The 48,424-nt window shown below is 36.9% G+C and carries 50 protein-coding genes, 1 pseudogene and 1 other annotated feature; of the genes and pseudogenes, 6 read left to right on the top strand and 45 right to left on the bottom strand.

The window, feature by feature from the left end:
• The 19 genes from DBX25_RS04695 to rpsU all read right to left on the bottom strand — a co-directional run.
• The coding region (locus DBX25_RS04695) for an IS1182 family transposase (protein ID WP_108669617.1) at positions 1 to 957 on the bottom strand (957 nt) is incomplete at its 3' end.
• A gap of 266 nt (positions 958 to 1,223) precedes the next feature.
• The gene (locus tag DBX25_RS04690; RefSeq protein ID WP_108669616.1) at positions 1,224 to 2,027 is read right to left on the bottom strand and encodes a pyruvate, water dikinase regulatory protein; all 804 of its coding nucleotides are present in this window, start codon (positions 2,025 to 2,027) and stop codon (positions 1,224 to 1,226) included.
• A gap of 21 nt (positions 2,028 to 2,048) precedes the next feature.
• The gene (gene ccpN, locus DBX25_RS04685) at positions 2,049 to 2,687 is read right to left on the bottom strand and encodes a transcriptional regulator CcpN (RefSeq protein ID WP_108669615.1); all 639 of its coding nucleotides are present in this window, start codon (positions 2,685 to 2,687) and stop codon (positions 2,049 to 2,051) included.
• A 343-nt stretch (positions 2,688 to 3,030) separates the two neighbouring features.
• Positions 3,031 to 5,103 (bottom strand): glycine--tRNA ligase subunit beta, encoded by a 2,073-nt coding sequence (gene glyS / locus DBX25_RS04680; RefSeq protein ID WP_108669614.1) that lies wholly within the window; start codon positions 5,101 to 5,103, stop codon positions 3,031 to 3,033.
• Entirely contained in the window at positions 5,096 to 5,986 is an 891-nt protein-coding gene (gene glyQ, locus DBX25_RS04675) for a glycine--tRNA ligase subunit alpha (RefSeq protein ID WP_108669613.1), read from the bottom strand. The genes glyS and glyQ overlap by 8 nt, the downstream gene beginning before the upstream one ends.
• A 196-nt stretch (positions 5,987 to 6,182) precedes the next feature.
• Positions 6,183 to 6,367: a binding site (T-box leader), on the bottom strand.
• Between the two features lie 64 nt (positions 6,368 to 6,431).
• Entirely contained in the window at positions 6,432 to 7,184 is a 753-nt protein-coding gene (gene recO, locus DBX25_RS04670) for a DNA repair protein RecO (protein ID WP_108669612.1), read from the bottom strand.
• A 35-nt stretch (positions 7,185 to 7,219) separates the two neighbouring features.
• Positions 7,220 to 7,363 (bottom strand): YqzL family protein, encoded by a 144-nt coding sequence (locus DBX25_RS04665; protein WP_108669611.1) that lies wholly within the window; start codon positions 7,361 to 7,363, stop codon positions 7,220 to 7,222.
• A gap of 155 nt (positions 7,364 to 7,518) precedes the next feature.
• Positions 7,519 to 8,427, bottom strand: a complete 909-nt coding sequence (era, locus tag DBX25_RS04660; RefSeq protein WP_108669610.1) for a GTPase Era — start codon at positions 8,425 to 8,427, stop codon at positions 7,519 to 7,521.
• Between the two features lie 200 nt (positions 8,428 to 8,627).
• Complete coding sequence (locus DBX25_RS04655; RefSeq protein ID WP_108669631.1) at positions 8,628 to 9,011, bottom strand: diacylglycerol kinase family protein; 384 nt, start codon at positions 9,009 to 9,011, stop codon at positions 8,628 to 8,630.
• Positions 8,995 to 9,465 carry an rRNA maturation RNase YbeY gene (gene ybeY / locus DBX25_RS04650; RefSeq protein ID WP_108669609.1) on the bottom strand — a complete coding sequence of 157 codons (471 nt, stop codon included), beginning with the start codon at positions 9,463 to 9,465 and terminating at the stop codon, positions 8,995 to 8,997. The genes DBX25_RS04655 and ybeY overlap by 17 nt, the downstream gene beginning before the upstream one ends.
• Positions 9,465 to 11,675 (bottom strand): HD family phosphohydrolase, encoded by a 2,211-nt coding sequence (locus DBX25_RS04645; protein WP_108669608.1) that lies wholly within the window; start codon positions 11,673 to 11,675, stop codon positions 9,465 to 9,467. The genes ybeY and DBX25_RS04645 overlap by 1 nt, the downstream gene beginning before the upstream one ends.
• Positions 11,676 to 11,873: 198 nt before the next feature.
• Positions 11,874 to 12,836, bottom strand: coding sequence for a PhoH family protein (locus DBX25_RS04640; RefSeq protein ID WP_108669607.1), 963 nt, complete (start codon positions 12,834 to 12,836; stop codon positions 11,874 to 11,876).
• A 3-nt stretch (positions 12,837 to 12,839) separates the two neighbouring features.
• Positions 12,840 to 14,027: a sporulation protein YqfD gene (gene yqfD, locus DBX25_RS04635; protein ID WP_108669606.1), complete on the bottom strand. Its 1,188-nt coding sequence runs from the start codon at positions 14,025 to 14,027 to the stop codon at positions 12,840 to 12,842.
• 14 nt (positions 14,028 to 14,041) lie between these two features.
• Positions 14,042 to 14,326: a sporulation protein YqfC gene (gene yqfC / locus DBX25_RS04630; protein WP_108669605.1), complete on the bottom strand. Its 285-nt coding sequence runs from the start codon at positions 14,324 to 14,326 to the stop codon at positions 14,042 to 14,044.
• Positions 14,327 to 14,406: 80 nt separating this feature from the next.
• Positions 14,407 to 14,868: a hypothetical protein gene (locus DBX25_RS04625; RefSeq protein WP_108669604.1), complete on the bottom strand. Its 462-nt coding sequence runs from the start codon at positions 14,866 to 14,868 to the stop codon at positions 14,407 to 14,409.
• 43 nt (positions 14,869 to 14,911) lie between these two features.
• Positions 14,912 to 15,904 (bottom strand): flotillin-like protein FloA, encoded by a 993-nt coding sequence (floA, locus tag DBX25_RS04620; RefSeq protein ID WP_108669603.1) that lies wholly within the window; start codon positions 15,902 to 15,904, stop codon positions 14,912 to 14,914.
• Positions 15,905 to 15,918: 14 nt separating this feature from the next.
• On the bottom strand, positions 15,919 to 17,232 hold the full coding sequence (locus DBX25_RS04615) for an NfeD family protein (RefSeq protein ID WP_420812912.1): 1,314 nt from the start codon (positions 17,230 to 17,232) through the stop codon (positions 15,919 to 15,921).
• Positions 17,233 to 17,381: 149 nt separating this feature from the next.
• Positions 17,382 to 17,828 carry a GatB/YqeY domain-containing protein gene (locus tag DBX25_RS04610; protein ID WP_108669601.1) on the bottom strand — a complete coding sequence of 149 codons (447 nt, stop codon included), beginning with the start codon at positions 17,826 to 17,828 and terminating at the stop codon, positions 17,382 to 17,384.
• A 14-nt stretch (positions 17,829 to 17,842) separates the two neighbouring features.
• Positions 17,843 to 18,016 (bottom strand): 30S ribosomal protein S21, encoded by a 174-nt coding sequence (gene rpsU / locus DBX25_RS04605; protein WP_009333009.1) that lies wholly within the window; start codon positions 18,014 to 18,016, stop codon positions 17,843 to 17,845.
• A 222-nt stretch (positions 18,017 to 18,238) separates the two neighbouring features.
• Between rpsU and DBX25_RS04600 the strand changes: the two genes are divergently transcribed.
• Positions 18,239 to 19,168, top strand: coding sequence for a Na/Pi symporter (locus DBX25_RS04600; protein ID WP_240620153.1), 930 nt, complete (start codon positions 18,239 to 18,241; stop codon positions 19,166 to 19,168).
• A gap of 295 nt (positions 19,169 to 19,463) precedes the next feature.
• On the opposite strand, the gene mtaB is transcribed toward DBX25_RS04600, so the two are convergent.
• The 12 genes from mtaB to gpr form a co-directional block, all read right to left on the bottom strand.
• The gene (gene mtaB, locus DBX25_RS04595; protein WP_108669599.1) at positions 19,464 to 20,807 is read right to left on the bottom strand and encodes a tRNA (N(6)-L-threonylcarbamoyladenosine(37)-C(2))-methylthiotransferase MtaB; all 1,344 of its coding nucleotides are present in this window, start codon (positions 20,805 to 20,807) and stop codon (positions 19,464 to 19,466) included.
• A gap of 5 nt (positions 20,808 to 20,812) precedes the next feature.
• Positions 20,813 to 21,565, bottom strand: a complete 753-nt coding sequence (locus DBX25_RS04590) for a 16S rRNA (uracil(1498)-N(3))-methyltransferase (protein WP_108669598.1) — start codon at positions 21,563 to 21,565, stop codon at positions 20,813 to 20,815.
• 116 nt (positions 21,566 to 21,681) lie between these two features.
• Entirely contained in the window at positions 21,682 to 22,623 is a 942-nt protein-coding gene (gene prmA / locus DBX25_RS04585) for a 50S ribosomal protein L11 methyltransferase (protein ID WP_108669597.1), read from the bottom strand.
• Positions 22,624 to 22,649: 26 nt separating this feature from the next.
• Complete coding sequence (gene dnaJ / locus DBX25_RS04580) at positions 22,650 to 23,771, bottom strand: molecular chaperone DnaJ (RefSeq protein WP_108669596.1); 1,122 nt, start codon at positions 23,769 to 23,771, stop codon at positions 22,650 to 22,652.
• A gap of 128 nt (positions 23,772 to 23,899) precedes the next feature.
• Entirely contained in the window at positions 23,900 to 25,732 is a 1,833-nt protein-coding gene (dnaK, locus tag DBX25_RS04575) for a molecular chaperone DnaK (protein ID WP_108669595.1), read from the bottom strand.
• 34 nt (positions 25,733 to 25,766) lie between these two features.
• A complete protein-coding gene (gene grpE / locus DBX25_RS04570) occupies positions 25,767 to 26,333 on the bottom strand; it encodes a nucleotide exchange factor GrpE (RefSeq protein ID WP_108669594.1) in 567 nt (188 codons plus the stop codon).
• Between the two features lie 139 nt (positions 26,334 to 26,472).
• On the bottom strand, positions 26,473 to 27,501 hold the full coding sequence (hrcA, locus tag DBX25_RS04565) for a heat-inducible transcriptional repressor HrcA (RefSeq protein ID WP_108669593.1): 1,029 nt from the start codon (positions 27,499 to 27,501) through the stop codon (positions 26,473 to 26,475).
• A 151-nt stretch (positions 27,502 to 27,652) separates the two neighbouring features.
• Positions 27,653 to 28,795: a radical SAM family heme chaperone HemW gene (gene hemW, locus DBX25_RS04560; protein ID WP_108669592.1), complete on the bottom strand. Its 1,143-nt coding sequence runs from the start codon at positions 28,793 to 28,795 to the stop codon at positions 27,653 to 27,655.
• Positions 28,796 to 28,993: 198 nt separating this feature from the next.
• Positions 28,994 to 30,829, bottom strand: a complete 1,836-nt coding sequence (lepA, locus tag DBX25_RS04555; RefSeq protein ID WP_108669591.1) for a translation elongation factor 4 — start codon at positions 30,827 to 30,829, stop codon at positions 28,994 to 28,996.
• Between the two features lie 203 nt (positions 30,830 to 31,032).
• The gene (locus tag DBX25_RS04550; RefSeq protein ID WP_108669590.1) at positions 31,033 to 31,362 is read right to left on the bottom strand and encodes a YqxA family protein; all 330 of its coding nucleotides are present in this window, start codon (positions 31,360 to 31,362) and stop codon (positions 31,033 to 31,035) included.
• A 23-nt stretch (positions 31,363 to 31,385) separates the two neighbouring features.
• Positions 31,386 to 32,591 (bottom strand): stage II sporulation protein P, encoded by a 1,206-nt coding sequence (gene spoIIP, locus DBX25_RS04545; RefSeq protein WP_108669589.1) that lies wholly within the window; start codon positions 32,589 to 32,591, stop codon positions 31,386 to 31,388.
• Between the two features lie 257 nt (positions 32,592 to 32,848).
• A complete protein-coding gene (gpr, locus tag DBX25_RS04540; protein WP_108669588.1) occupies positions 32,849 to 33,967 on the bottom strand; it encodes a GPR endopeptidase in 1,119 nt (372 codons plus the stop codon).
• 246 nt (positions 33,968 to 34,213) lie between these two features.
• Between gpr and rpsT the strand changes: the two genes are divergently transcribed.
• Complete coding sequence (rpsT, locus tag DBX25_RS04535) at positions 34,214 to 34,480, top strand: 30S ribosomal protein S20 (protein WP_108669587.1); 267 nt, start codon at positions 34,214 to 34,216, stop codon at positions 34,478 to 34,480.
• A 224-nt stretch (positions 34,481 to 34,704) separates the two neighbouring features.
• Here rpsT and holA read toward each other — a convergent pair whose 3' ends face one another.
• A complete protein-coding gene (gene holA, locus DBX25_RS04530; RefSeq protein WP_108669586.1) occupies positions 34,705 to 35,730 on the bottom strand; it encodes a DNA polymerase III subunit delta in 1,026 nt (341 codons plus the stop codon).
• 319 nt (positions 35,731 to 36,049) lie between these two features.
• Here holA and DBX25_RS04525 point away from each other — a divergent pair, with 319 nt between their 5' ends.
• Complete coding sequence (locus DBX25_RS04525; RefSeq protein ID WP_108669585.1) at positions 36,050 to 36,184, top strand: YqzM family protein; 135 nt, start codon at positions 36,050 to 36,052, stop codon at positions 36,182 to 36,184.
• Positions 36,185 to 36,293: 109 nt separating this feature from the next.
• Here DBX25_RS04525 and DBX25_RS04520 read toward each other — a convergent pair whose 3' ends face one another.
• The 3 genes from DBX25_RS04520 to DBX25_RS04510 all read right to left on the bottom strand — a co-directional run bounded on the left by DBX25_RS04520 (position 36,294) and on the right by DBX25_RS04510 (position 39,909).
• Positions 36,294 to 38,633, bottom strand: a complete 2,340-nt coding sequence (locus DBX25_RS04520; RefSeq protein ID WP_108669584.1) for a DNA internalization-related competence protein ComEC/Rec2 — start codon at positions 38,631 to 38,633, stop codon at positions 36,294 to 36,296.
• A 1-nt stretch (position 38,634) separates the two neighbouring features.
• Positions 38,635 to 39,192, bottom strand: a complete 558-nt coding sequence (locus DBX25_RS04515) for a ComE operon protein 2 (protein ID WP_108669583.1) — start codon at positions 39,190 to 39,192, stop codon at positions 38,635 to 38,637.
• Between the two features lie 81 nt (positions 39,193 to 39,273).
• A complete protein-coding gene (locus tag DBX25_RS04510; RefSeq protein ID WP_108669582.1) occupies positions 39,274 to 39,909 on the bottom strand; it encodes a helix-hairpin-helix domain-containing protein in 636 nt (211 codons plus the stop codon).
• Between the two features lie 88 nt (positions 39,910 to 39,997).
• Between DBX25_RS04510 and comER the strand changes: the two genes are divergently transcribed.
• A complete protein-coding gene (gene comER / locus DBX25_RS04505) occupies positions 39,998 to 40,825 on the top strand; it encodes a late competence protein ComER (RefSeq protein WP_108669581.1) in 828 nt (275 codons plus the stop codon).
• A 74-nt stretch (positions 40,826 to 40,899) separates the two neighbouring features.
• Here the strand turns inward: comER and DBX25_RS04500 are convergent, their stop codons facing one another.
• From DBX25_RS04500 to DBX25_RS04465, 8 genes are all read right to left on the bottom strand, one after another.
• Entirely contained in the window at positions 40,900 to 41,646 is a 747-nt protein-coding gene (locus tag DBX25_RS04500; RefSeq protein ID WP_108669580.1) for a class I SAM-dependent DNA methyltransferase, read from the bottom strand.
• Positions 41,643 to 41,999: a ribosome silencing factor gene (gene rsfS, locus DBX25_RS04495; protein WP_108669579.1), complete on the bottom strand. Its 357-nt coding sequence runs from the start codon at positions 41,997 to 41,999 to the stop codon at positions 41,643 to 41,645. Before rsfS ends, DBX25_RS04500 begins: the two co-directional genes overlap by 4 nt.
• Before the next feature lie 73 nt (positions 42,000 to 42,072).
• Complete coding sequence (gene yqeK / locus DBX25_RS04490; RefSeq protein ID WP_108669578.1) at positions 42,073 to 42,642, bottom strand: bis(5'-nucleosyl)-tetraphosphatase (symmetrical) YqeK; 570 nt, start codon at positions 42,640 to 42,642, stop codon at positions 42,073 to 42,075.
• Positions 42,632 to 43,204 (bottom strand): nicotinate-nucleotide adenylyltransferase, encoded by a 573-nt coding sequence (locus tag DBX25_RS04485; protein WP_240620149.1) that lies wholly within the window; start codon positions 43,202 to 43,204, stop codon positions 42,632 to 42,634. Before DBX25_RS04485 ends, yqeK begins: the two co-directional genes overlap by 11 nt.
• A 12-nt stretch (positions 43,205 to 43,216) precedes the next feature.
• The gene (gene yhbY / locus DBX25_RS04480; protein WP_108669576.1) at positions 43,217 to 43,507 is read right to left on the bottom strand and encodes a ribosome assembly RNA-binding protein YhbY; all 291 of its coding nucleotides are present in this window, start codon (positions 43,505 to 43,507) and stop codon (positions 43,217 to 43,219) included.
• Positions 43,501 to 44,346 carry a shikimate dehydrogenase gene (aroE, locus tag DBX25_RS04475; RefSeq protein ID WP_108669575.1) on the bottom strand — a complete coding sequence of 282 codons (846 nt, stop codon included), beginning with the start codon at positions 44,344 to 44,346 and terminating at the stop codon, positions 43,501 to 43,503. Before aroE ends, yhbY begins: the two co-directional genes overlap by 7 nt.
• 52 nt (positions 44,347 to 44,398) lie before the next feature.
• Entirely contained in the window at positions 44,399 to 45,523 is a 1,125-nt protein-coding gene (gene yqeH, locus DBX25_RS04470) for a ribosome biogenesis GTPase YqeH (protein ID WP_108669574.1), read from the bottom strand.
• Positions 45,505 to 46,026 (bottom strand): YqeG family HAD IIIA-type phosphatase, encoded by a 522-nt coding sequence (locus tag DBX25_RS04465; protein ID WP_108669573.1) that lies wholly within the window; start codon positions 46,024 to 46,026, stop codon positions 45,505 to 45,507. Before DBX25_RS04465 ends, yqeH begins: the two co-directional genes overlap by 19 nt.
• 445 nt (positions 46,027 to 46,471) lie before the next feature.
• Here DBX25_RS04465 and sda point away from each other — a divergent pair, with 445 nt between their 5' ends.
• Complete coding sequence (sda, locus tag DBX25_RS04460) at positions 46,472 to 46,612, top strand: sporulation histidine kinase inhibitor Sda (RefSeq protein WP_108669572.1); 141 nt, start codon at positions 46,472 to 46,474, stop codon at positions 46,610 to 46,612.
• 95 nt (positions 46,613 to 46,707) lie between these two features.
• Here the strand turns inward: sda and DBX25_RS04455 are convergent, their stop codons facing one another.
• Positions 46,708 to 47,490 (bottom strand): phosphatidylserine decarboxylase, encoded by a 783-nt coding sequence (locus DBX25_RS04455; protein ID WP_108669571.1) that lies wholly within the window; start codon positions 47,488 to 47,490, stop codon positions 46,708 to 46,710.
• 125 nt (positions 47,491 to 47,615) lie between these two features.
• Between DBX25_RS04455 and pssA the strand changes: the two genes are divergently transcribed.
• Complete coding sequence (gene pssA, locus DBX25_RS04450) at positions 47,616 to 48,155, top strand: CDP-diacylglycerol--serine O-phosphatidyltransferase (RefSeq protein WP_108669570.1); 540 nt, start codon at positions 47,616 to 47,618, stop codon at positions 48,153 to 48,155.
• A gap of 53 nt (positions 48,156 to 48,208) precedes the next feature.
• Here the strand turns inward: pssA and DBX25_RS21150 are convergent.
• Positions 48,209 to 48,424: pseudogene (locus DBX25_RS21150) on the bottom strand (M3 family oligoendopeptidase); the annotation flags it as partial.

Below are 48,424 nucleotides of genomic sequence, written 5' to 3'. Positions count from 1 at the left end.
ATAATACTCATCATACACATAATCATTCTTTCGGAAGAAACCATCTTTAGTTTTTGGACGAGTGTAAGGAAGGACAGGTAACATTTGATTTTCTAATAAAAAGTTCGCAATCGCTGGCGTTTTATAAGCTGCATCAGCAGCGACTGCAAGTGGCTTCTTTACTTCTTCTATTACCTTCTCTACTAGTGGTTGTAACAGATGACTATCGTGTACATTTCCCGGAGTTACTATCGTGCCTAATACAAATCCTTTTTCATCTGTGGTTGCATGGAACGAATACGCAAACTGTTTGGTTCGTTCATCTTTCACATAGTAGCCACTTTCAGGGTCTGTCGTACTTTCCTTAATTTCTTTCCATTCTTCTTTTTCCAATTTTTCAGGAGGAAATGGCTTTTTCCCGTGTTCTTCGCGATCTAAATTGAGTTCCAATTGAAGTTTCTCTTCATAGGCGCGAGTTTCCTTACGAACAACTTTCTTATCATACTTGCGTTTATTAGCACTGGCTTTTACATGTGTGGAATCTAAGAAGATATGGTCAGCAGACAACAATCCTTTATCCATAATCTCCTTCAAAATATAATAGAAGATATCCTCGAACACATCGGTATCGTGAAAACGACGCTCATAATTTTTACCGAAGGTAGAGAAGTGAGGGACTTCTGTGTAGAAACCAAATCCTAGAAACCATCGATAGGCCATGTTTGTTTCAATTTCTTTTATGGTTTGGTGCATAGAACGTATGCCAAATATGTATTGGATGAATACCATTTTAAACAAGACTACTGGATTAATACTTGGACGACCGAGCCCAGAATACAGGTTTTCAACCAATGGATAGATAAAGGTAAAATCAATCGCTGCCTCAATTTTTCGTACTAAATGGTCATTAGGCACAAGTTGATCAATCGCCAACATTTCTAATTGTTCTCGTTCATTTGATTGGGTTCTTGTCATCATTTTGTACGTCACCTCTTCTATTTTAACCGGTTACTAGTTGATTGGAGTGGAGGGCGACGACTCCTGCGGGAGTAGTGTGAAGCTTGAGACCCCGCAAGGAGCATTGCGACTGAGGAGGCTCAAGTCACACCCCGCGGAAAGCGTTCGCCCGGAACGGAAATCAACGGATTATCTAGTATATAAATTATTTTAATTGAAAAAAGACTGTAGACAAACTCTTAATTCTTAGAGTTTGTCTACAGTCTGAAGCACCTAAGTGCTTTTTTTTATTTTTTTTGTATAAGGTTTATGATCGTGTTAGCAGTTTCTTCGACTGCTTTGTTTGTCACATCGATTACTGGACATTTCAACCTTCCAATAATACCCTCAAAATAATTTAGTTCCTCTTTAATTCTTTCCATATTAGCATAAATTGCATGATCACCTAAACCTAGAGATTTTAGACGTTCTTTTCTAATATGATTCAGTTTCTCAGGCATGATTTTCAATCCGATGCATTTTTCAGGTGGAACTAGAAAAAGTTCTTCTGGCGGTTCAACTTCAGGTACAAGAGGAACATTCGCTACTTTGTACCTTTTATGAGCTAAATATTGGGACAATGGAGTCTTTGATGTACGTGAAACGCCTACAAGGACAATATCAGCCCTTAATATTCCACGTGGGTCACGACCATCATCGTACTTTACTGCGAACTCAATCGCTTCAACTCTCTTGAAATAATCATCATCCAATTTACGAACTAGGCCTGGCTCATGAACTGGTGTTAGGTTAAATCTTTGTTGAAGTGTATCCATAAGTGGACCAATAATATCAAATGCAAAGATATTCTCTTTGTCAGCTTGCATTTTCATATATTCTCTAATTACAGGCCTAACCAGCGTATACGCTATGAGTGCCTTATTTAGCTTTGCTAGTGAGATAACTTCGTCAACATTGGCTTCGTCTTCGACATAAGGAATTCTTCTAATGGAAAAATCAGAGCCAATGAATTGGCTAATAGCTGCTTTTGTGACAAGTTCGGCCGTTTCACCGACTGAATCGGAAACAACATAAATTATAGGTGAATCCATATGATATACTCCCCCAAATCTTTACAGATCCTCTGTAGCTAATGCAACAAAAGCTTTCGTAATATTTGTTTTAGTAATTCTGCCTGTAACTTCATAACCTTTTTCAACTTTTTTCACGACAGGCAATGCATCGATTTGCTTTTCAATCAACTTTTTTGCTACGTCGATCATCAAATCATCTTTTTCACACATGGCTATGTTTGGCATACGAGTCATTATTATATTGACTGGTATACTAGAAAGTTCTTGTTTACCAATACTAGCTCTTAATAAATCCTTTCTTGAAAGGACGCCTACAAGATAAGACTGTTGATCTACAACAAATAATGTTCCCACATCTTCTAAAAACATCATGCATATAGCATCATAGACTGAAATGCTATCATTGATTACAACTGGGATTGATTGATAATCCCTGACGTGAATATTTTTTAGGTTGTCTGTTAATAATTGAGTCCCAGATTTTCCAGAATAGAAATATCCCACTCTAGGTCTTGCATCTAAATAACCTGCCATTGTAAGAATTGCCAAATCAGGTCTCAGGGTAGCCCTTGTTAAATTTAATTGATCGGCGATCGCTTCACCTGTTATTGGACCTTGGTCTTTAACGATTTGTAGGATTAACTCCTGTCTCTTGTTCAGTTCGATAATATTCACCACCCAACTACACATTGCATAATTACGTCATACTATATATGAATATTATAACCTTTTTATGAGTTGCTGCAAATTTATCTTTTAATAAGCTACTCTGTTTAAAACCAATTTTGAGTTTCCCAAAATACTTCTCTTTTTTAACGGACCGAACCACTCACCTAATTCTCATGTCCCATCGCAATTTTCCAGGTGGATTCAATTTCTTGGAATGTTGCAGAATTTTCCGTCTCAACTACTGTATGGGTGGCAGAAATTAGCCTATGTATTTTACAAACTTAAGAGGTAAATATAAAGAGGTGAAAAGGTAGAGATATATTTCATCACTCCTTTTTCACCTCTTAATTACCTACGCTGTCAAAACCTTATTCATTGCTGCGAAACTAGAAATAGTTAAGCTCATTACATGCATAACGGATAGACGGTTATTACGTAGTTCCTCATTTTCTGCCATTACCATCGTATGCTCAAAGTAATTCTCAATAGGTTCCTTTAGAGTCAATAGAAGTTGGTATTTTACTTCTTCACTATCAGCAGAATAGTATTGATTTTTCACAACTTCGAAAGCTTGGTACAATCCCTTTTCATATTCATTTTCGAATAACTCAGGATTTACATCTGTAGGAACAGTTCTTTTCACTGCGATGTTCATTACCCTACTTAGAGCTTCCATGCATCCTTTAAATTCTGGGTCATTTTTTTTCTTTTCCAATACTTGTGCTCTTTCTACAAGAGTGTGAATTTGGCCTATTTCATTTTCTAGCACCGCATCAATCAAGTCATAACGAATGCCTTTTTCATTCAATAAGTGCTTAACCCTAGCTTTAAAGAATGTAACAAGATTTTCATAAACCTCTGTTAGGTCAGTCTTTAAGAGTCCACTTTCCTCAACCAAACCTAAGCTCAGCTTAAGCAGTTGCTCAATTGTAAGGGACCAACGTTTCTCTAAAAGAATTTGAACAATACCACTAGCTTGCCTACGCAATGCATAAGGATCTTGAGATCCAGTTGGGATAATGCCTATTGCAAAGCAAGAAACAATAGTGTCCATTTTCTCTGCAATACTTACAAGCGCACCAATAGTACTACTAGGGATAGCATCTTCAGCATGTCGTGGCATGTAATGTTCATTAATTGCAACAGCTACTGCCTCTTCTTCCCCTTTCATACGTGCATAACGTTCACCCATATATCCTTGTAATTCAGGGAATTCGTATACCATATTCGTCACTAAATCGAATTTACTAATTTGAGCTGTACGATCGGTTAATTTCAATTCAGCTTCAGAAATATTCTGAGCTCTACCTATTTGAGCAGAAAGAGTTCTTACACGTTCTACTTTTTGAGAAATCGTCCCAATCTCCTCATGGTAGACAATGGTTTCAAGTTTCTTTAAAGACGATTCGATACTTGTTTTTTGGTCTTCACGGTAGAAGAATGAAGCGTCTGCTAAACGAGCGCGTAGAACTTTTTCGTTTCCTTTAGCTACAATTTGTAATCCTTTATCATTTCCATTTCGTACTGTCACGAAATGCGGAAGGAGTTTCCCTTCTTTGTCTTTTACAGGGAAATAGCGTTGATGTTCCTTCATGGAAGTAATTAAGACACGATCGGGTAACTCTAGGAATTCCTCTTCGAAAGAACCAAATAGGGCCGTTGGATATTCTACTAAGTTATTTACCTCTTCCAACAAGTCTTCATCTACAGGAATTGTCCATCCGTTTTCTTTTTCCAAAGCTTGTAGTTGAGAAACTATCATGTTCTTTCTAATTTCCGCGTCAACGATTACAAATTGCTCTTCAAGTTGTTGTTCATAAGAAGTTGGAGCATCCACTACAATCGTATTACCAAGGAATCGATGACCATTTGTTACTTTCCCTGATTCCACTGTAGTAATGGACATTGGAATAATATCTTGACCAAATATAGCAACAATCCACTTGATTGGTCTTACATAGCGCATATCTTGATTTGCCCAACGCATGTTTTTCGGGAATGTCAATCCAGTAATAATTTCCTTCAATTCCGGAAGTAATTCAACCACTTGTTGACCTTTAGTAAATTTCATAACATGTGCATATTCAACACCGTTAATTTCTTTAAAGAAAATATCTTCGACTGATACTCCTTGCCCTCTTGTAAATCCGATAGCAGCTTTTGACCAGTTCCCCTCACTATCCAGGGCAATTTTTTTCGCTGGACCTTTTGCCTCTTCTGTAATATCTTCTTGAGTTTCTACGACATCTTTAATTAATAATGCCAATCGGCGAGGAGTAGAGTATTTCTTTACAGATTGAATTGAAATCTTTTTTTCTGTTAGCCAATTCTCCACCTTTGTGGCAAATTGATTAATTGAAGCTGTTACTACCTTTGCAGGCATTTCTTCCAAACCGATTTCAATCAACAAATCACGATTACTCATTAGTACCCTCTCCCTTCTTGTTTAAGATTGGGAAGCCAAGCTTCTCTCTCTCATCATAAAATGTCTTTGCAACTTTACGTGCAAGGTTACGACATCTTGCAATATAACCCGTTCTTTCTGTTACAGAAATGGCACCTTTTGCATCAAGTAAATTGAATGTATGGGAACACTTTAATACATAATCATAGGCTGGATGAACTAAACCCTCTTCCATTTGTCTATGTGCTTCTTTTTCATAGATAGAGAACAGTGAGAAAAGCATCTCCGTATCTGATGTTTCAAAGGTGTACTTTGAATGTTCATACTCTGGCTGACCAAAAATATCTCGAACTGTAAAACCGTTAGTCCATTCCAAATCGAATACATTTTCTTTATCTTGTATATAAGATGCAAGTCTCTCGATACCATAGGTGATCTCAACAGATACTGGTTTACACTCCAAGCCACCTACTTGTTGGAAATAGGTAAATTGAGTGATTTCCATTCCATCCAACCATACTTCCCAACCAAGTCCCGCGCATCCTAGAGATGGATTCTCCCAGTTATCTTCTACGAAACGGATATCATGCTCTAAAGGATTGATGCCAAGTGCTCGTAAGGAATCTAAATATATTTCCTGAATGTTATCAGGGGAAGGTTTCATAATCACTTGGAATTGATGGTGTTGATATAGACGATTTGGATTCTCTCCATATCGACCATCCGCCGGCCGTCTTGATGGCTCTACGTAAGCAACATTCCAAGGTTCTGGCCCAATGGCTCTAAGGAATGTATAAGGACTCATTGTCCCTGCACCTTTTTCAGTGTCATATGCTTGCATTAGGATACAACCATGTTCAGACCAATGCTTTTGCAATGTTAATATCATGTTTTGAATATTCATAAAGCACCTCCAAAATTTTATCGCGTAGGGGCGGAATTTTCACTATAAGAAAACTTGATAGGCAAGAACCATTTTGCACTTATACTTTAGTACTAAAATTAGTTAAAATTAGTCACTTCGCCAATTTACTTCTTAGCTACCACTTTATTTTTTCTTAAAGAATAAAACAAAAAACTCCCATCCCTATGCCTTAAAGCATAGGGACGAGAGTTTACCCGCGGTTCCACCCTATTTGCCGTCATTGGACGACCTCTTTTTGCCTAAATAATAGGCTTCATTTGCTCCGGAATGCCCTTCCCTGACGCTCTATACCCTGGCTTACACCATCCCAGGTTCGCTTTTATAGAAATGACAGGTACTCCTTTCCTTCGTCGCAACTATTTTAATAATATGCATTTTATACAACCACTTGATGATTGTCAACAGCGACCATAAATTTTAAAAATTAAAAAAACCCCTTTAGTTGGTCCATTTGTTTTAAAAATTTTTTAGACTTTAACTGAACACCAGCATATTCATCATAGTAAGTATCCAAAATCGTCCTGATTTGTGATTTCGTCTCATCTTTCAATGAGATATTCCCTAAACGATTCAAATCGAAATAATAAAACAAACGCAGTAATCTAACGACTTGTTGAGATATTTTTTTATGGTAAGGATCTTTTTCTAAACATCTATGGCAGAGAAAACCGCCTTCCTTGATGGAAAACGAAAATTCACCTTCTGTTGAACCACATGCGGCACAATAATCTAAAATCGGTTTTAATCCGAATAATGGCAGGAGTTTCATTTCAAAGATAAAAGCCAAAATCTCCGCGTCATATCCTTCGTCTATGTAATGCAGTGTTTGATACAATAATTCAAACAAAAATGGGTTAGGCTTTTTATCATCCGTTGCCTTATCTAATAGTTCAACTACAAATGAAGCATAGGCAGTTGCCACAATATCTTCTCGAATATGTCGGAACGAATCAATGGATTCACCCTGATTTAAGCTACCTAACCCTGTTGAGGACTGAAACAGAAAATATCCATAGTAAAATAATTGAGTGACAGAAGAGAGTCTGCTGCTTGGCTTATTTGCCCCTCTTGCCATCACTCCTACTTTCCCTAATTCTCTTGTATAGATGGTAATAATTTTATTATTTTCTCCATAGTCTGTCCGGCGAATGACGATGCCTTCACATTTTTGTAACAAGACAAGCCACCTTCCATGCAGCCTGATCATCTTAATTAGGAGATTGGAAAATCCACTTCTGCTAGCTCTTCTTGAATCAAATCGGGTCCGTCTTGTCTCTCCACTTGTAGCTCTTTAAACAGTAAATAGGTGTCAATGTTACCCGTCTGCGAAAAAACCTTCCAAGTAAAATCTAACATGTTAAGCCCACCTTTCGTGTAAAACTAGCATGTAAATCCCAAACCTTAAGATTATCTTGACCGATGTTATAGTTTTTCATGAGAAACAAATTTGGTAAAAAAGCCAAGTTTCAAGAATGGTACTTCCATGTACACACGAACTGCAATGAACAATATTAATATTCGTCTTCCCTAAAGCCATAATCTCTTAATTGGGACATTTTGTTGCGCCAATCCTTCTGAACCTTAACCCATAGTTCCAAATAAACCTTTGATCCTAATAATTGTTCAATGTCCTTCCGAGCACGCTGGCCAATTTCCTTGAGCATCTTCCCTTGCTTTCCAATGACTATTCCTTTTTGTGAATCACGTTCGATTACAATCGTAGCCATCACGTGAATTTTTTCATTTTCATCTTTTTTTATCGATTCTATGGCAACTGCAATCGAATGAGGAACTTCCTCTCTCGTTAGGTGAAGAGCCTTCTCACGTATTAACTCTGAAATAATGAATCGTTCTGGATGATCAGTCACTTGATCGGCCGGATAATATTGTGGACCTTCAGGTAACAAATCTTTAATTTGAGTCAACAGTGTCTCTACGTTATTGCCTTCTAGTGCTGATATTGGTACAACTGCTTGGAAGTCGAAATGCTCCTTATACTTTTCAATAAGCGGTAATAAAGCATCAGGATGAACTTGATCTATTTTATTAATAACTAAATAAACTGGTGTTTTGACTTCCTTTAATTTCTCAATAATGAATTCATCCCCACGTCCCCAACCTTCTTGTGCGTTTACCATGAAGAGGATTAAATCTACTCCTTTTAAGGTATTGGTTGCGACCTTCATCATGAATTCACCAAGCTTATGCTTCGGTTTGTGAATCCCTGGAGTGTCAATAAATATCATTTGAGCGTCATTTACGGTTAATACCCCTTGAACTTTATTCCTAGTCGTTTGTGGTTTATCACTCATTATAGCGATTTTTTGACCGATAACCCTATTTAGAAAAGTTGATTTCCCTACATTAGGGCGTCCAATGATTGATATGAATCCTGATTTATAGCCTTGTTTAGTTGTCATGTAATCCTCCGGTGATATTGGTCATGATATTATTTAAGTTCTTTGCATCATCTTTAATTTAAGTAGACCATAGAGGATGTAAACATATTTTACATTAATCCCCTTGTCTAATGTAGAATGTAGCAAAAGTGTAATCTTTTTGTCAGAATTTTCTAACATTAAAATTGAATGATCTATGGTGTTTTTAAAAATGGACTGTTTTATAAATATTGATAAATTTTAGGTAAGAAAATGATACAGCCTACAATGACCGAATAAAGCGCATAAATAAGCACGGCTCCTGCTGCCACATCTTTGGCTATTTTTGCTAGTGGATGTTTTTCTTCAGTTACTAAATCCACTGTATTTTCAATGGCCGTATTGACTAGTTCTAATGATAAAGTACCTCCGATTGCTGAAAAAATGAATAGCCACTCTATGTAAGATAAAGGAAGCATACAGCCTAATATTATTGTTACAGCAGCAACAAAAACATGTATTTGCATATTGCGCTCATTTTTAACTGTATGGAAAATGCCGTAAATGGCAAAGCCAAAACTACGAGAAAGTCTATATGGAACGTACTTTTTATCTTTGTAGTCCATAAGCATCCAAAATATCCTTTTGTTTTGAGAACATTTTTTTCTCATCAGCTTCTGTCATATGGTCATAGCCAAGTAAATGTAGGAAACCATGAAGTGCTAAAAATCCAAGTTCCCTTTCGAAAGAATGACCATAATCTTCTGCCTGTTCCTTTGTCCGATCAATAGAAATAATAATATCTCCCAAAACTCTAGGCAGCTCCATTCCAACTATCTGTATTTCATCTTCTCCCATTTCTTCCATAGCGAATGAAATAACATCAGTTGGAGTATCTTTACCACGATACTCTTTGTTAATTTCCCTAATTTGATTATTATCTACAAAAGTAATCGAAATTTCCGTATCAGGTTCAATATTTTCTTTCTCAGCAGCAAATTGTAAAACGCTACTCACTAAGTCAATATCTTTTTCTTGTACAAGATTCGTTTCATCTGTGAAATCTATATTTAATCTCATTATTTATCACCTTCCTTTGGATTGGTTTTATTGAATTCTGGATACTCGATACGTGAGTGAAAAATTCCATTCATCGTTTCGCACAATGATTTTTCGACAATATTCAATTCCTTCATCGTGATATCACATTCATCGAATTGCTCGTCCTTAAGGCGATCTTGAATAATACTTTTCACGAGCTTTTTAATGTTATCAGGAGTAGGCTGTTTTAATGAACGGACTGCCGCTTCTACACTATCTGCAATACCAATAATAGCTGTTTCTTTTGTCTGTGCCTTAGGACCAGGATAACGATATTCTAATTCACTAACATTTTCTCCATCATTAACAGCTTTATGATAAAAGAACTTCAATAAGGTCGTACCATGATGCTGTTCTGCGATATCAATTATTTCCTGCGGCATTTTATGCCGTCTTAACATCTTACCACCATCTATTGCATGTGCAACTATAATATCTTTGCTAGTTGCTGGCGCTAACCGATCATGTGGGTTTTCTATATTCATTTGGTTTTCAATAAAGAACTGAGGTCTTTTCGTTTTTCCGATATCATGATAATAACAGCCAACGCGTGCTAATAATCCATTCGCACCAATAGCCTCACAGGCTGCTTCTGCCAGATTTGCAACCATTACACTATGATGATAGGTACCAGGGGCTTCAGTGAGGATTTTTCTTAACAAAGGATGGTTTGGATTAGACAACTCAATCAATTTAATTGTTGAAATAATCCCAAAACCAGCTTCAAAAAATGGCAACAATCCTATTGTCAATACTGAAGAAACTAGACCCGAAACAAATGCAGCCAATGTATAAAATGCATATTCCATATTACTAAATTGAACATCTATTATAAACAAGATTGAAAAAATGATCATTAAATTAACTAAAGACAGAAGTACCCCCGCCTGTAAGATTTTCGAGCGGAAGTTTCGCGATGACAATAACAATATTCCAGCCAACCCACTTAATAAAACATAAATTCCTATCGTGTAATTCAACTGGCTTGTTGTGCCGACGTTAAAAATGAGTGTCGCATACAAACTCATCACTATCGTAAATGCTGTAGCAAAACGATCACTTAAAAGAATCTTTATCAGCATTGCACCCATAGCCGCAGGGAAAAAGTAGCCTGATTCAATTAAATCATTTTTAGTAAAAAGGCTAAGGGTTTTCATAATAATAATGGCTAACAAAAATACAAGACTAAAAATAAGAAGCTGAGTTGTTTTATTGTTATCTTCATTACCATCAATATAGTTTTGAAAGTAATAATACAGGGCTCCCATTAATAATAAAAGGAAAGAACCTAGGCCGATAAAAGGTAATATTGAATTTTTCTTATCTAACAATCCAGTTAATTCCAGTTGTCTATAAATTTCACGATCAACTAACTGCCCTTGTTCTACGATTACTTGTCCTTGCAAAATTTTTATCGGTTCAACACTTTCAATTGCTTTTTGTCTTGCTATTTCCGTTTTATCTCGGTCTAGGAAATAATTTTGCGTAACAGCGAATCTACCTAATTCTATAGATGCTCTTCGTAAATCGGCATTCAGACTTGTGTATTGCAATTGTTGTTCAACGTTCTTTTTAGCATTCTCTACTTGATCTGCTTGAACCTGTTTGCTCATAACCGTATTTACAGCTGTAAGTGTTATGTCTTGAGCTGTTTGTAATTCAGAAGGAGCAGCTTCAATCATTGACCGATAAACCCAATCAGGTAATGACTTATTAATGTCATCAGTCATTTTTTTCTTCACCGAATTCAACTGTTCATCAGCAGTAGGTATCTTAACATCAGGTAGCTTCGTAGTTTCTTCCGACGCCTGATCGTTTAATTGCTTAATTTTTTCCTGTTGCTCTAAAAGGCTTTCCTTTTCAGATTGAACCTCTTTCACTGCATCGAATATAGAGGTCAGTAAGTCTAAACGGTTTTGTGTAACTTCTCTTTTTAAAACATACTCATCTTCTACACTTTTTAAAATATTCTGTTTCTCCGATTCAGTTTTCTCAATATCTTCGATTGTTTTAGGAGCACGAATAGTTTGAGGAGATGCCTCGAGGAGACGAACATCCACTTTTTCCGGTTTCACATTAGAAAACATTAGAAAAAAAGAGATGAAGCCTAGCATTAAAAATAACAGCATTTGAAAAATCTTGTTTTGAAGTAGGTTTTTCGCTTTCTCAATTAATATCGATAAATCCATTTGGACCTCCCATACTTACAAACCATTGCTTTATTCTATAGGTAGTATGCTTTATGTATTATGTAAAATGATAACAGTTTTTAGGCCAAGTTTCATCCTTTTACAGAAAAGTCTCAAATTAAGCGGTCTTTACAATTTAAGAAACACAAAAAGCCGACTCAAATGATCGTCCTTCCACGACCTTTTGAGTCAGCCTCTTTAATTGTCTATTTTATCATATGCTTGAATGATGCGACCTACTAATGGATGTCTTACTACATCGCTGTGTTCCATATAAATAAAGCGAAGACCATCTACTTCTTTGAGGATTTCCTCGACTGCGACTAAACCAGATTTCACTCCTCGCGGGAGGTCAATTTGTGATTTATCACCTGTAATGACCATTTTCGAACCAAAACCAAGCCTTGTTAAAAACATTTTCATTTGTGCCTGTGTCGTATTTTGTGCCTCGTCCAATATGACAAATGCGTCATCCAATGTTCTCCCCCTCATATAGGCGAGTGGTGCAATTTCGATGATACCTCTTTCAAGTAATCTTGCCGTTTGGTCCAAACCTAAGATATCATGTAACGCATCATATAAAGGACGTAAATATGGATCAACTTTTTCTTTTAAATCACCTGGTAAAAAGCCTAGACTTTCTCCAGCCTCAACAGCCGGTCTTGTAAGAATGATTTTTTTGACTGAACCATTTTTCAATGCATTCACTGCCATGACAACAGCCAAATATGTTTTACCTGTACCCGCTGGGCCAATTCCAAATACTAAATCCTTTTTCTTAATGGCCTGGATATATTGCTTTTGTCCAAGAGTTTTAATGCGTATGCTTTTACCTTTCGCATTCTTGGCAATTTCTTCTTCATATATTTCATGAAAGTACTCTAACGTACCCTTTTTGGATAATTGAATCGCATATGTGACATCTCGGGAACTAATGGCAATTCCCTTTCTTATGACTTGTAGCAAAGCAGCAATAATATTGTATGCTTGCTCAGCTGAAGACAATTCCCCTCCAATAGAAATAGATTCTCCCCTTGTAATGATGGATACGTCCAATTCTTCTTCAAGGACCTTTAAATTTGAGTCTGAGATACCCAATAATGATAGTGCTTCATTTGGGGATTCAAGCTGTAAATTTAACATCTTCTGATCTTCTGTCATTACTCAGTCTCCTTGGATGATGGGTTGCCCAATCGCTATATTTTCGATTACCTGATAATGGATTAATAAATTTACTTTACCATTATCAATGCTTTCGTGCAAAATTTTTTCTCCAATGATTTTAGCATCTGATGGAATGACTTTTGCTAGATCTTGCTTTGCCATACGGATTCCTTGCTTAATCGCTTCATCCTTCTTATATTCCCTCCATACTTCCTCTTTATCTCGAATCACTTTCTTAGAATAGGAAATAGGAAGCTTCCATTTAAGAAATGAAAAGGGTTTGATCGTAACATCTGTTTCAAAATCTGGATAGTCTACTTTTTTAAAGCCCCATACTGGTAATTCAAATCCAAATATCGTAATGTAATGTTTCGTGTTTTCTTTTCCTGAAAAGACGGAGAATTTGCTTTTCAGCGGAACCTCAATACTTGTCTTATACCATGTTTCTCCCAAAACCTCACCTTTTGCCGGTACAATTTCAGGACTTTTCTCATTTCCGTATATACCAGAAACCAACAATTGCCCTTTTTGCACATAATCATTGATTGAAACGACAGCTTGACCCTTTTCCACAAATAATTTGCGAATAATTGCTTTTTTAGATGCTACCAGATGTTGCCTCGATATTTTCGCTTCTTCTTTCGGCTGTTTTTTCTCCACAACTTCGAAATGATAAGTTGTCCCTTTTAACTCCACACCAATCCAAGTAATAGCGCCAATACGGTCAGATAATTTCCTTTGAATCGTTTCAACATCATCTAGAAAAAATTGAATTTTCCCGATTTGGACTCCCATCTTGTCCAATTCTTGCTTAATTTGATATTCAGTTTCAGGTTTGGCTCCCTTGATTTCTATCCCCCAAACCATGTTAGACAATATAAATAGACTAATAAGGAATGCAAAAAAACCAAGGAGAAAACCGCTATTTTTAAAGAGCCTTTTTGTCAAAAAAGGCGCTCCCCTTCGTAGCTTAAATGTTACTTTACAATCGCTTTTTCTTACAATGGCTCGTAGTTTATGGATATGCTTAAGTGAAATGTAGAAAATGACCGTTTCCGTTCCCACCCTTTTCACATTCCAAATCGGTATGCTTTGTCTGACCATTTCATTGATAAACCGCTCTATCCCAATCCCTAGTGCTTTCACTTGTACATATCCTGAAAAAAAGTTTATCCAATGGTTCTTCATGGGCCCCTCCTGAACTACTCATTAATAAATAAAACTGTATCAATTTTCCCTTCCAATAAAATCTCTTCCGGAAGAATCGTCTTGATGACAAATCCATTTCCCTTCACTAGCAGTTGTCCTTGTTTTAACAGCAGTCGAATTTCCTTGTCCGAAAAAGCCAACAAACCCCTATGGTTTTCTATGTAAATATGAATCTGTCCAATCATCGTTATCCTTGGAAGGTCCATCATGACATCCTTAGGAAGGTCTACCGTTTTTTCTACGAGTTGTTTAAATGTTTGCCCCCATTTTCGTGTCATAAAAAAGAACCCCCTTTCATCTCAAATGTATGAAATGAAAAGGGGTTCTAGCACATATTTTTACGTATTAGCAAGAAAAATTACCGATTACGGAAAAATGGTTTCTTTGATCTTGGAGGACCTAAAACTTCCGAAAGAATGATACCCTCGACTAATTTTTTTCTAGAGAAATGTAGTTGAGGTTGGACTTCATTCATTAATGGTGTCTTTAGAAGCTGCTTAGTCGTATGTTCATTCTTAATCATAGTAGGTTCCACATCTAAAGAGAGATCTTCCTTTTTTTCGATTTCTGCTTGTGTTTTTTCTTTTAATTTCTTTAGCACATCTTGATGATAGGAAGACAATTCCTTTTTTGATTCAGCCGGTTTTGGTTGGGCAGGAAAATAGTCTTCGATTGATATCTCTGGTATTTTTGTCGGTCTTGGATTTTTATCTGGTGATTCAGGAGTTGCTTTAAACCTTTTAAACAATGAGCTAATAAACCCTATCAGAATAATGATAATAAATGGATTACTCGTTAATACCTCTATCAAATCTCCCATTTGAAAGAAACCTCCTTCCTTACAAATGTTTCTTTCCAATCATCTATTTCTTATCATTATCGTCTTTAGAAATGTTTCCTATAGAACCTCTCATTTCTGTATCAGCTGAGATGTTCTGGATATTCATATAGTCCATTACACCAATATTTCCAGATTTCAATGCTTCAGCCATGGCTAGAGGTACTTCAGCCTCGGCTTCTACTACTTTTGCTCTCATTTCTTCTACACGGGCACGCATTTCTTGTTCTTGAGCAACAGCCATTGCACGTCTTTCCTCAGCTTTTGCTTGCGCAATTTTTTTATCTGCCTCTGCTTGGTCGGTCTGAAGAATCGCTCCAATATTTTTTCCGATATCAACATCTGCAATATCAATCGACAGAATTTCAAACGCTGTTCCTGCATCTAATCCTTTATTTAAAACAGTTTGAGAAATCATATCTGGATTTTCTAATACCTTTTTGTGGTTAGATGACGAACCAATTGTCGATACAATCCCCTCACCTACACGGGCAACAACTGTTTCCTCACCAGCACCCCCAACTAGGCGCTCAATATTAGCACGAACCGTGATTCTTGCCTTCGCTTTTACTTCAATACCATCCATTGCAACACCAGCAATAAAAGGCGTCTCAATGACTTTAGGATTTACACTCATTTGAACAGCTTCAAGAACATCCCTACCTGCTAGATCAATTGCTGCTGTACGTTCAAAGCTCAATTCAATATTTGCTCGTTGTGCTGCAATTAATGCATTTACTACTCGATCGACATTCCCACCAGCTAGATAATGACTTTCCAATTGGTTTGTTGTCAGTGATAGTCCTGCTTTATGTGCTTTTATCAAAGGGTTAATAACACGGCTAGGAATAACGCGACGTAGCCTCATTCCAATCAAAGTAAAAATGCTTACGCGAACTCCAGCTGCCATAGCAGAAATCCAAAGTGCTACTGGAACAAATGTAAATAACACCGCTAGCAAAATGATTCCTAAAAAAACAGCCACTAATAAAAATACCGTTCCTGGTGCTAAGACCATTTCTATCATCCTTCCTATTCTAATATCCTTACTACTACTCTTGCTCCTTCAGTTTTGAGCACTTTAACCTTACTTCCTTTTTTAATAAAGGAGCCTTCTGTCACAACATCTACCCTCTCCTCATCAAAAAGGACCGTCCCTGAAGGTCTTAAGTCTGTCAATGCTAAGCCTTCTCTGCCAATTAAATCTAGACGATTTTGATTCGATACATAGCCTTGTTCTGTTTTTGTAGCATCGGTTAAAATAATGCGTCTGAGAAATTTCATTTTTTTACCAAACACCTTTACCATTATGATTGATACCATTAAGGATACCACAATAGCAATCAAGATGGATATCGCCATATGGACAATATTTCCACTAGCGAGGAATAAACTACCTAAAACGGCAGTTACCCCAAGTACTCCCCATATCGCCCCGGGAAGAAATAATTCTAATACAATCAACACAATACCTATCGCAAACAGGAGCAAGGCTTCATAACCAGCTAATCCTGCAACCATATGGCCATAAAAGAATAGCAATAATGAAGATAGTCCCATAAAGCCTGGCAAACCAAAACCAGGGGAATATAATTCAACTACTAATCCTAAGCTGCCAATTGTTAATAAAATCGGAACAACCACTGGATGTGTTATAAAGCGAGCTATCTTTTCTGCAAAACTTTCTTCAACACTACGAACTTCTGCATTTTCCAAACCTATTTTTTTCAATAGTTCTTTTTGTGTTGTTACAGTACCTTCGCTGTATCCAATTTCCTCTGCTTGCTCTGCTGTTACCGTTAATAATTTCCCCTTCGCTGCTCCTAGATCAGGTAAATCAATACTTTCATCTGCCATTGCAAGTGCATACTTAGGATCTCTCCCATGCTGTTCTGCTGCCGTTTTCATTGCAGCCAACCAATAGGATTGTGCTTTTTTATCAGCAGTGTTTCCTTCTGAATCAATGATTGCGGCTGAACCCATTGTGGAACCAGGTACCATATAAATTTCGTCAGCGTTCAATGAAATGAATGCTCCAGCTGAAAGCGCTTGGTTATTAACCCATGCCACCGTTTTGATAGGTGAATCTGAAAGTAACTTACCAATTTTGGCAGCTGCATCTACTGCTCCACCAGGAGTGTTGACTTCTAGTATCACAGCATCTGCTCCATTTTCTTGGGCTGTTTCAATTGCTCTCTCTAAAAATGCATATAGACCTTTTTCAACTGTATCTTCCACTGGAACGATATATACAAGATCATTAGAACTATTAGATGTTTGTGGTAGAAAACAAAGAACTATCCCAACTAATAAAGCCACTATGGAAAAGATTTTACGTACCATAATAATACCCCCTCTCTATATTCACTTGATAACTAATTAATATCTAATACTTGTATATACGAATGTAAAGGAAAGAAGTTTCAATTCCAAAAAGAATTATTTTCGCATACTAAAAAGCCGCAAGCATAATGCTTACGGCTTTAAAAGCGAGTTTAAGTAAGATGTTGTTGTACTAATTTGTTAACTAGAGAACCATCCGCTTTACCTTTAACTTTCGGCATAAGCGCTCCCATTACTTTACCCATGTCAGCTTTAGAAGTAGCTCCTACTGCAGCAATTGTCTCTTGTACAATCGCAGAAACTTCTTCCTCTGATAGCTGCTGTGGCATATATACCTCAACGTAATTGATTTCGGTACGGGTTTTTTCAACGAGGTCATCACGACCTGCATTTTGAAACTCTTGGAGGGAGTCTTTGCGTTGTTTTAATTCGCGAGAAAGGACCGTTAACTCTTCGTCAGCTGTCAATTCTTGCTTTTGAAGTTTAATTCCTTCATTTTGAAGGGATGACTTAAGCATTCTAATGACAGATAACTTGTCTTTTTCCTTGTTCTTCATCGCTTGTTTCATATCATCATTTAAACGCTCGAGAAGACTCATATTTCCACCCTCTCTTACCATTTACGTTTTCTAGCTGCTTCTGACTTTTTCTTACGTTTTATGCTTGGTTTTTCATAAAATTCGCGCTTTCTAGCTTCTTGCAGTGTACCCGTTTTAGATACAGAGCGTTTGAAGCGACGAAGAGCATCTTCAAGCGATTCGTTTTTACGAACGACGGTTTTAGACATCTCTTTCCCTCCCTCCGAACACAACACACTAACTCATAGTTGAATCATGATTAAATCATGTACCTATCGATTATAATATATTGATATTTCAAGGTCAACTACTATTCCAAAAATATGAGACAACCAGTCGATTATTTATGTATAGGGTGGAGATATTTTATAAAAATATTCATGAACCTCTTAGCTCGTCCATATGAATGAAGTATGTGACACGCTGGGGTGATGATTTTGAAAGAGCTATTGTTGTTTTGTTTGTTTATTTCAATTTTTTTATTAGGGATGTATTTATTACGTTCAGGCTTGTTTAATTTATCTGGCAAACGAATGAATGATGCATTAAAGACCGTTACCAATAAACCTTGGAAAGGTTTTTTAGCCGGGACTGTAATGACGGGCATTCTACAAAGCAGTACTGCAGTTACAGTAATGACGGTTGGTTTAGTATCAGCCGGAAGTATGGGATTTCAGCAAAGCATTGGCATTATTTTAGGTTCAAATATTGGAACTACTGTCACTGCAGAATTTATGGCTTTCCCTTTAGAAAAAGGGATTGTTCCTGGAGCTATCATTGGAGCAATTCTCATTCTATTTTCCCATTTCCATTTACGTAGTGTTGGGTTTATTATTTTTGGTCTAAGTGCCATTTTCACTGCGATTGAAGGCTTTAAGTCATTAGCTATTCCATTATCATCATACAAATACTTTTCAACCATCATGGAGCAAATGGATCAACATTTAATCATTGCATTAATAGTCGGTGCAATCATAACGGCCATCATCCATTCTAGTTCAGCAACTATAGGGATTTGTATGGGTTTCCTAGCTAGCGGAGATCTCTCTGTTCAATCTTCCATCAGTATTATGTTAGGAGCAAATATCGGGACTTGTATAACAGCTTATCTTGCAAGCATCGGTGCAGGGAAAGAAGCTAAACTTACCTCTTACGCACATATATGGTTGAATTTACTTGGGGCAATAATCTTCTTCCCATTCATCGGACAATTAGAGGCTGCGGCTGCCTTTTTAACCCATGAGAAAGGGGTTCAATTGGCCCATGCTAGCGTCATTTACAATGCGGCTTGCTCCTTAGTCATGTTGCCATTTACAGGATTATTCAGCAGATTCTTAGTGAGGCTTCATGGACGAAAGTAAATCTCTATCTAGATACAGGACCCTACTTAGACATTCAGTATTAATCTTAATGTGCTAATAGGATTGTAAAAAATCGCAATTTCCTTGTAAAAAGTACAAGTTCAAAATAAGAAACAATTATTCCTTAAAAATCACAATATAAATATAAAAAAGATAAATTTCAGTTAAAAAGCGAAAATCCTATATAAAACTCACAAATCTAGTTGAACTACTCATTTTCACCTAGACTAATGAATGTAAGAGCTAATTAAAGTTAAAAAATGCCCAAACCTTGATGGTTTGGGCATTTTTTCTATTAAACAGCGATTACAGGTTCATCTAACACTACTTTAACAAACTGACCTTCATTGTAAGGGTAGCCAGCCTTCGTAATTTTCACCTTGACGATTTCCCCGACCATTTCTTCAGTCGCAGGGAATACTACTTTTAAGTAGTTGTCTGTATATCCAACATAAAGATCATTTTGTTCAGCATCATTGAAGCGTTCTTCTGGAATAACCTCCAGCACTTCACCTTCGAAATTAGATGCATATTCTTTAGCAAGTTGATCAGATAATGCAATTAATCTATGAACGCGTTCATTTTTGATTTCTTCATCCACTTGATCTTCCATACGCGCAGCAGGTGTACCCGTACGCTTTGAATAAGGGAATACGTGCAGCTCAGAAAATTGGTGTTCCTGGATGAAATTAAATGTTTCCATGAATTCTTCTTCAGTTTCTCCAGGGAAACCAACAATAACATCTGAAGTAACCGCAAGTCCTGGGAGTGCTTCTTTCAGACGGTTTAATCTTTCACCGAAAAATTCCATCGTGTATTTACGTCTCATTCTTTTAAGGACAGTATTGGACCCTGACTGTAACGGAATGTGTAAATGTCTAACTACCTTTTTAGAATTGCGTAAAACGTCGATTACTTCATCTGTAATTTGACTAGCCTCGATAGAAGAAATACGGATTCGTTTTAAACCATCTACCTGTTCTTCCAAATCTCTTAATAGCATAGCAAGATTATAATCCTTCATGTCTTCACCATATCCACCTGTATGGATTCCCGTTAGGACAATTTCTTTATATCCTGCTTCAACTAATTGCTGTGCCTGTCTGATTACTTCTTTAGGATCACGTGATCTCATTAAACCACGAGCCCATGGAATAATACAGAACGTACAGAAGTTATTACAGCCTTCTTGAATTTTCAAAGAAGCTCGAGTTCTGTCTGTAAACGCAGGTACATCCAGTTCTTCATAAACTCTAGTCTTCATAATGTTTCCTACACCATTGATTGGTTGGCGATCTTTTCGGAACTCTTCGATAAATCCAAGTAGCTTATTGCGGTCCTGTGTACCTACAACAATATCCACGCCTGGAATTGCCATGATTTCCGCTGGAGATGTTTGTGCATAACAGCCAGTAACACAGATTACCGCATCAGGATTTTTACGAATGGCACGACGAATTACTTGTCGACTTTTTTTATCTCCTGTATTTGTTACGGTACACGTGTTGATGACATAAACATCCGAACTACCTTCAAAATCAACACGATCATAGCCATCTGCTTTAAATAATTGCCAAATGGCTTCCGTTTCATAATGGTTTACTTTACAACCTAATGTATGGAAAGCAACAGTTGCCATATTAATCACCTCAAAAGTTCAAGTTGGTACGAAACAGCTGCTAATGCATATAGGGGAGCTGTTTCTGTTCTCATAATCCTAGGTCCTAACCCACACGCTATGAACCCATTTTTTTCTAATTCATCTATTTCGATAGAGGATAATCCTCCCTCAGGTCCAAAGACAATTAATAAACTGTCACCGTTTTGAGCAGATTGCAAAACCTTGGCGAATGCAGAAACCTCGCCTTGTTTTGCCTGCTCCTCGAATGCTACAACCTTATGTGTAAATTCTTTTGAAAAAGCAATTAAGTCCTTCAATCTCTTGGAATCATGAATCATTGGTAAAAAAGAGCGATGGGACTGTTCTGCAGCTTCCTTTGCAATCTTTTGCAAACGCTCAAGTTTTTTTTGTGATTTTTTCTCATCCCATTTAACTATTGAACGATCAGCATTAAAAGGGACAAACCCACAGGCTCCCAGCTCGGTCCCTTTTTGGACAATGTACTCCAGTTTATCCCCTTTAGGCAAACCGCTCGCAATCACTACCTTAATTGGTAGTTCATTCGTTTCATCTATCCATTCTATAACGTTACATAATACTTGTTCATTGGTAATTTCTTGTATCTCGACTCGACAAGTCTTACCAGCCGTAGTGGTACATAAAATTACGTCTCCTGTAGACATTCTCATTACTTTACTGATGTGTTTCACATCTTCTCCAGAAATGTTTACTTGTCCACTATTAGGGTCAAATTCTTCAATAAAATATCTTTGCACTTTTTGCACCCGCTCCTATGAAAAGTCCACATGTTTAATCATGGTGATATTATACAGGAAGGAAAAAAAAGCGCAAACCCAAACAGCTCATGAATGGTCGTCTGCGCTCATTTTCATTAACCTTTTTTCTTTGCAATAAAAGCAATCCAATCTTCCATAGACAATGTCTCAATAATCTCAAATCCTGATGCTAATAATGCATCCTTCACATCTTGTTTCTTTTGCTGAATAATCCCAGATGTAATGAAATAGCCATTTGACTTTAGGATGTTGGCAGCATCATCAGTAAAACGGACGATGACTTCTGCAAGGATGTTGGCAACGACAACATCCACTTGTTCTTGGACACCATCTAAAAGATTTCCTTGTGAAACGGATACTACCTCATGGACTTTATTCAATTTAACATTCAATTTGGCGGATTTGACAGCAACCTCATCTAAATCTAAAGCTGTGACATTTTTTGATTTTAATAGAGCAGCTGCAATACTTAACACACCAGACCCCGTTCCAACATCAACAACAGTGTCTCCTTCTTTGACGGTTTTCTCGAGAGCTTGAATACACATTACAGTCGTTGGATGTGTGCCAGTTCCAAATGCCATTCCAGGATCTAATTCGATAATTAACTCATCACTATGAACTGGTTCGTACTCTTCCCAAGTAGGCACAATTGTAAACTTTTCAGAGATTTTAACTGGATGATAATACTTCTTCCATGCAGTTGCCCACTCTTCTTCATTCACTTCTGAAATAGTGACAGAATTCAAGCCAAGGTCAATATCATAAATGATCAAATTATTAATTGCCTCTTTGATTTCTTCTACTGTTTCACCTAAAAAGCTCGTCACTGGCAAATAAGCCTTGACGATTACTCCTTCAGTTGGATAATCATTTGGGTTGAGTTGATAGATTTCCCCAAATTGGTCTTGTCTCTCCTTCACCAATTCAGCAGGATCTTCAATCACAACTCCGCTAGCCCCAGCTTCATGAAGGATATTCGAAATAGGTTCAACCGCTTCATTTGTTGTGTGAATCGCAATTTCTGACCATTTCATATTAACCGCTCCTATCTGTTCTTCACCTATTCGCCTTTAAATGCCCGTTTCATTTTTGCAAAAAAACTGTCTGCTTGTTCATCATGATGTTGACCACTGATTTCAGCAAATTCACGCAATAATTGCTTTTGTTTTTCTGTCAATTTGGTTGGAGTAACAACTTTCGTTACAATATGCTGGTCACCTTGACCGTACCCACGGACGTTTTGAATCCCTTTTCCTTTTAAACGGAATCTAGTCCCTGTTTGTGTTCCTGCAGGTATTTTTAATTTGACTTTGCCATGCAGGGTAGGAACTTCAATCTCATCCCCTAAAGTTGCTTGTGCAAATGTCAGAGGGATTTCGCAGTATACATCGTCACCATCGCGTTCAAAAAATTCATGTGGCCTTACGTGGAACACTACATATAAGTCACCTGGAGGTCCACCATTTACACCTGGTTCACCTTGACCAGATACACGTAATTGCTGTCCATCATCGATACCTGCAGGAATTTTGACATTAATTTTTTTACGAGTCTTAACTTTTCCAGCTCCACCACATGTCGTACATTTATCCGGGATCGTTTTACCTTTACCTTGACATACATGACATGCTCTTCTGTTTACGATGCGTCCGAATGGAGTGTTTTGTTCTACACTTACTTGCCCACTACCACCACAATGTTTACAGGTTTCTGGATGTGTGCCAGGTTTTGCACCAGATCCTTTACACGTATCACAATTTTCTTCCTTAGGGATTTCGATATCTGTTTCTTTTCCAAAAGCAGCATCCTCAAAGGAAAGTGTCATCGTATATTGTAAATCTGCTCCTTGACGTGGAGCATTTGGGTCACGTCGACGGCCACCGCCGCCACCAAAGAACGTACTGAAAATATCTTCGAAACCACCAAATCCACCAAAGTCAGCTCCTCCACCGAATCCTTGATTTGGATCAGTGTGACCGAATTGGTCATAATGTGCACGCTTTTGATCATCACTTAATGATTCATAAGCTTCTGTAAGTTCTTTAAATTTATCCGCAGCATCAGCTTCTTTATTGATGTCTGGGTGATATTTTTTTGAAAGCTTTCGATAAGCCTTTTTAATTTCGTCTTTTGATGCGCTCTTTGAAACTCCAAGAACGTCATAAAAGTCACGTTTACTCATAAGTTATCCATCTCCCGAATTCTTTCACATAAAGATTATTCTACCACTCTAATATCGCATGTCGCAACATGGAAAAAGCCAAAGCCTAATGGTATGACTTTGACTTTTTCAGCATTGGAATTAGGTTCTTACTTGTCTTTATCGTTTACTTCGGTGAATTCCGCATCCACTACGTTGTCGTCTTTTGCACCTGCAGGTTGACCTTCAGCCCCAGCTTGTTGCTGAGCTTTAGCTGCTTCTTCGTAAAGCTTCACTGTCAAGTTTTGTACGATTTCTGAAAGTGCATCTTTCTTTTCGCGAATTTCATTTAAATCATTTTTTTCAATAGCCGCTTTCAAAGCATCCTTAGCTTCTGTAGCTTTTGCCACTTCTGCTTCGTCAACTTTTCCTTCAAGATCTTTAAGAGTTTTTTCAGATGCAAACACTAATTGATCTGCTTCGTTGCGAAGTTCAACTTCTTCTTTACGTTGTTTGTCAGCTTCAGCATTTTCTTCTGCTTCACGAACCATGCGTTGGATTTCTTCATCAGAAAGACCAGAAGAAGACTTGATAGTAATGGTTTGCTCTTTGTTAGTGCCTAAATCTTTTGCACGTACATTAACGATACCATTTTTATCGATATCAAATGTCACTTCGATTTGAGGGATTCCTCTTGGAGCTGGAGGAATATCAGATAGTTGGAAACGACCAAGCGTCTTGTTATCTGCAGCCATTGGACGCTCACCTTGAAGGACATGGATATCTACCGCAGTTTGGTTGTCAGCAGCCGTTGAGAACACTTGGGACTTGCTTGTTGGGATCGTTGTATTGCGGTCGATTAATTTTGTGAATACAGCTCCCATTGTTTCAATACCAAGTGATAATGGTGTTACGTCTAGTAATACAACATCTTTAACGTCTCCTGTTAATACTCCACCTTGAATCGCAGCACCCATTGCAACTACTTCATCAGGATTTACACCTTTATGAGGTTCTTGACCGATTTCTTTTTTAATAGCTTCTTGTACAGCAGGAATACGAGTTGATCCACCTACAAGAATAACTTTATCAATTTCAGAAGGACTTAATCCAGCATCTTTAAGAGCTTGACGAGTAGGGCCCATTGTACGCTCAACAAGTCCTGCTGAAATCTCTTCGAATTTTGCACGTGATAGAGAAAGGTCTAAGTGCAATGGTCCAGCTTCACCAGCTGTGATAAACGGTAAAGAAATTTGAGTTGTAGTTACGCCTGAAAGGTCTTTCTTCGCTTTTTCAGCAGCATCCTTTAAGCGTTGAAGAGCCATTTTATCTTTAGATAGATCAATGCCGTTCTCTTTTTTGAACTGTTCTACTAAATAGTCAATAATGACTTGGTCAAAGTCGTCTCCACCTAGACGGTTGTCCCCTGAAGTCGATTTAACTTCAAATACTCCATCACCAAGCTCAAGGATGGAAACGTCAAACGTTCCGCCACCAAGGTCAAATACTAAAATTGTTTGGTCTTCATCCGTTTTATCTAGACCATATGCCAATGCTGCTGCAGTTGGTTCGTTGATGATACGTTCAACTTCTAAACCTGCAATTTGACCTGCATCTTTAGTTGCTTGACGTTCAGCATCATTGAAGTAGGCAGGAACTGTGATAACAGCCTTAGTAACTTTTTCACCTAAGTATTCTTCAGCATAAGCTTTTAAGTGTTGAAGGATAATAGCAGAAACCTCTTGAGGAGAATATTCTTTACCTTCTGCTTCTACTTTATAGTTTGTACCCATATGGCGCTTGATTGACATAATTGTGTTCGGGTTTGTGATTGATTGACGTTTTGCCACTTCCCCAACTTGTCTTTCACCATTTTTAAACGCTACTACAGAAGGAGTAGTACGATTGCCTTCTGGATTTGGAATAACCTTTGGCTCTCCGCCTTCTAATACGGATACGCAAGAGTTAGTAGTACCTAAGTCAATACCAATAATTTTACTCATGTTATAGTAACCTCCTAAATTGTATTTATGTAGTCTATTCGTTCACTTTAACCATTGCAGGTCGTAACACACGATCCTTGAGCATATAGCCTTTTTGGAACTCTTCAACGACTACATTGGACTCAAAATTTTCATCTTGGACTTGCATAACAGCTTGATGCATATGTGGATCAAAAGGTTGCCCAACCGTATCCATTGCTTCTACACCTTCACGTTTCAAAGCTTCCATGATTCCTTTATACACCATCTCCATACCTTGCATTAAAGATTTAGTTTCTTCATGCTCAGCTGGAATTTTCAATGCACGCTCAAAATTATCTAGAGATTGCAATAGGTCTGATGCTAAATTCTGGACTCTATATTTTTGTGCCGCTTCAAGATCTAACTTAGTACGGCGTCTTGAATTTTCAAAATCGGCTTGTAAACGAAGATATCTATTTTCCCATTCATTTGCCTTCGCTTCTAATTCAGCAAGTATACTTTGTTCACTAGTATCTTCTTCATTAACCGCTTGGTTTTCTTCAGCGAATATTGGTTCAATAGTATCGTTTTCTTGAACTAATTCTTCGTTTAACGTTTCATTCTTTTTCTCTTCTGACATCAATCTCACCTCCCTAAAAATAACTGCACTTTTGTTCAGTACATCGTAAAACTCTATTAACAAATGCAAGCTATCCATTTACTGGGTAAGCTTGCATTGCATTCACATAAGCAGTCCATACTCAATATTTCCATGGAATTTATTTTTGATACAGGTTTGTTACTAGCTTGGAAATATCGTCTGAGAATAATTTCAATAAACTAATAACCCTGGAATAATCCATACGAGTAGGTCCAAGGATGGCAATGGTTCCGACCTGTTCATTGCCCATAGAATAAGATGCCGTAATTAAACTACAATTTTCCATGGCAGGGTCATTGATTTCTTTGCCAATTTTGACATGTATACCAATTGGATTTTCCTTAATTAAGTGATACATTTCTTTTTCATGTTCAATAAGAGACAGCAGGGTGCGTACCTTTTCAATATCATGAAATTCTGGTTGGCTGAGCATATTGGTTTTTCCACCAAAGAATAGCTTTTCACCTGTTGGAATTACAATCGAGTCTGCGATCGTATTTATGATGGAATCATAATTGCTAATATGTTGTCGTAACAAGATCGCTACTTCTTTATAAATCTTGTCACGCAATTCAATTAAAGGAACTCCAGCAAGTCTTTCATTTAAAATATTGACCATTTTTTCTATCTCCAGCATATTGAATCCTGAAGGTAAATTAATCATTTTATTCTCTACGTGGCCAGTATCAGTAACAATAATGGCAACTGCAGTTTCATGATTAATAGGGATGATTTGAATGCGTTTTAGCTTATGGTCCATCATCTTTGGCCCAAGTGCAATCGCTGTATAATTCGTCATCTCTGACAATATTTTGGCAGAACGCTGAATTACTTTTTCTAATTCATAAATTCGTTCTTCAAAAATGGACTTAAGCATTAATACTTCATCATTTTTAAGCTTTTCTGGGGCAAGCAAGTGATCTACATAATAACGGTAACCCTTTTCAGATGGAACACGTCCCGAAGAGGTATGGGTTTTTTCAATAAACCCTAAATCTTCTAAGTCGGACATATCATTCCGAATCGTTGCAGAGCTAAAGGTAATTTCTTCTTTTTTCGACAAACTACGAGATCCAACCGGTTGAGCTGATCGAATAAAATCATCGATGATAACTTGTAAAATTAATAACTGACGATCAGTTAACATAAATGATCACCCCTGTTAGCACTCTTGTGTACTGAGTGCTAAATCTATTAATAAATTATCAGATGGCACATATGCTGTCAACGGTTTAGCATAGTAAAAATTCATTTTTCACCATCAATTTTCAAAAGAAAACTTTTCTGCACTTTATGAATCACAATACCCCTATAAACGCTTGGAACACTTCATTTCCTAGCAGTTTGCCTTTATGTGTAAGCGAAATAAAATATTTGTCCACTTTAATTAACTCTTTTGCTTTCAATTCATAAATCGGCTTTTCGAATATTTCAATTGGAGATTTGTCGAATTTTTGACAAAATCCTTCAATCGAAACACCATCGATTTTTCGCAAGCCTAAAAACATCTCTTCTTCCATCTTTTCTACCAATGTGACTTCATGAACATCAATAAATGGAAGCTCATTTTGATTAATGGGTTCCATGTATTTTTTTAAAGGTCCGAAATTCGCAACCCTTGTATTACCAATATAACCATGGGCACCAGCTCCAAAACCAAAGTATTGGTCATTGTTCCAATACGTCAGATTATGTTTGCTTTCAAACCCCGGTTTTGCAAAGTTGCTGATTTCGTATTGTATTAATCCCTTTTTGTCCATCTGCTCCATTAGCAGTTCATACATTGCCGCCTCTGTTTCTTGTGGAGGTAACGATAGTTTACCCTTTTGTTGAAGGTTGTAAAAAACGGTTTTCGGTTCTACGATTAAGGAATAACCAGAATAATGAGGGAGTTCTAATGCCAATGCATCAAGTAGCGTTTCCTTAAAATCATTCAATGTCTGCCCAGGCAGTCCATATATTAGATCAATCGATATATTTGTAAATCCAGCCTTCTGGGCTTTTTCTATAGATTCGTAAACATCTTTAGGCTTATGTGTTCTTCCAATTTTGTGTAGCAGCTCTTCATTGAAGCTTTGTACTCCGAAACTAAGTCGATTAACACCATGATTGTATAATATCTGTAGTTTTTCGTCTGAAAGATCTCCTGGGTTTGCCTCAAAAGTATATTCAACGTCCATTTCATCAAAAGGAAGAATTTCCTCTATGGATAGACAAAGCTTTTCAAGCTGTGTTTCATCAAGTGCCGTTGGGGTTCCTCCTCCAACAAAAATTGTTGAAAGCTTCTTTGTAGGATATTTTTCTAATGCCAGTTTCATTTCCATTTTTAGTGCATCTAAATATTCCTCGACTGGCTGACCTTTAACAAACATTTTATTGAAATCACAATAGTGGCATATATGCTGACAGAAAGGAATATGAATATAGGCACTTTTTGTCATAGGGCATTCCTTCTTTCCATTTAAAATTAGAAAGCTTGGCTAGCGCCAAACCTAAGTGCTGGCGATTGCCTAGTTGAACTTATACTTTAATCCTAAAATTGGCCACTATGTCGCCTTACTTCTTCGCTGCCAATTTATACTATCTTAAAGTACAAAAGAGGCTAGCGGATATTATGTCCTCTCTAGCCTCCTGTATCGTTACTTTTTCGGTGTTGTGTCGTCCATTTTTAATACTGCCATGAAGGCTTCTTGAGGAACTTCGACAGATCCTACTTGCTTCATGCGCTTCTTACCTTCTTTTTGTTTTTCTAGTAACTTACGCTTACGTGAAATATCTCCACCGTAACATTTTGCCAAAACGTTTTTACGCATAGCCTTAATGGTTGAACGAGCAACGATTTTTTGGCCAATTGCTGCTTGAATTGGTACCTCGAATTGTTGTCGAGGGATTAGCTCTTTCAATTTTTCTACAATGACCTTTCCTCTTTCATAAGCAAAGTCTTTGTGAACGATAAAGCTTAACGCATCGACCTTTTCAGCATTCAATAGGATATCCATTTTCACAAGCTTAGAAGCTTTGTAACCAATTAACTCATAATCAAAAGAAGCATATCCTTTTGTGCTTGATTTTAATTGGTCAAAGAAATCATATACAATCTCTGACAATGGAATTTCATAAACAATATTTACACGTGTCTCATCCATATATTGCATGTCGATGAATATACCGCGCTTTTCTTGGCACAGTTCCATAATAGCACCTACATAATCATTTGGAGCCATCATCGTTGCTTTTACGTATGGTTCTTCTACCGAATCAATTTTCTGAGCATCCGGCATATCAGAAGGGTTATCTACACGTATCTCTGTTCCATCTGTTTGTTTAACGTGATAGATAACGCTTGGTGCGGTAGTGATTAAATCAATCTTGAATTCACGTTCAATACGTTCTTGGATGATTTCCATATGAAGTAATCCTAAGAAACCACAACGGAAACCAAACCCAAGTGCTTGGGAAGTTTCTGGCTCAAATTGTAGCGCAGAGTCATTTAACTGTAACTTTTCAAGAGCCTCACGTAGGTCTACGAAACGAGCAGAATCGATTGGGTAAAGACCACAATATACCATAGGGTTTAACTTACGGTATCCTGGAAGTGCTTCAGTTGCACCGTTCTTCGCGTTAGTAATCGTATCACCAACTTGTGTATCGCCAACGTTTCTGATCGATGCAGCTAAATAACCTACATCACCAACTGTAAGTTCATCTTGAAGAGTCGCTTTTGGTGTGAACACACCAACTTCGGTTACTTCAAATTCCTTACCCGTCGCCATCATTTTAACTTTGTCTCCAACCTTTACTGATCCTTCAACAACACGGATGAATGAGATAACACCTCTGTATGCATCATAGAGGGAGTCAAAGATCAAAGCCTTTAATGGAGCTTCAGGATTTCCTTGTGGTGGCGGCACTTGCTTCACCACTTGCTCAAGTATTTCCTCTATTCCGATACCAGCTTTTGCAGAAGCTAAAACTGCTTCAGAAGCATCTAATCCGATTACTTCTTCAATTTCATTACGCACTCTTTCAGGGTCCGCACTTGGAAGATCGATTTTGTTAATGACAGGAAGAATTTCCAAATCATTATCTAAGGCCAGATACACATTTGCTAACGTCTGTGCCTCAATTCCTTGTGCAGCATCTACAACCAAGACAGCTCCTTCACAAGCAGCTAAACTTCTAGAGACTTCATATGTAAAGTCTACATGGCCTGGAGTATCAATTAGATGGAAAGTATACTCCTCACCATCTTTTGCTTTATATTTCAATTGGACAGCATTAAGTTTAATGGTAATACCACGTTCTCTCTCAAGATCCATTGAATCTAGTAACTGATTCTTCATCTCACGTTGAGCTAAGGCATTAGTTTTCTCCAGGATTCGATCGGCCAATGTTGATTTACCATGGTCGATATGGGCAATGATGGAGAAATTGCGGATATTCTTCTGTCTTTTTAATTTATCTTCTAAGTTCATCTATTTCACTCCTGTAATTCGACACAAATACACTAGCATTGATTATATCAATACAAGATACAACATTCAATCTATGATTAAAAGAAAAGCGAAAGGCGCTTGTTTTGCGAAGTAAGAGTTAAAGGAGGTTTTAAATCCGCCCAAATAAACGGTGTACATCCAGAGAATAACAAAAAAAACAGCCAGTGGCTGCTTAGTATTAATCATGAACCTGATAATAAATTAATTAGAGATTGAAAAACACCACTAATACCATCAGACATCTTCTTTCCAATGGAAGAAAACAAATTGAAAGCTTCCATGTCTTCCAACTGTTTTTTCTTTTTTTCCAGGTCATGGCTTGTGACTTTTTGTCCTAAAACCGAAGCTTCTACGCCAGATTTCCCTTCATCGACTGTGAAAGCACTATAGAGGGAGGGATCATCGTACCCCTTCATTTTCTTCATGCCTTCATTTGCTTTTTGCATACCAAACAAAACTCCAAAAAACAAAATCAACACAATGAGCATGCATTTCATCATAAATTTAATCAAGGTAACACCTCTTTTAAATGCTTTTATTTTTTATCCGATTGAGTGGAAGCATTGACAGGCTCTGCACTATTTTCAGCCCAATAATATTCACTAAAAATCGTAGTGAACGCTTCGACGGATGCATAAAGCTCTTCAAAAGTATTGTCAACTCCACCGAATTCTATAAGCATGGCGTTACCAGAAAGATCCTGATTGTACTTTCCGTTTACTCTCGCACCTTGTTGTTTAATAACCCCTCTTGAAAGTCCTGGATATTTCTTTTCCATTAGATGGTGTATTTTTTCAACTACAGCGTAATTTTTTTTGTACTGGGCATTATCCCCACCTATCACAAAGGCAAGCTTAGCATAACTCTTCCCCTTTATAGTTATGGTAGTATCCTTTTTACGCTTTGCATCACGATGAATATCGATCAAATAAGTAATATCTTTATTAGTTGCCATTGCTTGTTGAACAACCCCTCTAGATTCTTGATAGGCTTTTGGAAAAAATAGACCCTTCTTATTAAGACTTCCCATCACATCAGTGGTATCAACAATCGTCCCGATTCCTTTCTCTTGTAGCTCTTTCATCATTTTCTCCCCTAGCTTTGTAACATTAATTTGGGAGTGATAAGCCTTATCGGGATTTGTTACACCCTTTAAGTAAGGAAGATAGGACTCTCGATTGTGAGTATGGTAAACGTAAACTACTTTTTTCCCGTTAGTTGTTGCAGGTGGTATATTTGTCGGATTGTCTTTAATCGTTTCAGCAAGTTCTTCAAGATTTTGTAGAGCAGCATCTCTTTCTGCAGTTAACACTTCAAGTGGTGGTGCAGATTCAAATGGCATGTTTGTATAATTAGTCCCAGTACCTGCAAGTAGAATATCACTATCAAAAATGGAGAACCCCGGAAGCTCTCGACCTAGCAAGCTCCTTGGATCATCCAAAGAAATGTTGGCACTATACTTGAGCATCTCTTTTTGAATCGAAACTTTTTTCTTTTCTGGAATGGCTTGTTTAAAATATTGGTTCTCTTGTGCAAGAAGAGAATAAAGCATTTCCCCAGAGAAAATACTGGTCGCTTCATTCACTGATTGAGAAGAGAATCTAAATTCAGGTTTCATTGATGTTAATATTCCACTGACAGAAAAGATAAACAGCATCAAAATGACAACGGAAAAGAAGCCTTTAACAATGGTATTTCCTTGGATAATCGTAAATCGTTCTACATGTAAATTACGTCTCATACTACCACCCTTTCCAAGCTTGTCTATTAAATGGTTATGTATTTAGTAGAGAAGATAGAACGAAAAGTTTTTCTTTTGAAAAAAAGATAGAGATTTAATTTATGCAGACTAAACTAGCAATACCATTTACTAGAAGGATTCTGTCTAATTAAAATGAAAGGAATATCATTGTGTGTGGACTATGTTAATGACTTGTGAAATGGAACAAAAAACAAAAGAAGGCGGTTATCCGCCCCCTTACATGTACGATTTTTTGATTATCTTGTATAGAAGCCTGTATTATCTTGATTCACTGCTTCATGCAGAGCTGCGTTTAATCCATTGGCAATAAGATTTGCAGTATCCTCAATAAACACATCCACTTCTTTTGGGGTAACCATTAGGTTATGACCGATTGGGGATAAAACTTCGTAAATTAATTTTCTCTTTTCCTCATCAGGCAATGTCCCAATCATTCCTAGAAAAGTCTTACGATGTTCTTCTTCTGGTAGGTCTTCGTCTGTAAGCTGTTTTCTTTTCCCAAAATTGAAGCCTGCAGGGGCAAGTGATCTCGATGGACGATTACCTTCTTTCATTTCTTTACCAAAATGCTTTAAGATAAAGTCTATCGTATCGCTCGTAATGGAGACAGCATCAACAACGGTAGGAACACCAATAGCAATGACAGGAATACCTAGCGTTTCCTTACTTAACTCTTTTCTTTTATTACCCACTCCCGACCCAGGATGAATACCGGTATCAGATATTTGAATCGTCGAATTAACTCGCTGTAGGGATCTTGCAGCTAATGCATCAATGGCAATGACAAAGTCAGGCTTTGTTTTTTCGATAACGCCATGTATGATATCGCTTGTTTCAATACCAGTAAGCCCCATAACACCAGGAGAAATCCCACTAACAGGTCGAAACCCCTCTTCCACTTGTGTAGGCTCTAATTCAAACATATGCCTCGTAATCAACAAATTTTCAATGACAGAAGGACCCAATGCATCCGGAGTGACATTCCAATTCCCTAAACCTACTACTAAGCAGCTACTATCCTTAGTTAAATTAAGCTTTTTCAAAAAATAGGCGAATTCCTCCGCAAAAACCTTTTCAACCCTTTGTTGGATATCGGTATTTTGATTACGGATTCCTTGTACCTCTATCGTTATGTAGCTTCCCCTTTTTTTACCAATCGCCTTTTCACCTTCTTCTGTGATTTCAACCAAAGAAACCTTTATATCATCCACTTCTTTTTCTTTAATAATGACCCCTTCTATTTTGGAAAGATTTTCTGTACTAGTGACTCCTCTTTCGGCAATAGCCATTTCATTAGCTTCCAAAGCTAAGTCAGTTCGGATTGAGTATTTAGATAAATCCAGGTTATTATTCAATTTGATAGCCTCCCAACATATATAGAACTATTTTTTCCAACCCTAGATTTCTCATTCTGCATTTTTTTATAGATTATTTTTTAAATTAGATATATAATAAAAGCTATCGTTCCTTTATCCCTCAAAGATACTTGAACGATTGGTATTGCAATATAAAAGACAGTCTGTTAGAATATCTTTTGTTGCGAATTGTTTATGATTAGTCGAGTTGATATAATCTCGATGTCTTTGTAGGAGGTGAACGGAATGCCAAATATTAAATCTGCCATCAAACGCGTAAAAACTACAGAAAAAAATAGAGTACAAAACGCTACTGCTAAATCTGCAATGCGTACTGCTGTTAAAAACGCAGAAGCTACTATTGCTATCAATGATGAAAACGCAAAAGACGCTCTTTTATTGGCTGTTAAGAAATTAGACAAAGCTGCATCTAAAGGATTAATCCATAAAAATGCGGCAGCCCGTAAGAAATCTCGTCTTACTAAAAAGCTTAATGCAGTAACAAACGCTTAATGAGAACGATCCTCTTTGGATCGTTTTTTCTTTTGTCTAAAAATTCATTGGAGCAACTTCGTTCCTTTTCCATAGAAAATTTGACTAGCGCCAAGCCTAAGCTGGCCTGGTTGCACTTTATTCCTAAAATTGACCACTACGACATATCTCTTTGTGTCAAAATATACATTCTTTAAAGGTACTAAAAAAAGACCCTCTAATTATGAAGGTCTTTTTTAGTACCACTAAGAATGAACTTTATTCAATTTCAATATAATCAATTCCATCAATAACGCTTTATCCATTTGCCCGGTTTTCATTTTATAATCGGCATCAGCAAGCTCATTGATTAGGTACAGCAATTCTTTCGTCTGAAACATTCTAGTTTTCTCCATCGCAAGCTTCACTCGATATGGATGCACCTTAAGTAATCCTGCAATTCTTTGTTGTTGATAGCCTTGATTTGCTAATTCTTTTACTTGGTACAAAAGACGAATTTGACCAGCCATTATACTAACAATTTTTATCGGTTCTTCATTTTGTCGCATTAATTCTTGTAAAATTTCAATTGAATCTGCCACATTTCGATTCAGAATTTTTTCCACAAGTGTAAAGACATTTTGTTCAAATGACTTTGAAACGAGTTTTTCAACGATTGGTAGAGTAATTCTCCCGTGATCACCGACAAATAACCCCATTTTATCTATCTCACTCGATAACATCATTAAATTCGTACCATTTAAATTCACAAGTGCTTGTGCTGCATCTTGATCTATAGCGTTACCTTGGGCTATTACCCTTTCTTCAATCCAATTCACCAGTTCATTCTCAGAAAGTTTCTTCGCTTCCACAACAGCCGCTTTCCGCTTCAGTTCTTTCGTTATTTTTTTCCGCTCATCAAGCTTTTCATAAGGGGCCACAATAACTACAATTGAAAAGGGAGCTGGATTGTCTATGTATTGCTCTAATCGTTTTACATCATGCTCCACTTTTTCTTTTGTTTTTTCAGCTGTTAAAAAGACTGGATTATGTAAAAATACTATACGTCTTTCTCCCATGAATGGTAGGGTTTCAGCTTCTTCTAACGCTACTTCGACTGGGGTTTCCTCCAAGTCGAATGAGGAGAAATTAAAATCTAATTCTTCCGGTTGGAGAACATGGTCCACCAAAATCCTCTTTGTTTCATTTATTAAAAAAGGCTCATTGCCAAATAGTAAATAAATGGGCTGAAAATGTTGTTTTTTTATGCTTTTCCAAACGTCTATAACCAAAATGCATCGCCTCTTTTGTTTTCATATTACAATGGTAGCCATGCTCGTACATTTTGGCAAGTATAAGAGGGAATTGATACGAGTAATCAATTCCCTCAATCTATATAAACGTCTCAGAAAGTAAGCCCCGGGTCCCTTACTTCAAAGACGGGAATAGCGGCTGGTGATTTGAACTGGTGAACCGCTTTGTGGTATTATTTTTACCCCGCAATTGTAAACTATTTGTGACAACTCTTGTCAGTATAGGAAAACAAATCGTGAGTTGTAGATTTTTTTTGGGGAATCGCTTATACTAAAATAGAAATAGGAGGGTTTAGACATGAATCAATTTGAAAAAGATGTACAATCAAAGCGTAATGATGCAATTGATTCCGGTGTAGGATTCATCGTTTCTTTTGGATTCTTCGCTACTATGTTCGTTATCGCTACAGTTATCCATTTCTTTGGGTCATAATTTATTCTTTACATAGGCCTTCTACTTAGGAGGCCTCCCTTATGCCCCAGGGCACTTCACTAAACTGCGATATAGCAGTTTTTTTCTTTTTGAACCAATTTCTCAAGGTTCACTTTATAGTATGAAGTTGTGTGGAAAATGTTCCTTCCTTGCCCCCTACTCGGAAGGAATAAGTGATGGCTCCGCTAATATCTGTACGATAAAGGGTGATGCCTTCACTAACAATATGGTTAATTACCTCCTTGTGAGGATGACCATATCTATTTTTCTTCCCAGCAGAGATTATTGCGAATCTTGGATTTAATCGCTTTAGGAAATTTTCTGATGTAGAATTTTTACTGCCATGGTGTCCGACTTTTAATACATCCACTTTTATTTTTGGATAAGAAAAAAGTATCTCTTCCTCTCCCGATTTTCCAAGATCTCCTGTGAACATCCACTCCAATCCCCCTATCCTTCCTGCTAAGACAATGGATTCTTCATTTTTATCTTCATGGTCTTCATTCGGGCCTAATACATGCAAGATATCATTATTTCCTATAGAAATCTGGTCCCCTCTTTTGACAAAAGAAATTCGCCTACCGTTCTCCACCTCATCTACAATGAATGGAATTTGTTTAAACTCATCTATTGAATGTTCAGCAATAATGATTTCCTTAACACGGATGCTCTCTAGAATACCTTTCGCTCCACCAATATGGTCTTGATCAGGATGGGTCAAGATTAAGCGATCAATTTCTCGTATCCCCTTACTCTTCAGTAACGGAATAACTATGTCCTTTCCTGGATCAAACGACTTTTTTCTTTTCTCCCATTTGTCTCTCTCATATCTTAAGATTCCGCCCGTATCAATTAATGTTGTCCCTCTACCTAATGGTTGCTGAATTAGAATAGAATCTCCTTGTCCAATATCAATAAAAACAATTTCTCCATTTAGTGAACGTTCATTGATAAAAAACTGTCCCATTGCTAATAAAAAAACTAGGCTAGATGATAATATAATTTGTTGTAATTGAATCTTTTCCCAACTAATAAATAAACATAATACAGCCATCATAAATAGGATAATAAATGGAAATCCTACTTTCCCTAGTACAAAAGATGATAAAGGAAATAAGCTCACCCAATGACCAAAATTATTACAAATTCCAAGTACCATTTCCAAAAGCCATTGTATAGCTGGCATGATAAATGGAATTAGAATTATTGAAAGAAATAAAAGGATTGAGCCTGGGAGAATAACGAATGAAAAAACGGGTACATACACAATATTGAGAAAGATTCCAATCAAGGTGATTTCTGAAAAATGGAAGAGGATAATGGGTGTGGAAATTAGTTGAGAGATAATACTGATATTGAAACTTTGTTTGATAAACGTATACTTCCCATAATTTCTTGATAGGATTTTTTTGGAGAATAATAACGCAAACGTAATCCCAAATGATAATTGAAAGCCGATATCAAATAACATTGTTGGTGTATGCGCTAACACCGCTATGGATACTATAGATAAAATTGTGGTCGGTGAAATTTTAAAACGAAAAAACGTCAAAAGCATGAACAAACCTACCATTATACAAGCTCTTATTACAGATGGACTTGCTCCAGCTAATATGCAATAGACAGGTAGTAAGATTAGGATGAGCCCTCTCATGGATTGTCTTGTGATACCCGCACGAATACCCAATAAATATATAGCCGACACTAGTAACACAATATTTAAACCAGAAATCGCAATTAAATGAACTAATCCTAACTTTTGGTATTCGCTATATGTTTGAATATCCAAATAATCTGTATCTCCAAACAGCATGGCTATCGCAAAACCTCTTACTTCTCCAGCAGTCTTTTCCTTAATTTTATCAATAAAGGATTTCCTCATCATTTTAACGATTTCAAGAGGAGTTTTCTTGTCTCCCTGACACGATTCGATTAGTTTATTGTTAGGCTTTATAATCCAATGAATGTTTTGCCTTTTTAAATACTGTCGGTAATTAAAGGAATTAGGATTACGCGCTTCATTTGGAAGAATAAAAGAAACTTCCATTTTACAGGTACTAGCAAGGGAAAATTTCTGTTCAAAGTCGCGGAGCTCTTTTTTTGATTTAAATGTGTGTAAGAGCAAAAGTCTTTCTTCTTTACTACTCACTACCATATTTAAGGCATTTCCGTCCAAACGGTATAAATCAATGAATCTTACTGTGATCGTGAAATTACCCTCCTTGAAGTTAGTTTGATTTCCTGTTTCATGAAGATAGGAGAGTAAGATAAACAAAGGCACAATACAAATTGCAATCACACTTTTTCTTTGTGGAAGGATTTTAAAGGTAAGGAACAACAAAACTAGAAAGGATACAACCGTGTAAATATTGGGGAAAGTATAGACCGCAATGCCTACAATAGCAGATACGGTCCATAATACAGGTTCAAGAGGATTCCATTGATTCATATTAAAATAACTCTTTTACTTTTTCTTTAAAAATTTGAAGCTTCTCTTTTTCTATACCATTACATTCTAGTTCATTCAACATTTCATTCATCAAATCCCTTTTTCCAGGTGATGTAGGGTCTAAAGCATTACCCACTAGAGGAACTTGTTCAACCAAAATTCCAGCCCGTTCGAACAATTCGATCGCATATGGATGATTTTTATAGTCCATTGCGTAATAGACTGCTTTAACACCTGCTTGAATGATAGATTTACAGCATTGGAGGCAAGGAAAATGGGTTACGTATATCTCTGATCCTGCAGTAGGCACTCCAAATTTTGCACATTGAAGGATTGCATTCATTTCAGCATGAATGGTACGCACACAATGATTATCAATTACATAGCATCCATCATCTATACAATGTTCCCCGCCAGCTATGGAGCCATTATAACCTCCTGCAATGATACGTTTATCCCTTACTATTGTTGCTCCAACCGCAAGTCTTGTACATGTGCTTCTCATTGCGAGCAAGTGACTTTGGGCCATGAAGTATTGATGCCAACTAATTCTTTCCAAATGTAATCACCCCTGGTACATCATTCGTCAAAATCTACTTTCATTCTACACAACCCATTTCAAATTGAATAGAGATAAAATTTACTCAACAGATATAAGATCTTTTAATTTTTCAAATGTTTTTTCCCCGATTCCTGATATATTTTTAAGTTCTTCCACTGCCTTAAATCCTCCATTCTGATTTCTATACTCTACAATAGCAGCCGCTTTTGATGGACCAATTCCAGGTAAAGTTTGCAAATTCATTTCGTCTGCCATATTTAAATTCACTTTTTCAGAAGACTTTTCTTCAACGTTTGAAGTCGCTTGTTCTGTTCCCACAAAAGATTGGATTGTTTCTTCACCTATTAATGGTACATAAATAACCATTTGGTCCTCTACCTTTTGGGCAAGATTTATGGCATTAATATTTGCATTATCCACTGTACCTCCAGCTTTTTGAATTATATCATGAACTCGTTCACCATCTTTTGAAGGATATATTCCTGGATTAACCACCGCACCTTTTACATCCACTATGATAATTTCAGGGGTTTCTTGATCTGTATTACCACCCTTATCTGTTTTAATGACCACCTCTTCTTCATTTTGACTTTCAATAATAAATTCCTCATTCGGTGGTTCTGCTTTTGTTTTTTCATGAAGAAAAAACATGGTGCCACCAATCGCAAAAGATACTATGATCCCTAAAAATATTTTGTTCTTATTTCTAAGCATTGGAGCCGCTCCTTTTTCGTCCAAGGTATAAAATAATTTTTCCATTCATATCGTTATAGGAGAAGTGTGTTCTCAGGGGGTGAAACTGATGAAGATAGGAGTAATTGGGACTGGTAACATGGGGACCATACTTGTGGAAGCACTAATTGAGTCAAAGGCAGTGGAACAGTCTAAATTAATTGTAACCAATCGAAGTTTAGGAAAGCTTGAAGTACTGAAAGAACGGTTCAATGGAATCCGAATCGTTAATTCTAGTAGCGAAATCGCCCAATTGGCCGATCTTATTTTTATCTGTGTTAAACCAAAGGATATCCATGGTATTCTTTTGAATATAAAACCACACTTAAATCAGGAACAATGTATCGTTTCCATCACTAGTCCTATTTCCGTCTCCCAATTGGAGCAATATATAGATTGTTCATGCGCACGATTTATTCCAAGTATTACGAATAGAGCACTTTCAGGGGTTTCATTAATAAGTTTTGGGCAATCGTGCAAAGATTATTGGAAAGATTTCATTCACGACCTTTCCATTAAAATTTCAGTTCCAATTCAAATTGAAAATGAGATCACAAGAATTTCCTCTGATATAGTTAGTTGTGGACCAGCCTTTTTTAGTTATTTAGCCCAAGAATTCATTAACGCTGCTTGTAGACAAACATCCATAGACAAAAAAACCGCTACTATACTGACTGAAAAAATGTTCATTGGCTTTGGGGAATTACTAAAACAAGGACACTATTCGTTACCTACATTACAGGAAAAAGTTTGTGTAAAGGGTGGAATTACAGGAGAAGGCATCAAAGTTTTGGAGGCAGAACTGGGCGATGTTTTTGATCATTTGATTCAAGCTACTCATAGAAAATTCGATGAAGATGTAGAAGAGATTGAAGAACAATTTGGGGCTAAATATTGATTCGACATGAAGCTCTAAAATCCTTTTTATTAAATATAAAAATGGGGAAGCAAATTTGCTGTCCCCATTTTTTTTTAACGTTTTTTTGCAATGAATAGTACACGTTCTGTGGATTCGTTTAATGGTAGATTCTCTAAGTCAGAGAGAACATCTACCAAGTCAAATCCCGCTTCATTGAGCCACTCTTTATAAGATTCCACCTCAAAGGTTCTTTGAGTATGGAGTTCGTCAAATCGTTGGTAAAGGTCATGATCTTCATGACGGATGAAAAAAGTTAATTCATGCTCTACACTATATGGATGCTCACCTTCAAAGCAATTCCAAATATAAGATACATCATCATCTACAATCGCATACGTTTGATTGTGAAATAAATGTTCCATTTTGTAGATACTATGAACGTCAAACATGAAAAGTCCATCTGATTTAAGATGCTCACAGACTCTACTGAAAGTCGACTTTACATCAGCCTCATTGCGTAGGTAGTTTAAGGAATCGCAGAAAATGACTGCTGCGTCAAATTCTCCTAATCCTTCAAGTTCCTTCATGTCTTGCTGATAAAAAGGGATACTAACCCCATTGTGAGTAGCTTTTTCAGAAGCTACCATTAACATTTCTTCCGAAAGGTCCACACCAGTCACATTGAACCCATTTTGTGCAAAACGAATCGCAAGCTCACCTGTACCACAGCCAATATCCAAGACGTTTTCACATACATTTTGTAGCTTTTGTGTTTGTTCCATGAACCGTTCTACCCAAAGGTCATATGGAACGTCTTTCATTAGCTCGTCATAGATGTTTGCAAAGCGGTGGTAACTCATTGGTTAAGCTCATTAAGGATGTGCTCTGTTGGCGCGTCTCCCCATAGACGTTCAAGATTATAGTAACTTCTTTCTTCACGATGGAAGACATGTGCCACTACATCTCCTAAATCAACAAGCACCCAGCGTGCCTCATCAAAACCTTCCATTCTTTTAACTGTAAACCCTTTTTCCTCTGCTGTTTGCTTCATTTCCCTTGCAATGGCTTGCACTTGTTTATCTGAATTCCCATGGCAGATTAAAAAATAATCTGCTACAAGCGAGATTCCTTTCATATTCAAGACAATGATATCTTCAGCTTTCTTATCATCTGCAGCTTTGGCCGCTGTCAATAGCAGGTCACGTTCATTCATGTATGTTTTTCCTCCAATGTATGTTTCACTCTTTAAATTTATTTTACCCTAAAAAGACATACCCATAAATCTTTCATTTTTGCTTAATCGACCCTAAAAGGTCATTATACATATAAAAAGTATCTGGATAAATGCGTTGATTTTTTTTCATTAAAAATTGTATCGTATTCCTTACAGAAAGGAACAAAGCGTATTCCAAATCTTCTTTGGCCGCTTCTCTTACCTCTTCAACTCCGGGAAAATGTCTACCTGGCTCAATATAATCTGCCAAGAATACGATTTTCTCAAGCAAAGCCATCCCAATTCTGCCTGAAGTATGATACCTAATAGCATCAAGGACTTCCCCGTCTTTGATTCCAGCCTCTTTTTCCACTAAATATGCTCCAACAGGTGCGTGCCAAAGCTCTTCATTGTACTCTAGAAGGTTTTTAGACATACCTTGCGAAATGATGATTTCTTTCATTTCTTCTTTTGAACGAAACTTTGCATAATCATGAAAGATTGCTGCAAGCTCGGCCTTTACAGGATTAGCACCATATAGAGTAGCAAGCCATATACTTGTTTCAACTACGCCTAATGTATGGTGGTAGCGATGTTCCGTCATCTGACTCTTAACGAGAGAGAGAGCAGCTTCACGATTCATATAAACCATTCTCCTTGATATATGTTTCCACTTGTTCAGGAACTAAATATCGAATACTCTTCCCCAAATTTAACCGACTTCTAATCATCGATGAAGAAATAACTAATTCAGGGGTTTGAACTAGTTGGATAGGATAAGGAGAGACTTCATTATAACTAGGTCGTTTCACTCCAACAAATTGAACCATTGTAACTAACTCATCAATTTTAAACCATTTCGGCAAATATTCAATCATATCCGCACCAATAATAAAATGGATATTTAAATCTGGTTCTTGCTGTAGAAGCAATCGAATCGTATCATACGTGTAGGATGGCCCTTCTCGATCAAGTTCTATCGCTTCTACGCGGAATTGCCCATTACTTTTTATTGCAAGTTCCAGCATATCTAATCGTGCCTGATTTGATATTTTTTGAGTCTTTTCCTTATGCGGAGGTACAGAATTCGGCATAAATCGAATCTCGTCTAATCCAAGAGTATGCATGACCTCATTTGCAATAATTAAATGTCCAATATGGGGTGGATCAAAGGTTCCACCGAGTATCCCAATATTCTTTTTCATAAGACACATTCCTTATGGTAGCTGCAATTGTTTATTTTCTCTCGATTCTTTATATAAAACGATTGTGTTTCCTATAATTTGTACAAGATCTGCACGAGCTCCTTTTGAAAGTTCTTCAGCTACAGTATCGCGATCATCTTCACAATTCTGAAGAACACTAATTTTTAGTAGCTCTCTAGCTTCTAATGCATCAGCTATTTGTTTAATCATGTTTTCATTAACCCCGCCTTTACCTACTTGGAAAATTGGGTTTAAATGATGTGCTTTAGAACGTAAAAATCTTTTTTGCTTTCCAGTTAACATGTTGTTCCTCCTAATTGTTGCAATACAACTTTCTTCATTTTTTCCGTATCCGGTTTTATTCCTGTCCATAATTCAAAAGCCAGCGCCCCTTGATAAATGAACATTCCAATTCCGTTCTGAGTTTTAGCTCCTTTAATGGATGCATTTTTTAGCAACTCTGTTTTTAATGGATTGTAAATAATATCACATACTACACTATTTGGCTTTAAATTTTCTAAATCAATTGGAATCTCACTCGTTCGCGGACTCATCCCAATTGATGTCGTTTGAATAATTAAATCATAATCATTCAGGGTTGATTGTGCTTCCTGTAAAGTTAACGGTTTTGATTTTCCGACAATAGGACATTCACCAATTAAAACCTCAGCCCGTTGAACCGTACGATTACAAATGTCGACCCTAGTCCAACCTTTACTTAATAATGTATAAAAAATCGCTCTTGCCGCTCCTCCTGCCCCAACAATTAAGATATTGCATTCTGGATGAATGAGATTACCCATTTCATGTAAGAGTGCTGATACGAACCCTAAACCGTCTGTATTATACCCAATGAGTTTTCCATCCTTTTTTACCACAGTATTGACTGCACCAATCGCAGAAGCTAAAGGGTCAATTTCATCAAGTAACGGGATGATGGATGTTTTATGAGGGACTGTTACATTGAATCCTTGAATATTTAAAGCTTTCAATCCCTTGACTGCATCCTTTAAATGTTCTGGGCTTACATGAAAAGGGTGATAATAGGCATCAATTCCCAGATCCGAAAAAGCACTATTATGCATTGCAGGGGACATTGAATGGCTAATCGGGTCGCCTATTACACCATATAGCTGCTTCACAATTTCTATCCCCTTCCTTTATTTAATGGATCTTTTTGCTAAAACAACCTACTTATATTAAAGATTTCCTAATCATAACAGACACACCTTTTGGGACATGGGCAACAATTCTTACACCAGGTTCATTGATGGTAACCCAGCCTAAACCGGAGAACACAACATCCGTTTTTGCTTCTTTAATCGAAAATTCATGTGCGACCATTTCTGGGAAGGTATCTAATTGTTCAGGTCTTGGAGGTGTTAAGAGCTCTCCAACATGATTCTTATAAAGTTCATTTGCTTTTTCAAGTTTCGTACGATGAATCATCAGTTCATTTGACAAGTAACAAGTGAATGACTTTCGTCCTCCTGCAACGTAATCAAAGCGTGCTAGGCCACCAAAAAACAAGGTTTGTTCCTCGTTCAATTGATAAATTTTCGGTTTGATTTCTTTTTTTGGCGTAATGAACTTCAAATCTCTTTTATCGACGAAGTGAGCCATTTGATGGTGGTTGATAATCCCAGGAGTGTCAATTAACGCTTTATCATCATCAAGTGGAATTTCAATAGTATCAAGTGTTGTACCTGGGAAGTGTGAAGTTGTAATGATATCTCCTTCGCCTGTTACTTCCTTGATAATCCGATTAATAAATGTTGATTTACCTACATTCGTACAACCTACCACATAAACATCTTTACCTTTTCGAATACGGTCAATCGCCTCAGCAGCTTCCTTAATAAAGCTTCCTTTATGCGAGCTTACCAACATGATATCGATCGGCTTTAATCCTAATTCTTTCGCAGCTTGTTTCATCCAATTGATCACTTTATTGTGCTTGACCGACTTCGGTAACAAGTCAACTTTATTCCCAATCAAGAGGACATCATTGTTTCCGACAAAACGATGTAGCCCTGGTAGCCAGCTACCGTTAAAATCAAAGATGTCTACAATCTTTACGATTAGGGCATCTCTTCTTCCAACTTCATTCAAGATTTTCAGAAAATCATCATCTGTCAATGATACATCTTGGACTTCATTATAGTTTTTCAGGCGGAAACATCGTTGACATATGATTGTTTCTTTTTCCAATGAAGATTTTGGTGCGTAGCCTAATTTCGTAGGCTCCTCTGTTTGGATTTCTACTCCACAACCAATACAACTAATTAATTCTGTATTATTCAATTTTGGTCCTCCCATTGCAGCATTCCTTTTTTCTTAAAAAATGTAAGAATTCTTCTTTCGACTTTTCTATTAAATCTAGTAACTAACCCGTCTGTCGATGCAACTGGCACAACAAGAATGGTATGAAAACCATTACGGTTTCCACCAAGAACATCTGTTAAGAGCTGATCACCAATTACAACTGCTTCTTCTCTCTTTATTCCCATTTGTTTAATAGCTTTACGGAACGCACGCCCCATAGGTTTTCGTGCTTGAAAAATAAAAGGAATTTTGAGGGGATCAGAGAATGTACGAACTCGTCTCTCATTATTATTTGAGACAATCGTAACTAGAATTCCATGTGAACGCATGTTTTCAAACCATTCAATAAGCTTTGGAGTGGCGGTTGGACGATCCCACTCCACCAATGTATTGTCTAAATCCGTTATGATTCCTTTTATGCCTTTCTCTAACAGAATTTCAGGACTAATATCGAATATGCTCTTCACATGCTCGCTTGGCAGAAAATTTTTTATCATTCGGTAAACACCTCATTACACAACAAATTTTATATTTAAATTAGGCTCTTTTTGTACATATATATAATAACGAATTTCGATGGAGCTTTCAAAATTCTCCATTTTTCTACAGCCACTGTTATCGTTCAAATGTAGATTTTTTTCACTGTATATACCGATAATTAAATTATTCCAAAAAAAATCAGAATATTTTTCGACAAAAATCAACCTTCTATTTTTTGTGGATAACCTTATTCACATTATTCCCTTTGATACATCCATAAGCCATGTAGTTATAAACAACTTATTAACAACTTATCCACCTTTAGCTGTGGATAAGGGAACGGTTGTTCTATACGTTTATTTTTGATAGAGTAAGGGTACAACAAAGAACCTACCATTTTATGTATTTTCTTGTTGTAAGTTTCTATTAAAATATGGAGGTGAATAGCCGTTAGGCTTCTCTATGAATAAACTATCAGATGATCTATTAATCGAATCCTACTACAAAGCAACTGAATTAAAACTTAGCAAAGAGTTTATTCGATTAATTGAAAAAGAAATTCACCGTCGCTCTTTATCTAACAGAATTAAAGTTTCTTCATAAATATAAAATACGCAATATTATAACAAACTTGGACGCCACTCAAGGCGCCCAGGTTTTTTTGTGCTTTGAAATAGATATTTAAATCTGACTCAAATTTATTGTCCTACTTTTCCTAATACTTGACCTAGCTTGATCTCTGCGGGAAGATTCAGGCTATCCTCTAAAGTAAAGGTCGCTTTTTCAAATAGTAAGACAATTGTAGAACCAAAGCTGAAGTAAGCCATTTCTTCCCCTTTTTTTACTTGTTCGTTTAGATTGGTTACCTCAATAGAGTTTACAAACATCGCTCCAACTTTTACTAGTGCAACATGACCATCAGAGTGTTTGATTTCCGTGATGACTCGGTAGTTTTTAGATAAAGGAGCTTTTCCATATTTCAAACCTGCTTTATTAACAGGGTACGATTTCCCTCCAAGTGTCCAGCGAGCGATTACTTGACCCTCAATTGGAGAATGAATTCTATGATAGTGGCTTGGACTCAAATATAGGACCGCATAATTCCCACCAATATATTTTTTTAGGACCTCTTCATCACCTAACATTTCGTGAATAGAATAGATTTTCCCTTTTACTGTGATGTTACTCGTATCTTCGATTATTCCAAAATCCTCAAAAACCGCGTCAACCGGGCTGATTAAGCTTTTTGGTTGTAAATCGATGACTCTAGCCTCATCTTTTAAGGTTCTTGTGAAAAAGTCATGTAAAGTCTCGAATTCATGCAAGCCCCTCTTCATTTCTTGAGTATTTATGCCATACAACTTTGAAAAAGAAGGAATCACTTTTTTACTTAGTTTAGATTGGGAAAAATTCTTCATAAACTGAGATGTTATTCTTCCATTCGTCAACTCAATCATCGCTTTATATAATGGTTCAATCACTGTAGAACCTCCATTAATGTAAAATAATTCATATTCTATTGCATATCCTGTACAGAATAAAATATTATTATATAATAAACAACCTGTATATGTCCCTTTTGTTTTTGAATAAGGAGTGAAAAATTATGTTTTTATCCGAAGTTTTCGATCATACAATAAAAAAATTAAAAGCTCAAACAGCTAATGTCATGACTTTAGCCAATTTATCTCTAGGTGGATTTGCAATTCTTGCTGTAGTCCGAGGGCAGTTACATTTAGGACTATTGTTAATATTTGTAGCTGCATTAGCGGATCGTTTTGATGGAATGATTGCACGCAAATTAAACATTGAATCCGATCTTGGGAAACAATTGGATTCCATGAGTGACATCATTTCTTTTGGTGTAGCCCCAGCTCTACTATTATATCAAGGAATTCTATTTGATTTTGGTGCGCCAGGTATGTTTTTTACAGTTTTATATATTGGCTGTGGAGCTTTCCGTTTAGCTAGATTCAATATTACAGAGAACAATGGCTATTTTGTGGGATTACCAATTACAGCAGCAGGTTGCCTTGCTACGTTAAGCTTTTTAGGTCAAGCTATATTGCCGCCTGCTTTCTATTTGTTTTTAGTTCTAATATTAGCTTTATTAATGGTTAGTCCATTCAAACTTAAAAAAGTATAGTGTTACCTCCAAAAAAAAATGCTCCCATACTCGGGAGCATTTTTACTAATCTGTTAGTTTGTCTGCTTTACAAGATCATCTGTTAGTGTTAAGAATTCTTCTATATCCGCTATGCAAACATCCACTGCTTTTTTCCAGAAATCCTTTTGTGTCAAATCAACATTAAGATGCTTTTGAGCCAAGTCTTCTATTCTCATTGAACCAGTATCCTTCAATAAGTTCATATAAGCTTCCTCAAAATCTCCACCTTTTTCTATCGCCATGGCATA

It is taken from the genome of Peribacillus acanthi (assembly GCF_003073175.1).
Classification (GTDB): domain Bacteria; phylum Bacillota; class Bacilli; order Bacillales; family DSM-1321; genus Bacillus_BN; species Bacillus_BN acanthi.
Note: the sequence above shows the minus strand (reverse complement) of the source record. Positions and strands in the feature narration are given on the sequence as shown.

What these genes read in the sequence shown, in the direction of transcription:
- sda (WP_108669572.1), top strand. Translation starts at nt 46,472, where the DNA reads ATGAATAAACTATCAGATGATCTATTAATCGAATCCTACTACAAAGCA.
- DBX25_RS04600 (WP_240620153.1), top strand. Translation starts at nt 18,239, where the DNA reads ATGATTTTGAAAGAGCTATTGTTGTTTTGTTTGTTTATTTCAATTTTT.
- DBX25_RS04520 (WP_108669584.1), bottom strand. Translation starts at nt 38,633, where the DNA reads ATGAATCAATGGAATCCTCTTGAACCTGTATTATGGACCGTATCTGCT.
- prmA (WP_108669597.1), bottom strand. Translation starts at nt 22,623, where the DNA reads ATGAAATGGTCAGAAATTGCGATTCACACAACAAATGAAGCGGTTGAA.
- yhbY (WP_108669576.1), bottom strand. Translation starts at nt 43,507, where the DNA reads ATGTTAACTGGAAAGCAAAAAAGATTTTTACGTTCTAAAGCACATCAT.
- floA (WP_108669603.1), bottom strand. Translation starts at nt 15,904, where the DNA reads ATGGTCTTAGCACCAGGAACGGTATTTTTATTAGTGGCTGTTTTTTTA.
- yqeH (WP_108669574.1), bottom strand. Translation starts at nt 45,523, where the DNA reads ATGGGAGGACCAAAATTGAATAATACAGAATTAATTAGTTGTATTGGT.
- dnaJ (WP_108669596.1), bottom strand. Translation starts at nt 23,771, where the DNA reads ATGAGTAAACGTGACTTTTATGACGTTCTTGGAGTTTCAAAGAGCGCA.
- DBX25_RS04510 (WP_108669582.1), bottom strand. Translation starts at nt 39,909, where the DNA reads ATGCTTAGAAATAAGAACAAAATATTTTTAGGGATCATAGTATCTTTT.
- DBX25_RS04485 (WP_240620149.1), bottom strand. Translation starts at nt 43,204, where the DNA reads ATGAAAAAGAATATTGGGATACTCGGTGGAACCTTTGATCCACCCCAT.
- DBX25_RS04465 (WP_108669573.1), bottom strand. Translation starts at nt 46,026, where the DNA reads ATGATAAAAAATTTTCTGCCAAGCGAGCATGTGAAGAGCATATTCGAT.
- DBX25_RS04690 (WP_108669616.1), bottom strand. Translation starts at nt 2,027, where the DNA reads ATGGATTCACCTATAATTTATGTTGTTTCCGATTCAGTCGGTGAAACG.
- DBX25_RS04610 (WP_108669601.1), bottom strand. Translation starts at nt 17,828, where the DNA reads ATGAGTCTTCTCGAGCGTTTAAATGATGATATGAAACAAGCGATGAAG.
- yqeK (WP_108669578.1), bottom strand. Translation starts at nt 42,642, where the DNA reads ATGAATCGTGAAGCTGCTCTCTCTCTCGTTAAGAGTCAGATGACGGAA.
- DBX25_RS04665 (WP_108669611.1), bottom strand. Translation starts at nt 7,363, where the DNA reads ATGTTAGATTTTACTTGGAAGGTTTTTTCGCAGACGGGTAACATTGAC.
- rsfS (WP_108669579.1), bottom strand. Translation starts at nt 41,999, where the DNA reads ATGAATGAACGTGACCTGCTATTGACAGCGGCCAAAGCTGCAGATGAT.
- era (WP_108669610.1), bottom strand. Translation starts at nt 8,427, where the DNA reads ATGACAACTAAACAAGGCTATAAATCAGGATTCATATCAATCATTGGA.
- mtaB (WP_108669599.1), bottom strand. Translation starts at nt 20,807, where the DNA reads ATGGCAACTGTTGCTTTCCATACATTAGGTTGTAAAGTAAACCATTAT.
- rpsT (WP_108669587.1), top strand. Translation starts at nt 34,214, where the DNA reads ATGCCAAATATTAAATCTGCCATCAAACGCGTAAAAACTACAGAAAAA.
- hrcA (WP_108669593.1), bottom strand. Translation starts at nt 27,501, where the DNA reads ATGTTAACTGATCGTCAGTTATTAATTTTACAAGTTATCATCGATGAT.
- glyQ (WP_108669613.1), bottom strand. Translation starts at nt 5,986, where the DNA reads ATGAATATTCAAAACATGATATTAACATTGCAAAAGCATTGGTCTGAA.
- spoIIP (WP_108669589.1), bottom strand. Translation starts at nt 32,591, where the DNA reads ATGAGACGTAATTTACATGTAGAACGATTTACGATTATCCAAGGAAAT.
- DBX25_RS04525 (WP_108669585.1), top strand. Translation starts at nt 36,050, where the DNA reads ATGAATCAATTTGAAAAAGATGTACAATCAAAGCGTAATGATGCAATT.
- DBX25_RS04625 (WP_108669604.1), bottom strand. Translation starts at nt 14,868, where the DNA reads ATGGGAGATTTGATAGAGGTATTAACGAGTAATCCATTTATTATCATT.
- DBX25_RS04640 (WP_108669607.1), bottom strand. Translation starts at nt 12,836, where the DNA reads ATGACAGAAGATCAGAAGATGTTAAATTTACAGCTTGAATCCCCAAAT.
- rpsU (WP_009333009.1), bottom strand. Translation starts at nt 18,016, where the DNA reads ATGTCTAAAACCGTCGTTCGTAAAAACGAATCGCTTGAAGATGCTCTT.
- hemW (WP_108669592.1), bottom strand. Translation starts at nt 28,795, where the DNA reads ATGACAAAAAGTGCCTATATTCATATTCCTTTCTGTCAGCATATATGC.
- yqfC (WP_108669605.1), bottom strand. Translation starts at nt 14,326, where the DNA reads ATGACACGAAAATGGGGGCAAACATTTAAACAACTCGTAGAAAAAACG.
- DBX25_RS04645 (WP_108669608.1), bottom strand. Translation starts at nt 11,675, where the DNA reads ATGGATTTATCGATATTAATTGAGAAAGCGAAAAACCTACTTCAAAAC.
- glyS (WP_108669614.1), bottom strand. Translation starts at nt 5,103, where the DNA reads ATGAGTAATCGTGATTTGTTGATTGAAATCGGTTTGGAAGAAATGCCT.
- ybeY (WP_108669609.1), bottom strand. Translation starts at nt 9,465, where the DNA reads ATGAGATTAAATATAGATTTCACAGATGAAACGAATCTTGTACAAGAA.
- lepA (WP_108669591.1), bottom strand. Translation starts at nt 30,829, where the DNA reads ATGAACTTAGAAGATAAATTAAAAAGACAGAAGAATATCCGCAATTTC.
- dnaK (WP_108669595.1), bottom strand. Translation starts at nt 25,732, where the DNA reads ATGAGTAAAATTATTGGTATTGACTTAGGTACTACTAACTCTTGCGTA.
- comER (WP_108669581.1), top strand. Translation starts at nt 39,998, where the DNA reads ATGAAGATAGGAGTAATTGGGACTGGTAACATGGGGACCATACTTGTG.
- grpE (WP_108669594.1), bottom strand. Translation starts at nt 26,333, where the DNA reads ATGTCAGAAGAGAAAAAGAATGAAACGTTAAACGAAGAATTAGTTCAA.
- yqfD (WP_108669606.1), bottom strand. Translation starts at nt 14,027, where the DNA reads ATGAAGAACCATTGGATAAACTTTTTTTCAGGATATGTACAAGTGAAA.
- DBX25_RS04500 (WP_108669580.1), bottom strand. Translation starts at nt 41,646, where the DNA reads ATGAGTTACCACCGCTTTGCAAACATCTATGACGAGCTAATGAAAGAC.
- pssA (WP_108669570.1), top strand. Translation starts at nt 47,616, where the DNA reads ATGTTTTTATCCGAAGTTTTCGATCATACAATAAAAAAATTAAAAGCT.
- DBX25_RS04655 (WP_108669631.1), bottom strand. Translation starts at nt 9,011, where the DNA reads ATGGACTACAAAGATAAAAAGTACGTTCCATATAGACTTTCTCGTAGT.